At 69.8% G+C, this 53,634-nt stretch carries 54 protein-coding genes, 2 tRNA genes, 1 pseudogene and 3 riboswitches (1 of these 60 running past the window's edge); of the genes and pseudogenes, 30 read left to right on the top strand and 27 right to left on the bottom strand.

The window, feature by feature from the left end; all coding sequences use genetic code 11:
- Nucleotides 1-58: 58 nt before the first annotated feature.
- A complete protein-coding gene (locus tag ACWH43_RS09050) occupies nt 59-673 on the bottom strand; it encodes a Spy/CpxP family protein refolding chaperone (RefSeq protein ID WP_158445857.1) in 615 nt (204 codons plus the stop codon).
- 170 nt (nt 674-843) lie between these two features.
- Between ACWH43_RS09050 and ACWH43_RS09045 the strand changes: the two genes are divergently transcribed.
- From ACWH43_RS09045 to ACWH43_RS09035, 3 genes are all read left to right on the top strand, one after another.
- Nucleotides 844-1,842 carry a P1 family peptidase gene (locus ACWH43_RS09045; protein ID WP_158448304.1) on the top strand — a complete coding sequence of 333 codons (999 nt, stop codon included), beginning with the start codon at nt 844-846 and terminating at the stop codon, nt 1,840-1,842.
- A gap of 149 nt (nt 1,843-1,991) precedes the next feature.
- Complete coding sequence (locus tag ACWH43_RS09040; protein WP_158448303.1) at nt 1,992-2,780, top strand: ATP12 family chaperone protein; 789 nt, start codon at nt 1,992-1,994, stop codon at nt 2,778-2,780.
- Between the two features lie 152 nt (nt 2,781-2,932).
- On the top strand, nt 2,933-4,462 hold the full coding sequence (locus ACWH43_RS09035; RefSeq protein ID WP_158445855.1) for an acyl-CoA carboxylase subunit beta: 1,530 nt from the start codon (nt 2,933-2,935) through the stop codon (nt 4,460-4,462).
- Nucleotides 4,463-4,575: 113 nt separating this feature from the next.
- Here ACWH43_RS09035 and ACWH43_RS09030 read toward each other — a convergent pair whose 3' ends face one another.
- Genes ACWH43_RS09030 through ACWH43_RS09015 form a run of 4 tightly spaced genes read right to left on the bottom strand, consistent with a single transcriptional unit; the run spans nt 4,576 to nt 8,256 of the window.
- Nucleotides 4,576-5,718, bottom strand: a complete 1,143-nt coding sequence (locus ACWH43_RS09030) for an ABC transporter permease (RefSeq protein WP_158445854.1) — start codon at nt 5,716-5,718, stop codon at nt 4,576-4,578.
- Nucleotides 5,715-6,641, bottom strand: a complete 927-nt coding sequence (locus ACWH43_RS09025; RefSeq protein ID WP_158445853.1) for an ABC transporter ATP-binding protein — start codon at nt 6,639-6,641, stop codon at nt 5,715-5,717. The genes ACWH43_RS09030 and ACWH43_RS09025 overlap by 4 nt, the downstream gene beginning before the upstream one ends.
- Nucleotides 6,638-7,597, bottom strand: a complete 960-nt coding sequence (locus ACWH43_RS09020; RefSeq protein WP_158445852.1) for an HlyD family secretion protein — start codon at nt 7,595-7,597, stop codon at nt 6,638-6,640. The genes ACWH43_RS09025 and ACWH43_RS09020 overlap by 4 nt, the downstream gene beginning before the upstream one ends.
- Nucleotides 7,594-8,256 carry a CerR family C-terminal domain-containing protein gene (locus ACWH43_RS09015; RefSeq protein ID WP_158445851.1) on the bottom strand — a complete coding sequence of 221 codons (663 nt, stop codon included), beginning with the start codon at nt 8,254-8,256 and terminating at the stop codon, nt 7,594-7,596. Before ACWH43_RS09015 ends, ACWH43_RS09020 begins: the two co-directional genes overlap by 4 nt.
- 285 nt (nt 8,257-8,541) lie before the next feature.
- Between ACWH43_RS09015 and ACWH43_RS09010 the strand changes: the two genes are divergently transcribed.
- The 3 genes from ACWH43_RS09010 to dksA all read left to right on the top strand — a co-directional run bounded on the left by ACWH43_RS09010 (nt 8,542) and on the right by dksA (nt 11,523).
- Nucleotides 8,542-9,915, top strand: a complete 1,374-nt coding sequence (locus ACWH43_RS09010) for an MBOAT family O-acyltransferase (protein WP_158445888.1) — start codon at nt 8,542-8,544, stop codon at nt 9,913-9,915.
- Complete coding sequence (locus tag ACWH43_RS09005; RefSeq protein WP_377785400.1) at nt 9,890-10,918, top strand: hypothetical protein; 1,029 nt, start codon at nt 9,890-9,892, stop codon at nt 10,916-10,918. The genes ACWH43_RS09010 and ACWH43_RS09005 overlap by 26 nt, the downstream gene beginning before the upstream one ends.
- A gap of 182 nt (nt 10,919-11,100) precedes the next feature.
- The gene (dksA, locus tag ACWH43_RS09000) at nt 11,101-11,523 is read left to right on the top strand and encodes an RNA polymerase-binding protein DksA (protein WP_158445850.1); all 423 of its coding nucleotides are present in this window, start codon (nt 11,101-11,103) and stop codon (nt 11,521-11,523) included.
- A gap of 192 nt (nt 11,524-11,715) precedes the next feature.
- On the opposite strand, the gene flgH is transcribed toward dksA, so the two are convergent.
- From flgH to flgF, 4 genes are read right to left on the bottom strand one after another with little or no spacing between them, the layout of a single operon-like run.
- Nucleotides 11,716-12,468, bottom strand: a complete 753-nt coding sequence (gene flgH / locus ACWH43_RS08995) for a flagellar basal body L-ring protein FlgH (protein WP_158445887.1) — start codon at nt 12,466-12,468, stop codon at nt 11,716-11,718.
- A gap of 38 nt (nt 12,469-12,506) precedes the next feature.
- A complete protein-coding gene (gene flgA, locus ACWH43_RS08990) occupies nt 12,507-13,571 on the bottom strand; it encodes a flagellar basal body P-ring formation chaperone FlgA (RefSeq protein WP_260347772.1) in 1,065 nt (354 codons plus the stop codon).
- Nucleotides 13,572-13,588: 17 nt separating this feature from the next.
- A complete protein-coding gene (gene flgG / locus ACWH43_RS08985; protein ID WP_158446613.1) occupies nt 13,589-14,380 on the bottom strand; it encodes a flagellar basal-body rod protein FlgG in 792 nt (263 codons plus the stop codon).
- A gap of 19 nt (nt 14,381-14,399) precedes the next feature.
- Nucleotides 14,400-15,143, bottom strand: coding sequence for a flagellar basal-body rod protein FlgF (flgF, locus tag ACWH43_RS08980; protein WP_158446614.1), 744 nt, complete (start codon nt 15,141-15,143; stop codon nt 14,400-14,402).
- A gap of 284 nt (nt 15,144-15,427) precedes the next feature.
- Here flgF and ACWH43_RS08975 point away from each other — a divergent pair, with 284 nt between their 5' ends.
- The 6 genes from ACWH43_RS08975 to ACWH43_RS08950 all read left to right on the top strand — a co-directional run bounded on the left by ACWH43_RS08975 (nt 15,428) and on the right by ACWH43_RS08950 (nt 22,373).
- Complete coding sequence (locus tag ACWH43_RS08975; protein ID WP_158446615.1) at nt 15,428-15,931, top strand: flagellar basal body-associated FliL family protein; 504 nt, start codon at nt 15,428-15,430, stop codon at nt 15,929-15,931.
- 42 nt (nt 15,932-15,973) lie between these two features.
- Nucleotides 15,974-17,104, top strand: coding sequence for a flagellar motor switch protein FliM (gene fliM / locus ACWH43_RS08970; RefSeq protein WP_158446616.1), 1,131 nt, complete (start codon nt 15,974-15,976; stop codon nt 17,102-17,104).
- An 11-nt stretch (nt 17,105-17,115) separates the two neighbouring features.
- Nucleotides 17,116-17,577 carry a DUF6468 domain-containing protein gene (locus tag ACWH43_RS08965; RefSeq protein ID WP_158446617.1) on the top strand — a complete coding sequence of 154 codons (462 nt, stop codon included), beginning with the start codon at nt 17,116-17,118 and terminating at the stop codon, nt 17,575-17,577.
- Nucleotides 17,574-18,398, top strand: coding sequence for a MotE family protein (locus ACWH43_RS08960; protein ID WP_158471835.1), 825 nt, complete (start codon nt 17,574-17,576; stop codon nt 18,396-18,398). The genes ACWH43_RS08965 and ACWH43_RS08960 overlap by 4 nt, the downstream gene beginning before the upstream one ends.
- Nucleotides 18,399-18,552: 154 nt before the next feature.
- A complete protein-coding gene (locus ACWH43_RS08955; protein ID WP_260347771.1) occupies nt 18,553-18,834 on the top strand; it encodes a phosphate starvation-inducible protein PsiF in 282 nt (93 codons plus the stop codon).
- A gap of 122 nt (nt 18,835-18,956) precedes the next feature.
- The gene (locus tag ACWH43_RS08950; protein WP_158477015.1) at nt 18,957-22,373 is read left to right on the top strand and encodes a hypothetical protein; all 3,417 of its coding nucleotides are present in this window, start codon (nt 18,957-18,959) and stop codon (nt 22,371-22,373) included.
- Between the two features lie 5 nt (nt 22,374-22,378).
- On the opposite strand, the gene ACWH43_RS08945 is transcribed toward ACWH43_RS08950, so the two are convergent.
- From ACWH43_RS08945 to ACWH43_RS08915, 7 genes are all read right to left on the bottom strand, one after another.
- The gene (locus ACWH43_RS08945) at nt 22,379-22,723 is read right to left on the bottom strand and encodes a lipid-A-disaccharide synthase N-terminal domain-containing protein (RefSeq protein WP_158444052.1); all 345 of its coding nucleotides are present in this window, start codon (nt 22,721-22,723) and stop codon (nt 22,379-22,381) included.
- A complete protein-coding gene (locus tag ACWH43_RS08940) occupies nt 22,723-23,442 on the bottom strand; it encodes a glycosyltransferase family 2 protein (RefSeq protein ID WP_448153440.1) in 720 nt (239 codons plus the stop codon). Before ACWH43_RS08940 ends, ACWH43_RS08945 begins: the two co-directional genes overlap by 1 nt.
- Before the next feature lie 127 nt (nt 23,443-23,569).
- Nucleotides 23,570-25,264: an ArnT family glycosyltransferase gene (locus tag ACWH43_RS08935; protein WP_260347769.1), complete on the bottom strand. Its 1,695-nt coding sequence runs from the start codon at nt 25,262-25,264 to the stop codon at nt 23,570-23,572.
- Nucleotides 25,265-25,845: 581 nt separating this feature from the next.
- Nucleotides 25,846-25,922, bottom strand: a tRNA-Arg gene (locus ACWH43_RS08930).
- Between the two features lie 33 nt (nt 25,923-25,955).
- Nucleotides 25,956-26,261, bottom strand: coding sequence for an ETC complex I subunit (locus tag ACWH43_RS08925; protein WP_158444050.1), 306 nt, complete (start codon nt 26,259-26,261; stop codon nt 25,956-25,958).
- A 65-nt stretch (nt 26,262-26,326) separates the two neighbouring features.
- A tRNA-Pro gene (locus ACWH43_RS08920) sits at nt 26,327-26,403 on the bottom strand.
- 294 nt (nt 26,404-26,697) lie between these two features.
- A riboswitch (Fluoride riboswitch) is annotated at nt 26,698-26,759 on the top strand.
- Nucleotides 26,750-27,199, bottom strand: a complete 450-nt coding sequence (locus tag ACWH43_RS08915) for a hypothetical protein (RefSeq protein ID WP_158444049.1) — start codon at nt 27,197-27,199, stop codon at nt 26,750-26,752. It overlaps the preceding riboswitch by 10 nt.
- Before the next feature lie 202 nt (nt 27,200-27,401).
- Nucleotides 27,402-27,464: riboswitch (Fluoride riboswitch) on the top strand.
- A 19-nt stretch (nt 27,465-27,483) separates the two neighbouring features.
- On the opposite strand from ACWH43_RS08915, the gene ACWH43_RS08910 reads away from it, so the two are divergent.
- The 7 genes and pseudogenes from ACWH43_RS08910 (at nt 27,484) to ACWH43_RS08880 (ending at nt 33,222) form a co-directional block, all read left to right on the top strand.
- The gene (locus tag ACWH43_RS08910; RefSeq protein ID WP_158448345.1) at nt 27,484-28,512 is read left to right on the top strand and encodes a respiratory chain complex I subunit 1 family protein; all 1,029 of its coding nucleotides are present in this window, start codon (nt 27,484-27,486) and stop codon (nt 28,510-28,512) included.
- Nucleotides 28,513-28,516: 4 nt separating this feature from the next.
- A complete protein-coding gene (locus tag ACWH43_RS08905) occupies nt 28,517-29,335 on the top strand; it encodes a hypothetical protein (protein WP_158446950.1) in 819 nt (272 codons plus the stop codon).
- Between the two features lie 26 nt (nt 29,336-29,361).
- Nucleotides 29,362-29,736: a fluoride efflux transporter FluC gene (locus tag ACWH43_RS08900; protein ID WP_158446951.1), complete on the top strand. Its 375-nt coding sequence runs from the start codon at nt 29,362-29,364 to the stop codon at nt 29,734-29,736.
- A 12-nt stretch (nt 29,737-29,748) separates the two neighbouring features.
- On the top strand, nt 29,749-30,093 hold the full coding sequence (locus tag ACWH43_RS08895) for a DUF190 domain-containing protein (protein ID WP_158446952.1): 345 nt from the start codon (nt 29,749-29,751) through the stop codon (nt 30,091-30,093).
- A gap of 311 nt (nt 30,094-30,404) precedes the next feature.
- Nucleotides 30,405-30,773, top strand: coding sequence for a hypothetical protein (locus ACWH43_RS08890; protein ID WP_158446953.1), 369 nt, complete (start codon nt 30,405-30,407; stop codon nt 30,771-30,773).
- A 130-nt stretch (nt 30,774-30,903) separates the two neighbouring features.
- Nucleotides 30,904-30,963: riboswitch (Fluoride riboswitch) on the top strand.
- Between the two features lie 129 nt (nt 30,964-31,092).
- Nucleotides 31,093-32,346 (top strand): annotated as a pseudogene (gene eno, locus ACWH43_RS08885) (phosphopyruvate hydratase); the annotation flags it as partial.
- 75 nt (nt 32,347-32,421) lie between these two features.
- Nucleotides 32,422-33,222, top strand: coding sequence for a universal stress protein (locus ACWH43_RS08880; RefSeq protein WP_311734773.1), 801 nt, complete (start codon nt 32,422-32,424; stop codon nt 33,220-33,222).
- A gap of 51 nt (nt 33,223-33,273) precedes the next feature.
- Here ACWH43_RS08880 and ACWH43_RS08875 read toward each other — a convergent pair whose 3' ends face one another.
- The gene (locus tag ACWH43_RS08875; protein ID WP_158446572.1) at nt 33,274-34,530 is read right to left on the bottom strand and encodes an MFS transporter; all 1,257 of its coding nucleotides are present in this window, start codon (nt 34,528-34,530) and stop codon (nt 33,274-33,276) included.
- An 88-nt stretch (nt 34,531-34,618) separates the two neighbouring features.
- Entirely contained in the window at nt 34,619-35,161 is a 543-nt protein-coding gene (locus tag ACWH43_RS08870; RefSeq protein WP_158446573.1) for a Chromate resistance protein ChrB, read from the bottom strand.
- A 348-nt stretch (nt 35,162-35,509) separates the two neighbouring features.
- On the opposite strand from ACWH43_RS08870, the gene ACWH43_RS08865 reads away from it, so the two are divergent.
- The 3 genes from ACWH43_RS08865 to ACWH43_RS08855 all read left to right on the top strand — a co-directional run bounded on the left by ACWH43_RS08865 (nt 35,510) and on the right by ACWH43_RS08855 (nt 39,379).
- Nucleotides 35,510-37,135 (top strand): MutS-related protein, encoded by a 1,626-nt coding sequence (locus ACWH43_RS08865; protein ID WP_158446574.1) that lies wholly within the window; start codon nt 35,510-35,512, stop codon nt 37,133-37,135.
- Nucleotides 37,132-38,643, top strand: a complete 1,512-nt coding sequence (locus ACWH43_RS08860) for a MutS-related protein (RefSeq protein WP_158446575.1) — start codon at nt 37,132-37,134, stop codon at nt 38,641-38,643. The genes ACWH43_RS08865 and ACWH43_RS08860 overlap by 4 nt, the downstream gene beginning before the upstream one ends.
- Nucleotides 38,644-38,710: 67 nt before the next feature.
- Complete coding sequence (locus ACWH43_RS08855; protein ID WP_311734768.1) at nt 38,711-39,379, top strand: RNA pyrophosphohydrolase; 669 nt, start codon at nt 38,711-38,713, stop codon at nt 39,377-39,379.
- Nucleotides 39,380-39,427: 48 nt separating this feature from the next.
- On the opposite strand, the gene ACWH43_RS08850 is transcribed toward ACWH43_RS08855, so the two are convergent.
- Nucleotides 39,428-40,267, bottom strand: a complete 840-nt coding sequence (locus ACWH43_RS08850; RefSeq protein WP_260347768.1) for an amino acid ABC transporter substrate-binding protein — start codon at nt 40,265-40,267, stop codon at nt 39,428-39,430.
- A 168-nt stretch (nt 40,268-40,435) separates the two neighbouring features.
- Complete coding sequence (locus ACWH43_RS08845; RefSeq protein ID WP_158446577.1) at nt 40,436-40,918, bottom strand: DUF192 domain-containing protein; 483 nt, start codon at nt 40,916-40,918, stop codon at nt 40,436-40,438.
- A gap of 204 nt (nt 40,919-41,122) precedes the next feature.
- Here ACWH43_RS08845 and ACWH43_RS08840 point away from each other — a divergent pair, with 204 nt between their 5' ends.
- Together ACWH43_RS08840 and ACWH43_RS08835 are read left to right on the top strand one after the other, a co-directional pair.
- Entirely contained in the window at nt 41,123-42,982 is a 1,860-nt protein-coding gene (locus tag ACWH43_RS08840; protein ID WP_158446578.1) for a hypothetical protein, read from the top strand.
- Between the two features lie 45 nt (nt 42,983-43,027).
- Nucleotides 43,028-43,732 carry a CatB-related O-acetyltransferase gene (locus tag ACWH43_RS08835; RefSeq protein WP_158446579.1) on the top strand — a complete coding sequence of 235 codons (705 nt, stop codon included), beginning with the start codon at nt 43,028-43,030 and terminating at the stop codon, nt 43,730-43,732.
- Here the strand turns inward: ACWH43_RS08835 and ACWH43_RS08830 are convergent.
- The 5 genes from ACWH43_RS08830 to aspS are packed head-to-tail and all read right to left on the bottom strand — an operon-like array spanning nt 43,719 to nt 48,163.
- On the bottom strand, nt 43,719-44,771 hold the full coding sequence (locus tag ACWH43_RS08830; RefSeq protein WP_158446580.1) for an acyltransferase family protein: 1,053 nt from the start codon (nt 44,769-44,771) through the stop codon (nt 43,719-43,721). The two genes, ACWH43_RS08835 and ACWH43_RS08830, sit on opposite strands and share 14 nt — an antisense overlap.
- Nucleotides 44,768-45,649, bottom strand: coding sequence for a glycosyltransferase family 2 protein (locus ACWH43_RS08825; RefSeq protein ID WP_158446581.1), 882 nt, complete (start codon nt 45,647-45,649; stop codon nt 44,768-44,770). The genes ACWH43_RS08830 and ACWH43_RS08825 overlap by 4 nt, the downstream gene beginning before the upstream one ends.
- A gap of 42 nt (nt 45,650-45,691) precedes the next feature.
- The gene (locus tag ACWH43_RS08820; RefSeq protein ID WP_158446582.1) at nt 45,692-45,988 is read right to left on the bottom strand and encodes a hypothetical protein; all 297 of its coding nucleotides are present in this window, start codon (nt 45,986-45,988) and stop codon (nt 45,692-45,694) included.
- A gap of 19 nt (nt 45,989-46,007) precedes the next feature.
- Nucleotides 46,008-46,379 carry a hypothetical protein gene (locus tag ACWH43_RS08815; protein WP_158446583.1) on the bottom strand — a complete coding sequence of 124 codons (372 nt, stop codon included), beginning with the start codon at nt 46,377-46,379 and terminating at the stop codon, nt 46,008-46,010.
- Between the two features lie 5 nt (nt 46,380-46,384).
- Nucleotides 46,385-48,163, bottom strand: a complete 1,779-nt coding sequence (aspS, locus tag ACWH43_RS08810; RefSeq protein WP_158446591.1) for an aspartate--tRNA ligase — start codon at nt 48,161-48,163, stop codon at nt 46,385-46,387.
- Nucleotides 48,164-48,309: 146 nt separating this feature from the next.
- Between aspS and ACWH43_RS08805 the strand changes: the two genes are divergently transcribed.
- The 4 genes from ACWH43_RS08805 (at nt 48,310) to ACWH43_RS08790 (ending at nt 50,421) form a co-directional block, all read left to right on the top strand.
- Nucleotides 48,310-48,624 (top strand): hypothetical protein, encoded by a 315-nt coding sequence (locus ACWH43_RS08805; protein ID WP_158446584.1) that lies wholly within the window; start codon nt 48,310-48,312, stop codon nt 48,622-48,624.
- Nucleotides 48,625-48,671: 47 nt separating this feature from the next.
- Nucleotides 48,672-49,811: a ribonuclease D gene (gene rnd / locus ACWH43_RS08800; protein WP_158446585.1), complete on the top strand. Its 1,140-nt coding sequence runs from the start codon at nt 48,672-48,674 to the stop codon at nt 49,809-49,811.
- A 93-nt stretch (nt 49,812-49,904) separates the two neighbouring features.
- Entirely contained in the window at nt 49,905-50,150 is a 246-nt protein-coding gene (locus ACWH43_RS08795; RefSeq protein WP_158446586.1) for a type II toxin-antitoxin system Phd/YefM family antitoxin, read from the top strand.
- The gene (locus ACWH43_RS08790; RefSeq protein WP_158446587.1) at nt 50,140-50,421 is read left to right on the top strand and encodes a type II toxin-antitoxin system RelE family toxin; all 282 of its coding nucleotides are present in this window, start codon (nt 50,140-50,142) and stop codon (nt 50,419-50,421) included. The genes ACWH43_RS08795 and ACWH43_RS08790 overlap by 11 nt, the downstream gene beginning before the upstream one ends.
- A 15-nt stretch (nt 50,422-50,436) precedes the next feature.
- On the opposite strand, the gene fliP is transcribed toward ACWH43_RS08790, so the two are convergent.
- Both fliP and ACWH43_RS08780 read right to left on the bottom strand, forming a co-directional pair.
- Nucleotides 50,437-51,210, bottom strand: coding sequence for a flagellar type III secretion system pore protein FliP (gene fliP / locus ACWH43_RS08785; RefSeq protein ID WP_158446588.1), 774 nt, complete (start codon nt 51,208-51,210; stop codon nt 50,437-50,439).
- A gap of 143 nt (nt 51,211-51,353) precedes the next feature.
- Entirely contained in the window at nt 51,354-52,661 is a 1,308-nt protein-coding gene (locus ACWH43_RS08780) for a flagellar biosynthetic protein FliO (RefSeq protein WP_158448347.1), read from the bottom strand.
- Nucleotides 52,662-52,912: 251 nt separating this feature from the next.
- Between ACWH43_RS08780 and flgB the strand changes: the two genes are divergently transcribed.
- Entirely contained in the window at nt 52,913-53,308 is a 396-nt protein-coding gene (gene flgB / locus ACWH43_RS08775; RefSeq protein ID WP_158444518.1) for a flagellar basal body rod protein FlgB, read from the top strand.
- Between the two features lie 28 nt (nt 53,309-53,336).
- A protein-coding gene (flgC, locus tag ACWH43_RS08770; RefSeq protein ID WP_158444519.1) for a flagellar basal body rod protein FlgC crosses the window boundary here: on the top strand, nt 53,337-53,634 show its 5' portion. Its footprint extends 113 nt past the window's final position; the window shows 298 of its 411 coding nt (coding positions 1-298); it begins with the start codon at nt 53,337-53,339; its stop codon lies off the right edge, out of view.

Raw genomic sequence — 53,634 nt, 5'->3', positions numbered from 1 at the left:
TCGCAACGAAAAAGGCCGGCTCGCAGGAGCCGGCCCGTCTCACGCGATGTCGAGGCCTTCAGTCGTCGTCGCCGCCGCGGTCGCGCCACTCGCCGCGCCAGCGATGGCCCCAGCCGCGATCGTCGTCATGATGGCGCCCGCGCCATTCCCGGTTCTCGCGGAAGCGCTCGCGCCCTTCCGCCATCGCCTGCCGGACCGAGCGGCGCAGCACCGTCTTCTGCTCGTCGCTCAGGGTCGCCCAGAGCGGCCTCACCGTATCGGCGAGTTCCTTCGAGGCGGCGGCGCGCTCGCCGAGGCGCTTGGCGCGGGCGTCGATCCGCTCCATCAGATCGGCGCTGCGCAGCTTCTCGCGCTCCTCGCGCAGGGCGGCGAAGCGCTCGCCGCGTTCCGCCGAACGCTGCTTGATCAGGGCCTCGACCTTGTCGAAGAGCGGCGTCTGCTCGGGCTTGAGCTTCAGCTCGTCGCGGACCTTGGCGAGGCGCTGCTCCAGCCGGGCCTTGGCCTGCTCGGCGCGGCGCTGGCGCCATTCCTCGCGCCGCTGCTCGCGGGTCTGCTCGGTGTGCTCCTGCTTCTTGTCGCCGCCGGCGGCGGGGACCGTCTGCGGCTGGGCCAGGGCGAAGGTGCTGGCGAGCGCCGCGATGGACGACGCGGCAATGAGGACGATGGGTTTCATGAAGGTCTCCTCGGGGCAGCCTGTAACGTGTCGCTCAGCGGGTCTCGAAGCCGGTCGCGATGAGGTCACGATCGCTTCCGGGGCGTGAACCGGCGATGGCTCGCGGATGAAAAGATCGTAATGTGACGACAACGCCTCCGCCGCGATTCGGTTCGGTCCAGATTCCCGCCATGCGCAACCTTATCACCGATGTCCGTGGCGTCCTCGTCGGCCAGGCGCATGACGCGGTCGCCGCGACCGGCGTCACCGCCGCCCTGTTCGAGCGCCCCACCGTGGCGGCCGCGGCCGTGCTCGGCGGCGGACCGGGCACGCGCGACACCGCTTTGCTCGAGCCCGAGATGACCGTCGAGCACATCGACGCCGTCGTGCTCTCCGGCGGCTCCGCCTGGGGGCTCGGCGCCGCCGATGGGGTGATGAGCGCGCTCGCGGGCCAGGGACGCGGCTTTCCCGTCGGCAGCTTCCGCGTGCCGATCGTGCCGCAGGCGATCCTGTTCGACCTGATGAACGGCGGCGACAAGCCCTGGGCCCGCGGCGAGGGCGAGACGCCCTATCGCCGGCTCGGCGCCGCGGCCGCGGCCGCCGCCGGCCCCGACTTCGCGCTGGGGACCGCCGGCGCCGGCTATGGCGCGACCACCGTGAACCTGAAGGGCGGGCTCGGCTCGGCCAGCGCCCGGGCCGCCACCGGCCAGATCGTCGGCGCCCTCGTCGCGGTCAACGCCGTCGGCAGCGCCACCATCGGCGACGGTCCGCACTTCTGGGCGGCGCCCTATGAGCACGGCGCGGAGTTCGGCGGCCTCGGCTGGCCTTCGGCGATCACCCCCGCCGAGACCGCGCTGCGCTTCAAGGGCGGCACCGGCCGCAACACCACCATCGCCCTGGTCGCGACCGACGCCGCGCTGACCAAGGCGCAGGCCAAGCGGCTGGCCCTCGCCGCGCATGACGGGCTCGCCCGGGCGCTGCGTCCGGCCCATGCCCCGCTCGACGGCGACATCGTCTTCGCCGCCGCGACGGGCCATAGCGGCGCCCCCTCGGACGCCTTCGCCCTGACCGAGCTCTGCGCCACCGCCGCCGATGTCCTGGCGCGGGCCGTGGCGCGCGGCGTCCATGCCGCGACCGCCCTGCCCTTCCCGGGCGCGCAGCCGGCCTGGCGCGACCGCTTCGGCGGCTGAGGCGGCTGCACGGTTCCACGCCCGGCGCGCATGCGCCGGGGCGCATGGATCCCGGCCGATGCAAAGCGGCGACCCGGCGCCTTGCATCGGCACCGGATTGTCCCTCGGACCGGATTCCACTTTCCGGCCCGATGCGCTAAGCCAGCGCCATGTCCACGGACGATTTCCTGTCCCGCTTCGGCTCGCCGGGCGCTAGCCGGCCCGACCCCGTCGCCGCCGCCCAGCAGGCGATGCGCAATCCCCTGCCCGCGCGCTTCTACAAGGAGGCGGGCGTGCTCGAGCGCGACGGGCTGTTTCATGTCGCGCTCGACGGCAGGACGGCCCGCACTCCGGCGCGCCGGCCGCTCGCGGTCGGCTCGCGCGCGGTCGCCGAGGCGCTGGCCGCCGAATGGCAGGCGCAGGCCGGCCAGATCGACCCCGCCGCCATGCCGCTGACCCGGCTGGTCAATTCGGCGCTCGACGGCGTCGCGGACCAGGAGGCGGCGGTGCGCGCCGAGATCCTGCGCTATGCCGGCTCCGACGCGCTCTGCTATCGCGCCGGCGAGCCGGAGGCGCTGGTCGCGCGCCAGAACGCGGTCTGGCAGCCGGTGCTGGACGCGGTCGAATCGCTGATCGGCGCCCGCTTCCTGCTGGCCGAGGGCGTGGTCTTCGCCGAGCAGCCCGCCGGCACGCTCGCGGCCTTCGCCCGCAAGCTCGACGCCATTCCCGCGCCGGTGGCGCTGGCGGGCGCGCACAACGTCATGACGCTGACCGGCTCGGCGATCCTGATGCTCGCCCTGGCCAACCGGCTGATCGGCCCGGGAGAGGCCTGGGACGCCGCCCATCTCGACGAGGACTACCAGATCGAGGTCTGGGGGCAGGACGAGGAGGCGGCCGAGCGCCGCGCCATCCGCCGCCGCGAATTCGACGCCGCCGCGCTGCTGCTGGCGCAAGGCTGAAGCGCCAAGTTACAAGGCCCTGCCGCCGCAGCGCCTCTCGGCCGCTCGGCATGATGCGGCAGCGCGTTTCGGCAAAGCTCGCCATGGACTCTCGCCGCGCCCCCGCTTAAGCCGGCTTCCGAGACGCGTTTTTCCCGCCGGGAGCTTCCGCCATGAAGGACATCCTTGAACAGCTCGAATCCCGCCGCGAGGGCGCCCGCAAGGGCGGCGGCGAGCGGCGCATCGAGGCGCAGCACAAGCGCGGCAAGCTCACGGCCCGCGAGCGCATCGAGCTCCTGCTCGACAAGGACTCCTTCGAGGAGTTCGACATGTTCGTGCAGCACCGCGCCGTCGATTTCGGCATGGACAAGGCCGAGAAGATCCCCGGCGACGGCGTCGTCACCGGCTGGGGCACGGTCAACGGCCGCACCGTCTTCGTCTTCTCCAAGGACTTCACCGTCTTCGGCGGCTCGCTCTCCGAGACCCACGCCCAGAAGATCATCAAGATCCAGGACATGGCGCTGAAGATGCGCGCGCCCATCGTCGGCCTGTTCGATGCCGGCGGCGCCCGCATCCAGGAGGGCGTCGCGGCGCTGGGCGGCTATGGCGAGGTCTTCAAGCGGAACGTGCAGGCCTCGGGCGTCATCCCCCAGATCTCCGTGATCATGGGTCCCTGCGCCGGCGGCGACGTCTATTCCCCGGCGATGACCGACTTCATCTTCATGGTGCGCGACACGTCCTACATGTTCGTCACCGGCCCGGAGGTGGTGAAGACCGTCACCAACGAAACGGTGACCTCCGAGGAGCTCGGCGGCGCCAAGGTCCACACCTCCAAATCCTCGGTCGCCGACGGCTCCTTCGAGAACGATGTCGAGGCGCTTCTGCAGGTGCGCCGGCTGCTCGACTTCCTGCCCGCCAACAACACCGCGGGCGTGCCGGAATGGCCCTCCTTCGATGTGCCGGACCGCGTCGACATGAGCCTCGACACGCTCGTGCCGGACAATCCGAACAAGCCCTACGACATCAAGGAGCTGATCCTGAAAACGGTCGACGAGGGCGATTTCTTCGAGATCCAGGAGGCCTACGCCCGGAACATCGTCACCGGCTTCGGCCGGATCGAGAGCCGCACCGTCGGCATCGTCGCCAACCAGCCGATGGTGCTGGCCGGCGTGCTCGATTCCGACGCCTCGCGCAAGGCCGCCCGCTTCGTGCGCTATTGCGACGCCTTCGAGATCCCGATCGTCTCCTTCGTCGACGTTCCCGGCTTCCTGCCGGGCACGGCGCAGGAATATGGCGGCCTGATCAAGCACGGCGCCAAGCTGCTCTTCGCCTACAGCGAATGCACCGTGCCGCTGGTCACCATCATCACGCGCAAGGCCTTCGGCGGCGCCTATGACGTGATGGCCTCCAAGCATATCGGCGCCGACGTCAACTATGCCTGGCCGACGGCCCAGATCGCGGTGATGGGCGCCAAGGGCGCGGTCGAGATCATCTTCCGCGGCATGGACGCGGATGGCATCGCCGCCAAGACCAAAGAATACGAGGACCGCTTCATGTCGCCCTTCGTCGCGGCCGAGCGAGGCTACATCGACGAAGTCATCATGCCGCACTCGACCCGCCGCCGCATCGCCCGCGCCCTCGCCATGCTGCGCACCAAGAACGTCGAGCGGCCCTGGCGCAAGCACGACAACATCCCGCTCTGAGGGCGCGTCATGCCCCGGCCCGACCCGGGCATCTCAGGACGAGAAGGCGCCCTCGCCTGCACGAGATTCTCGGGTCTGCGCTGCGCTCCGCCCGAGAATGACGGCCTGATCGTTCAATCCAGCGTGCTCCGGAACCGCAGCAGCGCCAGACCCGCATAGGCCGGCACGAACAGGCTGAGATAGAACACCTCGTCGCCGATATCGCCGAGCCCGGCGCCCTTCAGCATGATCGCCCGGATGACGCGCAGGAAATGCGTCAGCGGGAACGCTTCGCCCAGCACCTGCGCCCAGCCCGGCATGCCGGCGAAGGGGAACATGAAGCCCGACAGCATCAGCGAGGGCAGGAAGAAGAAGAAGGTGAGCTGCATCGCCTGGAGCTGCGTGCGCGCCATGGTCGAGATCGTGTAGCCGAGCAGCACCAGCGCCAGCACGAAGACCAGAACGCAGGCGAGCAGCAGCCAAAGCCCGCCGAGGAAGGGCACGGCGAAGAGCAGCCTCGCCGCCCCCAGCACGATCGTCACCTGCACGGCGCCGACGGCGAGATAGGGCAGCACCTTGCCGAGCATGATCTCGCCCGCCGTGATCGGCATGGCGAGCAGGTTCTCCATGGTGCCGCGCTCGATCTCGCGGGTCAGCGCCATCGCCGTCATCATCACCATGGTCATCTGCAGGATGACGCCGAGCAGCCCCGGCACGATATTGTACTGCGTGATGTTCTCCGGGTTGTAGCGGCGGTGGACGACGAAGGAGAGGCCGTCGCCCGCGCCGCCGGCCGGATCGGTCACGGGTTCGCGCCCCTGCGCCCGCTGCAAGGCCCGGCCCGCGATGGTGCCGAGCGCCGCGACCGCCCCGCTCGCCGCCGCCGGATCGGTCGCATCGGCTTCGACCAGGATGCGCGGCTGGTCCGCCCGCTCGACGCGGGCGCCGAAATCGCTGGGGATGGTGACGAGGAAGGAGATCTCGCCCCTCGCCATCAGGCTCTCGGCCTCGGCCGCGCTCTGCGGCCGCTCGCCGAAGCGGTAATAGTTCGACACCTCCAGCGCCGAGACCACGGCGCGGGTGTAACGGTCCTGGCTCAACGCCAGGATCGCGGCGGGCAGGCCGCGCGGATCGTTGTTGATCGCATAGCCGAAAAGCAGGAGCTGGACGACCGGCACCACCAGCATCATCGCGAAGGTGATGCGGTCGCGCCGCATCTGCACGAATTCCTTGGCCAGCATCGCGCCGAGCCGGCGCGGCGAGACGAGCCCGGTCATGCCGCCCGCTCCTGCGCGCCGGTCATGAACTTGATGAACACGTCCTCGAGGCTGGTCTCGCCGGGCTCGACCCGGATGCCGGGCTCGCGCCGGAGCGGCTCCAGCGCCGCCGCGAGCTTCTCCCGGTCGGTGCCGACGACATGCAAGGAGGCGCCGAAGGGCGCGACCTGCTCGACGCCCTCGGCCGCCGACAGCGCCCGCATCTGCTCGGGCTTCAATGCGCCATGGACGATATAGGTGACGAGGCCGGAGCCGCGCACCACCTCCTCGACCGTCCCGGTCGCCAGCATGCGGCCATAGGCGATGTAGCCGATGCGGTGGCAGCGCTCGGCCTCGTCCATGTAATGGGTCGAGACCAGCACGGTCAGCCCCTCGCCCGCGAGGCGGTGGATCTCGTCCCAGAACTCGCGCCGCGCCTTGGGATCGACGCCCGCCGTCGGCTCGTCGAGCAGCAGCAGCTTCGGCTGGTGCATGATGCAGGCGGCGAGCGCCAGACGCTGCTTCCAGCCGCCGGAGAGCGTGCCGGCGAGCTGGTCCTTGCGCGAGCTCAGCCCGAGCCCGTCCAGCGTCTTCGCCACCGCCTCCTCGACCGGCTTCAGGCCGTAGAGCCGCGCCACGAAGCTCAGGTTCTCGGCGATGGTCAGGTCCTCGTAGAAGGAGAAGCGCTGCGTCATGTAGCCGACCTGGCGCTTGATCGCGGCGCTCTGCGTCCGAACGTTCAGCCCGAGCACGCTACCCTCTCCGGCATCGGGCCGGAGCAAGCCGCAGATCAGCCGGATGGTGGTGGTCTTGCCCGAGCCGTTGGGGCCGAGGAAGCCGACGATCTCGCCCTCCGCCACGGCAAGATCGACATCGTCGACCACGACGCGCTTGCCGAAGCGCTTGGTCAGGCCGCGCACGTCGATGGCGAGGCTTGCGCTCACCGCTGCACCCTGAGCGTGACGTCGACGATCTGGCCGGGCTGCAAGGCCGATTGCGGCCCGCCATCCGGCCGCGCCTCGACCAGATAGACCAGCTTCTGGCGCGTCTGCGCCGAATAGATCACCGGCGGCGTGAATTCGGGCTCGGGCGAGACATAGGTCACGGTCGCGGTCAGCCCGGCCGCGCAGCCGTCGCAGCGGACATCGAGCCGCATGCCCGTCGTCACGCCCGAAACCAGCGTCTCCGGCACGTAGAGCATCAGCTTGGCGGCGCCGTCCGGCAGCATCAGCACGACCGGCGCGCTCGGCCCGGCGAGCTCGCCGACCCGGCGCAGCACGTCGCTGATCCGCCCGGCCGAGGGCGCGACGAGCCGGCGCTGCGACAAGCGCCACTGCGCCTGCGCCAGGGCGGATTTCGCCTGCTCGACCTGGTTCTCGCTCGCCTTGATCTCGTCGGGCCGGGCCGGCAGCCGCGCCACGCCGAGATTGGCGGCGATCTCGCGCACCCGCTCCGCGGCGACGTCGCGCGCCGTCAGGGCCTGGTCGAGATCGGCCTGGGTCGAGACGCCGCGCCGGAACAGGTCCTGCCGGCGGTCGAGCGCCCGGTCGGCCTCGCGCTCCTGCGCCCTGGCGGAGGCGAGGCTCGCCTCAATCACCGCGATCTCCTCCGGCCGCTTGCCGCTCTTCAGGTTGTCGAGCTGCGCCTGCGCCTGCACCAGCCGCGCCTGCGCCTCGGTCACGGCGTTCTCGGCATCGGTCCGCTCGAGCCCGGCCACGACCTGCCCCGCCTCGACGCGGTCGCCCCGGCGGACATCGATGCGCTCGATCCGGGCCGTGTCGATCGGGCCGAGCCGGACATATTCGCCCTCGACATAGCCGGCGATCCGGACCGTATCGCCGCCGCAGGCCGAAAAGCTCGCCGCGATCAGTCCGAAGGAGCAGAGGAACCCGAGAATCATGACCGTCCCTCCCGCATGGCGGCGATGCTCGCCCTGAGATTGCCGCGGATGACTGCGGCAATCGCCTCGCTCTCAGCCGCATCCATGGCGCTCCAGCCCATGCGCCGCATCACGGCCGGTCGGGCGAGGCGGAAATAGAGCACCTGCCCGATCGTCGCGAAGACCGCGAGCCTGGTCTCCTGGGCCTCGGGCTCCGTTCCGGTCGCGACGGCCCAGAGCCGGCAGAGCGCGCCATGGACCGGGCCGACCAGCCCCTCATAGAGCGTCTCGAAGGCCGGGGTCGGCTCCGTCATCTCGCGCATGACGAAACGGGCGATCGTCTCGCTCTCCGGCGCCTGCGCCACGAAGGCGACGACGCGGCCGACGATGGCGAGCAGCAAGTCCACCGCCGCCTCCGGCGCGAGCCCGTCCAGCGGCGGCATGGCGGCGGCGGCGCCGAAGACCCGCTGCTTCAGCGTCGCGACAATCGCCTCGGCGCAAGCCTGCCGCAGCCCGTCCTTGCCGCCGAAATGATAGGCGATGCCGGCGCTGTTGACGCCGGCCGCCTGCGCGATCGCGCGGATCGAGCTCGCCTCGAAGCCCTGTCGCCCGAACAGGTCGAGCCCGGCCCGGATCAGCGCCTCGCGTGTCCCCGCGTCGGTATCCGAAATGGCTGTCATGCTCCCCGGGTAGCATGTTCCAGTGACTCAATCAATCGATTGATTGAAAGCTCGATCGTGAAAAGAATTGCTCCCGTCATGGTCGGGCCTGTCGCGACCATCCACGTCTTCCTTGATCGAGAGCGGCGCCCGAGACGTGGATGCTCGCCACGAGGGCGAGCATGACGAGCGCGGCTTCTCCGGCAAGCCCAAACGCCGCCCTCTCCCTGATGCCGAACCAGCCGCGACATGACTCGCGACCCGGAATGGTCTAAGGCGGCACCCGTCCTTTCGCTCCGCCCGCCGATGCTCTTCAACTCCTTCGCCTTCCTGCTCGCCTTCCTGCCGCTGGCGCTCGCGCTGCATTGGCTGGCGGAGCGATTCGCCCCCGCCTTGCGCCTGCCCGTGCTGGTGCTGCTCTCGCTCGTCTTCTACGGCTGGTGGGACTGGCGCTTCCTGCCGCTGCTGGTCCTCTCGATCGGCATCAACTGGCTGATCGCGGAAGCCTTCCAGAAGACGAAGGCCGGTGGCCTGATCACCCTGGCGATCGTGCTCAACCTCGCCGTGCTGGCGGTGTTCAAGTACTTCAACTTCTTCGCCGATCTCGCTGGAATGATTCCGGGACTGCCTGCGCCGAAGCTCGATGTCGCCCTGCCGCTCGGCATCTCCTTCTTCACCTTCCACCACATCATGTATCTGACCGATCTCAGGCGCGGCCAGGCCCCGCGCTACGATCTCGTCCGCTACGCGCTCTACATCGCCTTCTTCCCGCAGGTGCTGGCCGGCCCGCTGGTGCGCTGGCGCGAGATCATGCACCAGCTCGACGAGCGGCCCTATCAGCGCCCCGATGCGGCCGAGCGGATCGCGCGCGGCCTGATGCTATTGACCTTCGGCCTCGCCAAGAAGGTGCTGATCGGCGACCCGCTGGCCGAATACGCCAATCCGGTCTTCGCCACGGCAGCCGCCGGCAAGGTCGTCAGCATGATGGAAGCCTGGCAGGCGACGCTCGCCTTCACCTTCCAGATCTATTTCGACTTCTCCGGCTACACCGACATGGCGCTGGGCCTGGCCCTGCTTTTCGGCATCGTGCTGCCGCAGAACTTCGAGGTGCCCTACCGCTCGCGCTCGATCCAGGACTTCTGGCGGCGCTGGCACATGACGCTGTCGCGCTTTCTGCGCGACTATCTCTACATCGCGCTCGGCGGCTCGCGGCACGGCCTGCCGCGCCAGGTCTGGGCGCTCTTCGCCACCATGGCGCTGGGCGGCCTCTGGCATGGCGCCGGCCTCACCTTCGTCGCCTGGGGCGTGGCGCACGGGCTGGCGCTGATCGTTGCCCTGTTCTGGCGCCGCGCCGGCTGGCCGATGCCGGCGCCGCTCGGCTGGCTCCTCACCTTCCTTTTCGTGGTGCTGTGCTGGGTGCTGTTCCGCGCCACGAGCTTCGAGGCGGCCGTGACGATCTACAAGGGCCTGTTCGGCCTGGCTCCGATCGGGACCGGCTTCAAATGGCGCGCGCTGCTGCCGGCCGCCGCCTTCGCCATCATCGGCCCGACCGCCTGGAACCTCGTGCACAAGCTGCCGCCGGCCCGCTGGATCGCCGTCCTGACCGGGCTGCTGTTCGTCATCATCCTGCTCAAGATCGGCGAAGACGCCAATTATGAGTTCATCTACTTCCAGTTCTGAGGCCGCCGGCGCGGCGGCGCGGGCCGGCTGGACCGGCTTCACCGCGACGCTGCTCGGCGCGGCGGCGCTGTTTACGGCCGCCTTCCTCGCCGCCGCCTTCCTGATCGACCCCTACGACACCGGCCGCTCGCCGCTCGGGCTGAAGGAGGGCGTGCGCCCGCAGGGGCCGCGCACCGCCTTGGCCAGCCGCGGCCGCGATCCGCACTTCTCCGGCGCGATCGTCGGCAACTCGCATATCCAGCTCGTCTCGCCGGAGCGGCTGCGCGAAAAGACCGGCATCCCCTTCGTTTCGTTGATCGCGCCGGCGACGATGCCGAAGGAATCGCTCGCCACCATCGGCTGGTTCCTGCGCCATCACCGCCGCCCGCCGCCGGCGGCGATCGTGGTCGGCGTCGACAACTACTGGTGCACCGCCGACCCGGCCCTGCCCAACGAGAAGCCCTTCCCGTTCTGGCTGCTCTCCGCCAGCCTGCTCGACTATCTCGGCGGGCTGATGCGCTACGATCTGATCGAGGAGCTGCCGCGCCGCATCGCCTATCTCACCTCCGGCAAGGCCGAGCGCGCCCGGCCCGACGGCTATTGGGACTACGAGGCCGGCTACGAGGTCCAGGGCTATCACCAGCGCCCCGAGATCAGGGCCCGACTGGAGCGGCCGCTCGAGGCCGGGGGCGGCAATGCCGCCGGCCCCTTCCCCGCCGCGACCCGGCTCGAGGCGCTGATGGCATCGGCGCCGGAGACCGCCCTGATCCTGGTGCGCCCGCCGGTCTACATATCCGCGCTTTCAAAGCCCGGCACGCCGGACGCCGCCGCCGACGCGGCCTGCCGCAAGGCCTATGCCGACATCGCCGCCCGCCGCCCGCATACCGCGCTCGTCGACTGGCGGACCGACCGGCCCGCCCTGCACGAGCCGAATCTGTTCTTCGACCACAGCCATTACCGCCAGCCGATCGCCCGCCTGCTCGAGGCCGACATCGCCGATGCGCTGAATCGGCTCCGGAAATAGCCGAAATCCCGCGATGGGCCGGGCTTTCCGGCCGTCCCGCACGGCGCGGCGACGAAGTCGTTGATGCCGCGCGGGAAGCGATTGTTCCGCTTGAAACGGATCGCTATAAGGGCGCCAAATCGGCTCACCCTCCCGCGGCACAGCCGATGGGCGCGTGGGCGGACAACCCAGAGAGCGTGCCCATGTCCAAGCAGATCATCCTCGATGCGGACTACAAGCCGAGCGATGACGAGCCGTTCATGAACGATCGTCAGCGCGAATATTTCCGCGGCAAGCTCCTCGCCTGGAAGGACGAGATCCTGAAGGAGGCGAAGGAGACTCTCGTCGCCCTGCAGAGCGAGAGCGAGAACCACCCCGATATCGCCGACAGGGCGTCCTCCGAGACCGACCGGGCGATCGAGCTGCGCGCCCGCGACCGCCAGCGCAAGCTGATCGCCAAGATCGACGCGGCGATCGCCCGCATCGACGACGGCTCCTACGGCTATTGCGAGGAGACCGGCGAGCCGATCTCGCTGAAGCGGCTGGAAGCGCGCCCGATCGCCACCCTCTCGCTGGAGGCGCAGGAGCGGCACGAGCGCAACGAGCGCGTGTTCAGGGACGATTGAGGGGCAGCCTGCCACCCTGCGAAAAAGCCCCGCGTCGGGAGAACGCGGGGCTTCTGGCCGCCAGCCTTTGAAGCTTGGGGAGCGTGGCGGGCGGCCGGGGCTGTCGGCGGCTCGGGAGGAACCGCCGGCCGGGCCGGAGCGGAGACAAGGGGGAGCGTTCCGCGCCGGCCGGGTTGCGGAAAGGGCGCGGGCTCAGAAAGGCAGCAGGATATCCATCACCTGCTGGCCGTAGCGCGGCTGCTGGACGTCGGTGATCTGGCCGCGGCCGCCATAGGCGATGCGGGCCTGGGCGATCTTGGTCGAATCGATGGTGTTGTCGGATTCGATGTCCTCGGGCCGGATCACGCCGGCGACGATCAGCTCGCGCACCTCGAAATTGACGCGGATCTCCTGCTTGCCTTCGATCACCAGATTGCCGTTCGGCAGGTTCTGGGTGACCACCGCGGCGACGTTGGTCGCCAGCGTCTCGGAGCGGTTGATCGAGCCCGCCCCTTCGCTGGAGCCGTCCGAATCGAGCTTCAGCAGCGAGGAGGCCTTGGCGCCGTCTGGCAGGAACTTGTCGAGCTTGTTCTCGAAGCCGAAGACGTTCTCGGCGCCGAAATCCTCGCCGTTCTTGCGGCTGCGCTTGGTGTTGTTGTTGAGCTGGGCCTTGTCGGTGACCTTGACCTTGACGGTGACGAGGTCGCCGACATTGCGGGCGCGCTGGTCCTTGAAGAAGGCGCGCGAGCCGGTGCGCCAGAGCGAGTTCGGCGCATAGGAGGCGTGCTCCATCGCCGGCATCGGCATCTGCACGGGCTTGTAGCCCTTCGCCGCGGTCGGGTCCTCGACCGGCGAGAGCGTCGGCGCCTGGCCGACATTGGCGAGGCGGTCGCCGATGCCGCAGGCGCCGAGCGAGGCGGCGAGCAGCAGGAGGCCGGAGAGCTTGGCGATGCGGTTCGGGATCATGTTGCTTTCCACGACTGAACTCTTTCGACGCAGGCGCTTCAGTTGGCACTGGCGACGCGGCCGATGGCCGGTCGGACCGAGACGCGGCCGGGACCGGTGATGGTGCCCTGCAGCGTGCGCTTCGACTGGGGATTGGTGACGGAGACGACATCGCCCATCGCGCCGGCCTCGCCGGCCCGGCCGCGCAGGGTGATGAGCAGCCCCGGCGCCTCGTAGACGATGGTGACGAGCTCGCCCTTGGCGACGATCTCCTCGCGCTGGACGTCGCCGTTGCGCAGCGGCACGCCGGCGAGCAGCGCCCGGCGCGCCACCTTGTCGATCGCGGCGCGGGCGTCGCCGATGATGTCGGTGCCCTGCCCGTCGCGCGGGCGCCGCTCGACGGCGACGTCGCCCTGAGCCAGCGTTTCGCCGCGCGCGATGGCGCGCCGCGGCACCACCACCTCGACGGTCTCGACGAGCTGTCCGGAGATGCGCAGCGGCTTCAGCCGCAGCGCCGCGCTGCCGGCCACGGCGAGGCGCGCCTGGAGGCGCCGGCTGCGGGCGTCGAAGGCGAGGTCGGCGATCGCGAGCTCGCCGGTCAGATCCGGCTCGACCGCGACGGCCGGCGCGCCGCCGTCGATGGCGAGCGCGAACAGGCGGGCATCGACGCCGAAGCGCTCCTGCAGGCCGGCCTTCACCGCCGCCTCGATCTCGGCGGCGCCGATCCGCCGCGCCGTGCGCGTCACCACCACCTGGGCGAAGCCCTGGTTCTGCAGAGCCGCCGCGTCGCGGATGACGCCGGCGCCGCGCGCCGCCTCGACGACGCGGCCGACCTGGATCGTGCCGGTCTCGCCGAGCGCGGGCGCCCGGAAGGCGGCCAGGCCGGCGAGATCGCCGGGAAGCCCCTGGATCAGGTCGCCGAAGGTGACGAGGTCGCGGGCGAGATGGATCTCGGAGCGCAGCCTCAGCCCGGAGGCCGGCAGGGCGGCGGCCTGCGCCGGGCCCGCCGAGGCAACCGCCACCGGCGCGCCCTCGGCGGGCGCCCGGCCCGGCTGCGCCTGCGCGGTCGCGGCCCCGAAGCCGCCGGCCAGGATCAGGAAGGTCGCGAGCGAGAGACGGATCATGATGCGCGCCCTCCCGATCAGCCGCGGAACATCTGCGTCGTCGCCGACATCATCTGGTCGGCGGCGGTGATGACCTTGGAGTTCATCTCGTAGGCGCGCTGCGCCGCGATCAGGGAGGAAAGCTCCGTCACCGCCTGGACGTTGCCCTCCTCGAGATAGTTCTGCTGCAGCGTGCCAAAACCCTCGCCGCCGCCGAAGCCGTCGATCGGCTGGCCGGAGGCGGCCGTCTCGACGAACAGATTGTCGCCGATCGATTCGAGGCCGACCTTGTTGACGAAGCGGGTGAGCTGGATCTGGCCGAGCTGCTGCGGCGCGGTCTGGCCCGGGATCGTCGCCTCGACGATGCCCTGGGCGTTGACGTTCACGGCCGTGGCGTTGTTGGGCACGGTGATGCCGGGCTCGACCAGATAGCCGTCGCGGGTGACGAGCTGGCCCTGCGCGTCGAGGTCGAAGGAACCGTCGCGCGAATAGGTGGTGCGCCCGTCCGGCATGCGGATCTTGAAGAAGCCCTCGCCGCGGATGGCGATGTCGTAGGGCTTCTCGGTCGGGCTGATATTGCCCTGCGTCATGACGCGGCCGGTCGAGACCGTCTTGACCCCCGAGCCGATGAAGGTGCCCGCGGGGACCTGGGTGTTCTGGTCGGAGCTGGCCGAGCCGGCGCGGCGGAAATTCTCGTAGAGCAGGTCCTGGAAATGGATCTGCTGGCGCTTGTAGCCGGTGGTCCGGACGTTGGCGATGTTGTTGGAGATGACCTGGACGTTCATCTCCTGGGCCATCATGCCGGTGGCGGCTGTCTGCATGGCGCGCATGGAACGGTTCCTTTCCGGCTCAGGCCTGCTGGTCGGCGAGGCGCGAGATCGCCTTGCTGCGCAGGTCGTCGGAGCGGCTGATCATGTTGGCGACGCTCTGATAGGCGCGCTGCACCTCCATCAGCCGCGTCAGCTCGGAGACGGCCTTGACGTTGGAGCGCTCGACGGCGCCGGGCTCCAGCCGCGTGCCGGCCGGGGCCGTCTGCGGCGCAACCGGCGAGGAGAACAGGTTGCCCCCCTCGCTCACCAGGGAGCGGGGATCGGCGAAGCGGACCTGCCGGAGCCGGCCGCGCGTGCCCTGGTCGCTCTCCACCGTGCCGTCGGCGGCGATGCGCATGTCGAATTCGGTGTTGCCGAAGGTGATCGGCCCGGCCTCGCCCATCACCGGCTGGCCGGACTGCGTCACGAGCCGGCCCTGGCGGTCGATGGTCAGGGAGCCGGCGCGGGTGTAGCGCTCGCCGGCCGGCGTCTGCACGACCAGGAAGTTGTCGCCCTTCAGCGCGACGTCGAGCGGGTTGCCGGTGAATTCGGTCGCGCCCTGCGAGAGGTCGAGCGGCGTTCCCCTGTCGATGACATAGGAGAGCTGCTGGTCCGCAGGCTTGAAGGCCTCGGCCTTGGCTTTCGGCATGACGAATTCGTTGAAGCGCGCGCTGCGCGCCTTGAATCCGTTCGTACCGACATTCGCCATGTTGTTGGCGATGACGTCCAGCTCCCGCGACAGGGCGACCTGCCGCGAAAGGCCGATGAGAAGGGCGTTCTCCACGGCGTGACTCCCGATCATGTCCCGCGGCGACCTCGACGCTCCCCAGCGCAGTCGCCACGCCGGACACTCCGCAAGCGCCGTGCCAGCATGGTTAATTTCGATAAGATCATGATTTACAAAGATATTTCTAGATCCGCGAAATCCCGCCGGCTCGGCACAAGCGTTCGCCGCGGCAAGAATGGCCCGGCAAAATCTGCCGCCCTTAACGACGCGTTAACCGTAACTGGCGAAGGTGTCGGAGAGGCCGGCAGGATGCCGCCCCAGACCGCCCGGGACCCGAAGAGATGGCGAAGAAGGCCAAGACCGAAGACGAGGACGCCTCCGGCCAGGACGCCCCCAGGCGCGGCAGGAAGAAGCTCGTCGTCATCGCCGCCCTCGCCCTGCTCGCGGCCGCCGGCGGCGGCTACTGGTTCCTGTTCAAGCGCCCCTCGCCCGAGCAGGTCGCCGCGGCGGAAGCCGCCGCCAGGGCGAAGAGGCCCGCCACCTTCCTCGAGATGAAGGACATGATGATCGGCATGTCGAACGGCGGCCAGCAGGACCGCCAGCCGATCATGAAGATCAAGGTGGTGCTGGAGATCGGCGACCCGAAGGTCTCCGAGGAGGTCAAGCCGCTGCTGCCGCGGGTCGAGGACGCCTTCCAGGTCTTCATGCGCGAATTGCGCCCCTCCGACCTCGAAGGCTCGGCCGGCATGTACCGGCTCAAGGAGGAGTTGCTGCGCCGCGTCAACATGACGGTCTACCCGGCCAAGGTGGACGCCGTGCTGTTCAAGGAACTGCTGGTGCAATGAGGCCCGCCGCCCCGACGCGCGAGAAGAAGTGACGACGACCCGATGAGCCTCGAACGCGACCCCCTCGACAAGCCCCGCGACGAAGCGCCGACGCCCGAGAGCATGGCGGCGGAATGGGTGAGCATGCCCGCCGTCACCGAGGAGGACGGCGAGCAGGAGGGCGGCACCGACCGCCTGATGTCGCAGGACGAGATCGACACCATGCTCGGTTTCTCCAGCGGCGAGGATTCGGCCTCCCGCAACGGCATCCAGGCGATCGTCGATTCCGGCTCGGTCGCCTATGAGCGCCTGCCGATGCTCGAGATCATCTTCGAGCGCCTGGTGCGCCTGCTTTCGACCAGCCTGCGCAACTTCTTCACCGACAATGTCGAGGTCACGCTGGAGAGCATCCGCTCGGTGCGCTTCGGCGACTATATCAACTCGATCTCGCAGCCGGCGCTGCTCTCGGTCTTCAAGGCCGAGGAATGGGACAATTTCGGCCTCGTCACCATCGAGACCGCCCTCACCTATTCGGTGCTCGACATCATGTTCGGCGGCAAGCGCGGCCAGCCCGCGCCGCGCATCGACGGCCGCCCCTTCACCTCCATCGAGATCCGCATGGTGCGCCGCGTCATCGAGCTGGTGCTGAGCGATGCCGAGGCCGCCTTCAAGCCGCTCTCGCCGGTGCGCTTCAGCATCGACCGGGTCGAGTCGAATCCGCGCTTCGTCTCGATCTCGCGCCCCGCCAACGCCGCGATCCGCGTCGAGCTGAAATTCGACATGGAAGGGCGCGGCGGCTCGCTGCACATCCTGCTGCCCTACGCCACCATCGAGCCGATCCGCGAATTGCTGCTCGAAAGCTTCATGGGCGAGAAGCTCGGGCGCGATCCGATCTGGGAGAACCACCTCGCGACCGAGGTCTGGCAGGCGGATGTCGACGTCACCTGCGTGCTGCACGAGACCCGCATGCCGCTGAAGCGGGTGATGAAGCTCGAGATCGGCGACACGCTGATGTTCGACGCCCGCCCCGATTCGCCGGTCTCGCTGCGCTGCGGCGACTTCGTCGTCACCGAAGGGCGCATCGGCCGCGTCGACGGCAAGATCGCGGTGCAGGTCGTGAGCCCGCTCAGGCGCTCCAAGACCACGCTCGCCGCCTTCGACAGCCTCGCCAGCCATCTCGGCGCCACCAACTGAGCAGGACCGACATGACGATCACCCTCATCGCCGATGCCCTCGTCGCCTCCCTGCTCGTCGCGACCATCGTCACCTGCTACGTCCTGGCCAAGCGCATCGAGCGGCTGAAGGCGGACGAGGCCGGCATGCGCCAGACCGTCGGCGCGCTGGTCACCGCGACCGACAATGCCGAGCGCGCCATCGCCGGGCTGAAGAACACGCTCGGCGACTGCGACCGCACGCTGGAGGAGCGCCTGCGCACCGCCGAGCGCTATGCCGCCGACCTCGCCGCGCAGGTCGAGGCCGGCCAGGCCGTGATGGAGCGCATCGGCCAGATCGTCAGCGCCGCCACCCTCGTCGCCAGGCCCGCGGCGGAAGCGCGGCCGGCCGCGGCGCCGCAGCCCGCGCCGCTGAGCCTGCTCGAGAGCGCCGCGCAATCGGCCGCCGCGATCCGCGCCCGCGCCGCCCGCCGCCTCGAGGAACAGGCCGCGTGATCGAGCGCCCCCGCCTCCTGCCGGCAGTCATCCTCGGCGCCATGGGTCTCCTGGCGCTGAAGCTGCTCGCCTGGACGGCGGAGCCCTATCCGGGCACGGTCCCCGCCAGCGCGCCGGCCTTGCCCGCCGCCGCCAAGGCCAAGCCGGAGCCGGAGGTCTGGGACCTCGCCAAGGTGATCGCCCGCGCCCACGCCCCCGACCGCTTCGACCCGGAGACGACCGGCTCGGTCCCGGCGCCCGACCCGAAGAAGGAGCAGGAAAAGGCCGAGGCCGAGGCGAAGGCGGAAGCCGCCCGCGCCGCCAACCCCGCCAACAAGGCCGGCATCATGAACGGCACCGCGCAACCCGTCTCGCCGGCGGAGCGGGCGATCCTGGAGCGGCTCGGCGAGCGCCGCGAGGAGCTCGACGGCCGCATGCGCGAGCTGGAGATGCGCGAGCGCCTGCTCGGCACCGCCGAGAAGAAGCTCGACGGCCGCGTCGGCGACCTCAAGACGCTGGAAGAGAGGAACAGCCCCGCCGCCCGCGCCGCGGCCGACGAGGCCAAGGCGATCAAGAACCTCGTCATCATGTACGAGGCGATGAAGCCCAAGGACGCCGCCCGCGTCTTCGACCGGCTCGGCCTCGACGTCCTCGTCCCGGTGGTGCAGCAGATGAACCCGCGCAAGATGTCGGAGGTCCTGGCCGCGATGTCGCCGGAGCGGGCGGAGAAGCTGACGGTGGCGCTGGCGACCAGCAATCGCGGCCCCACCCCGGACCGGATCGCCAGCGAGGCCCCGCTCTCGGGCAACGAGCTGCCCGCCATCGTCCCCGGAACGCACTGACCCGCGCCGATCCCGCCGCCTCCGGACGCCCGCCCCATTCCCGCCGATAGCCGTTCAGCGGCGGTTCAAGCGGCCGGGCGCGGATTTCGGTTATCCGACAGCCGGCCCGGCGACTGCCAGGCCCCGATCATCCGGGCGATCGACGGACATTCCCATGAACCTGGCCATGAACCTGGCCGGCTCCCTGCTCCCGCTCGCCGCGCTCGCCCGGATGACGGGCCACGGCTTCGCGCAGTCTCCCGCCGTCCCGGCCCCCGCCGCGGCCAAGCCCGCCGTCGCCGCACCGGCCCAGAACCAAGCCGGCGCCGGCGAGAAGACCGCGATCGGCGCCGCCGACAAGGCCGCCAGGTCGAAGGACTGCTCGGCCCAGGCGGACCGGAAGGGTCTCCGCGGCAAGGCGCGCAAGCGCTTCCGCGACGACTGCAAGCGGCATTGACGGCGCGACGGCGAGGCGGCGCCGTTAAGCAGCCATTATGCTTGATGCGCTAGCCTGCGAGCAGGCCGGCGCCTCTTCCGGGATGCGAGTCCGGCCTGTCGCGTTGGGTCGAGTCTCCGGTTTTGCGTCTGTCGCGTTCCCTCGCTTTCGGTATCGGGCTGACCGCTCTCGCGCTCGCGGCCGGCCTGGACGGCCATGCCCTCGCCGCCGGCGCGACCCTGCGCGGCGAGGCGATGCCGGCCGGCTTCGGCCGCCTCTCGCTCGCCTTCGACCAGCCGACGCAGACCCGCGTGCGCGTCGCCAACGGCGTGCTGATCGTCGCCTTCAGCGATCCGGTCACGGTCGATGTCGCGAAGGTCGCCCGCGAATTGCCGAACTATGTCTCGATCGCGCGCGTCGACCCCGACGGGCGCGGCATGCGCTTCGCCCTGACGCAGCCTTACAAGGCCAATCTCATCGAGGCCGGCGACAAGGCCTTCATCGACCTGCTGCCGCAGGACTGGAAGGGCCTCCTGCCCGGCCCGCCGCCGGAGGTCATCGCCGAATTGACCGAGCGCCTGCGCCTGGCCGAGGCACGGGCGAAGGAGGCCATGCGCCAGCCTCCGGCGCCGCCAGCACGGCTTTCCGTGCGCGCCGCCAGCCTGCCGACGCTGGAGCGGCTGATTTTCACGGCGCCCGCCGGCACCGCCCTCGCAACCGACCTCGCCGAGGGCAGGCTGAAGCTCGCCTTCGACCGGGCGATGAACGCCGACGAGGCCGCCCTCCGCGCCGCCCTGCCCGAAGGCATCGGCCTCGCCGGGCTCGACGCCGGCAAGGACGCGCTGAGCCTGACGCTGACGCTGCCGAAGGGCTGGCAGGCGCGCAGCTTCGACGACGAAACCGGGCTGGTCGTCGACCTGCTCAGGCCGGCCAAGCCTGCCACCCTCACGCTCGCCGAGCTGGCCGCCCCGCCGGAGCCGCCCCCTCCGCCGGCTCCCGAGCCTGCCCCGTCGGCAGGCGCCGGCGCCGCTCAACCCGCCACCGGCCAGCCCGCCCCGCCCGCCGCCAACGCCATGCCGGCCGCTGCGGCTCCCGCGGCCGCGGAACCGGCGCCGGCCAAGGTCGTCGTCGCCGCGGCCGACAAGCGCCTCGACTTCCGCTTCCCCCGCCCGACCGGCGCCGCCGCCTTCCGCGACGCCGGCACGATGACGCTGGTCTTCGACACCCGCGACACCCTCGATCCCGCCGATCTCGCCGGGCTGCTGCCGCAGCAGATCCGGGAGGTGACTGTCACGCGCGAAGGCAAGGTGACGCTCGTCAGGCTGGCGCTCGCCGGCCAGCCGCTCGCCCGCTTCTTCGCCGACGGCAATGGCTGGTCGCTCGATCTCGGCGAGACCGGCGGCGGCTTCAGCGCCGCGATCGAGCCTCGCCGCAGCGTCGACGAGCGCGGCCAGACCATCCTCGCCGTGCCGCTGCCGGGCCTGACCGGCGTGCACTGGCTCGAGGTCGGGCCGGCCGGCCTGCCGGTCGCCGTCGCCACCGCGCTCGGCCCGACGCGGCTGACGCCCAAGCCCTATCGCTTCGTCGAGTTCGGCCTGCTCCCGACCGCCCAGGGCCTCGCCATCCAGCCCCGCGCCGACGATGTCGTCGCCCGCGCCGGCACCGACGAGGTCCGCATCGGCCGCGCCGGGGGGCTCACCGTCTCGCTCGACGTCGCCGGCCCGGACGAGGCGAAGCCCGGCGCGGAGACCGGTGCGCCGCAGCCTCCCCTGCTCGACCCCGAGCGCTGGGCCCGGCTGCGCCTCGGCTCGCAGCGCGACCAGTCCCGCGCCCTGATGCAGGAGGTCGCCGGCGCCTCCCGCGCCCGCAAGTCGGAGGCGCGACTGGCGCTCGCCCGCTTCTATGTCGCGAACGACCTCGCCGTCGAGGCGCTCGGCCCGCTCGGTGCCCTGATGGCCGACGACGTCGCCATGCGGACGAATCGCGAGGCGCTCTTCCTCAAGGGCGTCGCGGCCGCGCAGATGCATCGCCCGGCCGAGGCGCTCGCCGCCTTCGAGGCCGCGCCGCTCAAGGACGATGCCGAGGCCGGGCTCTGGCGCGCGCTGGCCGAGCAGCGGCTCGAGCGCAACGCGCTCGCCATCGCCGGCTTCCGCCGCGGCGAGCCCTTCCTGGAGCACTACCCGGCCGACCTTCAGGGCGTCTTCCGCGAGGCGATCCTGCGCGCCGCGCTGGCGACGCAGGATATGGGGCTGGCCGAACGCCAGATGCAGGCCCTCACCGAGATGCCGCATGGCAGCTTCGACCCGGAAAAGCTCGCCCTGATGCAGGCCATGCTCGACGATGCCGGCGGCCGGGCCGACGCCGCGATGGAGGGCTACCGCCCGCTGTTCGAGGCCAGGAGCCGCCCCGTCGCGGCGGAGGCGCAGCTCAGGGCGGTCAAGCTCGCCGACGCCGACCAGCGCGGCGACCTGAAGAGCGACGAGGCGATCGCGCGGCTGGAGACCGTCTCCGTGATCTGGCGCGGCGGCCGCATCGAGATCGAGGCCCTGGCCGAGCTCAACCGGCTCTATACCGGGCAGCAGCGCTGGCGCGACGCCTTCCTGGTCGCCCGCCGCGCCAACGAGAACTTCCCGGATGATCCGCTGACCCGGCGCATGCATGACGAGACGGCCCAGCGCTTCGCCGAGCTCTTCGCCGATGGCGGCGCGGACAAGCTGCCGCGCATCGATGCGCTGGCCCTGTTCTACGATTTCAAGGAGTTCCTGCCGATCGGCCGGCGCGGCGACGAGATCACCCGCCTGCTCGCCGACCGGCTGGTGGAGCTCGACCTGCTCGACCAGGCGGCCGAGATCCTGAAATACCAGATCGACCGGCGGCTCACCGGGGCCGCCCGCTCGACCGTCGCGGCGCGCCTCGCCATGATCGACCTGATGAACGGCAAGCCGGCCGATGCGGTGCGCGTGCTCAACGCCACGCGCCTCGTCGAACTGCCGGCCGATGTCCGGCGCGCCCGGCTGCTGCTGGAGAGCAAGGCGCTCTCCGACCTCTCCCGCACCGACCAGGCGCTGGAGATGCTGGAAGGCGAGAGCGGGCCGGAGGTCGACCGGCTGCGCGCCGATGTCTACTGGACGGGCCGGCGCTGGCGCGAGGCCGGCGAGGCCTATGAGCGCATCCTCGGCGAGAGCTGGCGCGGCGACGGCCCGCTCGGCGACGGCCAGCGCGCCGATGTGATGCGCGCCGGCATCTCCTATGTGATGGCGAACGAGGCCCTTTCGCTCGACCGGCTGCGCAGCAAGTTCGCGGCGAAGATGGCCCAGAGCCTCGACGCCCGCACCTTCGCCTTCGTCACCGGCGCGAACCGGGCCAAGGCCTCCGACATCCGCGAGCTGGCCCGCGCCGCCGCCAGCGCCGATACGGTCTCGGATTTCCTCAGGGCCTATCGCGAGCGCTATCCGGCCTATGCGGCGGCGATGCGCAAGCCGCAGCCGCCGGGTGCGCCGGTTCCCGCCGCGCCGGCACAGGGCGCGGCGGCGGAAGGCGCGCCTCCGTCCAACGGCTGATCCGTTCAGCCCGGCCCGGAATTCGTGTCCTCGCCCCGCGCCTTGGCCCGCAGCACGAATTGCAGGTTGCGGACATAGACGAAGACGCCGAAACCCTGGCCGAGGATGAAGACCGGGTCGCGCCGGTAGAGCGCGTAGAGCAGCAGCAGCGCCCCGCCGCCGATCGAGAACCACCAGAAGGTCATCGGCACCACGGAGCGCTGGGCCTTCTCGCTCGCCCACCACTGCACGACGAAGCGCATGGTGAAGAGGCCCTGGGCGACGACGCCGAGCAGCACCCACCAGTCGATGTTGTTGACGAAGACGTCGTGGAAATAATTGCCGATGGTGTGCTGGAGATCGATCAGCATCACGGCGCCTCCGCGACGATCTGCGGCACGCGCCGGCGCCGGCGGATCAGCCACCACACCCCGGCGAGATCGAGGATGCCGACCCAGAGCCGGTCGAAGAAACCGTAATTCGAGACGCCGGTGAGCCGCGGCCGGTCGCGCACGTCGAGATGCGCCACCCTGTAGCCCTCGCGCACCATCAGCGCCGGCATGAAGCGGTGCAGCGCGTCAAAATAGGGCAGCGCCAGATAGGCCTCGCGCCGGAAGCATTTCAGGCCGCAGCCGGTGTCGCGGGTGCCGTCCTTCAGCACCCCGACGCGCACCTTGTTGGCGATGCGCGACTGCAGCTTCTTGAAGCCGGTATCCTTGCGGCCGACGCGCTGGCCCTGCACCAGCCCGGTCTCGAGCCCGGCGGCCTGGAGCGCCTCGACCATCGCCGGCAGGAAGGCGGGATCGTTCTGGCCGTCGCCGTCGAGCGTCGCGACGATGGCGGCGCGGGCATGGCGCACGCCGCTGCGCACCGCCGCGCTCTGGCCGCAGGACTCGGCATGGGTGACGACGCGCAGCCAGGGCTTCGCCGCCGCCAGCGCCGCCAGCGCCGCCGCCGTCCCGTCCGTCGAGCCGTCATTGACATAGACCACCTCGAAGGGGCCGATCGCGGTGCAGGCCTTCTCGATGTCGCCGACCAGCGGCGCGATATTGCCCTGCTCGTTGCGCACCGGCACGACGACGCTGAGCAAGGGCTGGGGGAAGGAATCTCGGTCAAAACGGCTTCATCCGGAAAACGGCTGGCACTGCTCTAAAGCATCGGACCGAAAAATGTGAACCACTTTTGCGGCCCATGTCGAAGCGCTCCGGCAGCCGGCCTCAGCCCGGCGCCCCGGCATAGACCGCCAGCGCCAGCCTGCGCCCGCCATTCAGGTTGAAGCCGCGGATCGTGGTCAGCAGGCGCGGCTTCTGCGGCAGGGCCGCGACCGCCGCCTCGAATTCCCCGGCATAGCGGCTCTCGACGAAGGCGACGCGGCAGCCGGGCTGGCTCAGGAAGTTCGCCGCCTGCGCGCCGCTCGCCGCCATGGCGAGGTCGGTGCCGGTCAGGAAGACCAGGCTCGGCTCGCGATAGCCCAGCGTGATCACGGCCGGATCGGCGCAAGCCACCGCCCTGGCCGCCTCCGCGAGCCGCGGCGAGAGCTTGAGCGAGCGCAGGCTCTCGACGGCGAAGGGGTATATCGCAACGGTCAGGAGCAGGCTGGCCAGCACGCAGCGCCAGAGCGCGCCCTCGAATTCCTGGCGCCGGAACGCGGCGACGATGCCGACGCCGATGGCCAGCACCAGCGCGAAGAACGGCAGGGCGAGCCACGGCACCGCGCCGTCCAGCGTCCAGTTGCCGAGGACCACCACCGCCATCAGCGCCAGCGGCACGGCGACGACGAGCGACGCCGTCGCCACCGCCCCGCGCCGGTAGCGGTCGATGCCGCCATTGACGACGGCGAGCAGCAGCAGCGCCGTGATCGCCGGATAGAGCGGCAGCACGTAATGCGGCAGCTTGGTCGGCACCGCCTCGAAGACGACCCAGGACGGCAGGATCCAGGCGATCAGGAACAGGATCTGCGGCTCCCGGCGCCGGACCCAGGCGAAGGGCACCGCCATGGCGGCGAAGGCCGCCGCCGGCCAGTAGGTCGCGAAGAAGAACAGCAGGTAGAGCCCCGGCGGCCCCCAATGCTTCTCCTGCCCCTCAGTGACCTTGCCGAGCATGTCCTGCCCGACGCTCTCGGCGAAGAAGCTGCCGCCGGTCTTGAGCATGATCGCGACGAACCAGGGCAGCGCCACGATCAGGCAGATCAACAGCCCCGGCCCGAAGCGCAGCGGCTTGAGCCAGCGGAAGGAGCGCTGGCTCGCGCTCAGCACCAGCACGGCGAGGCCCCAGACCATCGGCACGATCGGCCCCTTGATCAGCAGGCCGATGGCGGTGGCGCCCCAGAACACCAGCCAGTTGCGCCGGCTCGGCACGAAGGCGAGCGAGCGCGTCCAGTCGAGCCAGGTCCGGGCGAGCGCGCCCATGCTGGCGACCGCGCAGGCGGCGAGCACGGCGTCGGTCTTGGCGATCCGCGCCTCGACCCCGAGCAGCACCGCCGCCGCCATCAGGGCGCCGCCGAGCAAGGCCAGCGGCGGCGAGAGGAAGGCGAGCAGCGCCCAATAGGTCAGGAGCACGGTCGCGGTCGCGCCGACCAGCGAAGGGATGCGGTAGAGCCAGATCTGCGTGCGCGCCTCCGGCACGCCGAGCGCCGCGCCGGCCTGCACCGCGGCGGCCTGGAGCCAGTAGATGCCGACCGGCTTCTTGTGGCGCGCCTCGTCCTGGAAGCGGATATCGACGAAATCGCCGGTCTCCAGCATCTGCTTGCTGGCCTGGGCGAAGCGCGGCTCGTCGCGGTCGACCGGCTGGAGCGTGGCGAAGCCCGGCAGGAAGGCGCAGAGCGAGAGCAGCAGCAGGAAGGCGCAGGCGCGCCCATGGCTGGCCGAGACGAAGGCGCTGAGCCGGTCGATCGCGGGCGTGAGCGAAAACATCATCCATCCTCGCGACGCCGGGCCGCGCTTGCCGAGAGAGCCGGTCTAGCCGAAGAGCCGCTCCCGATGAAGCGCCTTTCGGGCACGATCAAGGCGGCCGCGCCGCAGGGCGGTCCCGCCACCGCAGGGGGTTCGGTGCCAGGGGCGTTGCGCCGGGAGAATTCTGTTCTAGCCTGGCGGGGCAGAGATCTCCTGTCCCGGCCCGCAATGGATTGGTCCCCCTTACGTCCGCCGGCCTATCCGGGAGACGATCCCCTGGGCCGGCAGCGCCAAAAGCGCGCAGAGGAAGCCCCGCCTGCGCCGATGGCCCCGGCCTTCCTCGCGGCCGCGCCGGCGGTCGAGCGCAAGCCGCCGGACCGGCCGAGCCGGCCGCGCATGGCCGTCGCGGTCCTGCTCGTGGCGGCGACGGCGATCGGCGCCTGGCACTATGCGCGCCGAAGCGCGGCCGAGCCGAAGCCGACCCTTCGAGGCAGCATCGAGGCGCCCGCCCCTCCCGGAGGGGCGACCACGCCTCTGCCGCCAAGCCGGCCGCGCGATCTGGCGCCTGCGCCGATGGGACGCTGAGGCATGGAGGAGGATGGTGGCGAGCCCGGCAGGATTCGAACCTGCGACCTACGGATTAGAAGTCCGTTGCTCTATCCAACTGAGCTACGGGCCCGGGAACGGCGGCTTCAGGCCGCACCTGCCGGCGTCAATGGGTCCACTGGCCGACGCGCGAGAACTTGAAATTGTCCGAATAGGAGATCGAGCGGCGCTTGGGGTCGTTCGGCTGCTCGACGCGGTAGGGAATGCCGTTGCGCGTCGCATAGGCCACCGCCTCGGCCTCGCTGTCGAACCAGAGCTTGAGCTGGCTCTTCATGTCGGAGGACGAGGTCCAGCCCATCAGCGGCTCGATCTGGCGCGGCGCCTCCGGCTCGTATTCGAGCAGCCAGCGCTCGGTCTTGGCCGTGCCGGACTGCATGGCCGTGCGGGCGGGGCGATAGATGCGTGCGGTCATGGAAGCGCTCTGCCGTCACCAACTCTCGTGCGGCCCGACGCCGGGCCGCGGCTGACGTTTCCAGGTGGTCGGGGCACCAGGATTCGAACCTGGGACCCTCTGCTCCCAAAGCAGATGCGCTACCGGGCTGCGCTATACCCCGCCAGTCCGCAAGTGCATCGAAACACTCGCGAAACCATCGCGGCAGCGAAACGTCTCCTGCTGCGACGCGCAACGAGATAGCATCGGCCGGGCGGTTTGGGAACAGGAAGTTCCGGCAAACCGCCCGACGCCGCAGGAGCTTCGCACCCTGCCTTCGCTGCGCCCGCCGGCGTCAGGAGCGGCCCGAGGAACCCGGCTCGCCCCGGCATGCGCGGCCGGGCGCATTCGCGCGAATCGTCGCCCGGAACGGAAGGACGGCGTCAGCCCTATCAACCGCCGCCGGAAAGCGCTACACTCCCGGGCAGGGGATGGAGTCCCCCATAACTGCCTTTACCAGCTGATGACTCCTACAAGCGCACGGGTTGCGCTCGTAGGAGTTCGTTCGGTTTCGACTCCGACGGCATGACCTGCGGCGAGCGAAGGCTCTGGATGCGGGAGAACTGCCGATGCACAGCTTGAATCGCAACCGAATGCAACGCCGGGCGGCGGCCACGCCGGCGGATCCGCATCTGGTCTATGCCGTGGTCGCCCTTTTGCTCGTTTTCGGGATTCTCCAGGTCGACATCCATCGCGATGCCCTGCTGAAGCTCGGCGTGATGATCGGCCACGAACAGATGGATCCGCGCTTCCTGGCTCCATGAGGACGGCGCCGCCCGGCTCGCGCCGGATCGCCCCGGCAGCAAGGACAGCCGTTTCCGGATATCGCCGACCCCGCCGATCCCGCTAGGATGCGCATCTACCTGAAGCCTCGCGACAAGCGGCTGCGGCAGAGCGCCAGGGGCCTGCCGGATGTTCATACGACCTCCCCCGGCCAGATGCGGGCGAACGCTGCCGATCCCAGGCTCACTGCAGCATACCCCTCGCAAGCCGGAAGCGAAGCCGAAGGTTCCGACGGAAGGCAGCCATCGACGCCCGCCTCCGGCGTCGAAAGCAGCTCGCAGACCGCCGGCCTGGCCCTTCCCGGCTCCCGCCTTGACAAACGGAGGGGCGAGGATCAGCGTCATAAACGGCGATGGAGTTCGCCGTTTAACCGCCCTCGGGGCTGATAACTCCTGTCGAGCCGGACTGGCAGACGGGAGTTATGCGACTTGGACCTGCGGTACTTTCCCTCGCAAATTCGATCGAAGCCGCCGCAGAGGCGCCTTGCTGCGGGAGGCCGGCCCTGACCGGCCGCGACATCGCCCTCCAGCTCGCGCAGGTGCTCAGCGTCCTGCTGCTGGCGCCCTTGCTGCAAGGCGTCATCCTCCAGTTCGAGGAGCGCGTGCAGCGCAGCCAGGGGCTGGGCCTCTTCCAGCCCTATCGCGATCTCTGGAAGCTGTTCCACAAGCAGATCGTCGTGCCGGAAACCGCCTCCTGGCTCTACTGGGCGGCGCCGATCGTCGCCTTCACCACGACGCTGACCGTTCCGATCCTGATCCCGGTGCTGACCGACTATCCGCTGCCGCTGTCGGATATGGGCGACATCCTCGGCGGCGGCCTTGTGCTGACGCTGGGCTCCTTCATGATCACGCTGGCGGGGCTCGACACCCGCAGCGCCTATGGCGGCATCGGCTCGAGCCGCGCTGTCATGGTCGCGATCCTGGCCGAGCCGACGCTGATCCTCGTCTTCGTCGGCATCACGCTGCTGGCGAAGGCGATGCTGCCCTTCGTCGTCAACCATCTGCTCGTCGCCGAGCCCTCGATCTACTGGGGGCCGACGCATCTCTTCCTGGTCGCGGCCTTCTTCGTGCTGCTGCTGGTCGAGACCGACCGGCTGCCGATCCATTCGAGCACGCATATCGAAATCTACATGATCGAGGAGGGGCGCATCCTCGAATATTCCGGCCCGATACTGGCGATCCTGCGCTGGGCCTCGATGATGAAGGAGTTCATCCTCTACACCATCTTCTGCAACGTCCTGCTCTTTCCCTGGGGGCTGTCCCGGCAAGGCGCCGCGCTCGGCATTCTCGGCTCGCTCGGGGCGCTGGCGCTGAAATTCCTCGTCGTGGCCTGCGTCGTCGTCGCGGTCGAGACGGTCCAGTCGCGGCTGCGCTTCTACCGCTACCAGGAGCCCCTGGCCGCTTCCTTCCTGCTCGCGATCCTGGCGATCGTCGGCACGCAACTGGGCTGACGCCATGCTCGCCGCCCATCTCGCCCCCCTCCCCGCCGCGCTCTTCAGCCTCCTGGCGATCGGCAGCCTGCTTCTCTCCTTCGTCATGCTGGGCTCGCGCTGGCTGCGGCATTATCTCTTCGTCTTCGCCGCGCAATCCTGGCTGATCGCCATCCTCTCCGGCGCCGTCGGCTATTACGGTGGCTATGCCGAACTCTATATCGTCGCGATCCTCACCGCCGCCTTCCGCGGGCTGCTGCTGCCCTATCTGATCCTGCGCATCATCCGCCGGCTCGAAGTGCACCGGGAGGTGCATGTCATCCTCCAGGCCAGCTCCAGCCTGGTCGGCGCCGCGGTGGCGGCGCGGATGCATGACGGCGCGCTGCTGGTTCCGCTCACCGCGACATTCGCCTTCATCTCGCCGAGCCTGCTGATCCTCGTCATGCCCCTGCTCGCGCTCATCCCCATCCTCCTCGTTCTCGGCAGCAAGCGGCGGGCGATCCGGCGCGCCCCGGTCTGGTATGGCGGCCTCTCGCCCGATCCTGCCCGCGCCTCGACGACGACACTGACCTTCTCGAACGCGATGCGGACCTTCTACAGCTTCGTCTATCGCCCCACGGCCGATACCGAGCGCGATGCCGATGTCGGCGGCTATTTCGTCCGGAAGCTGAGCTTCGAGCATGACGTCGCGCCGATCTTCGGCCCGCTGCTGTTCCAGCCGGCGGTCAGGCTGGTCCGGGGCATAGCGACCCGGCTCCGGCCGCTGCAATCCGGGCAGCTCAACTTCTATCTCGGCCTGATCGGGCTGCTGCTGGTGCTCGTGCTGGGGCTGACGCTGGCCTGATCCACGCAAGGAGGTGAGCCGGACCGATGTGGACCTATCTCGCCATCGCGCTTTTCGGCGTTCTCGGCTGCTGGGCCCGCTTCGCCCAGACGAACCTCGTGCAGGCCGTCTACGGGCGCGATTTCCCCTATGCCACGCTCAGCATCAACGTCATGGCCTGCTTCATCATGGGCTTTCTCTTCGTCGAGACGCTGGAGCGGCTGACGATCTCGCCAACGCTCAGGACCGGCATCCTGACCGGCTTCCTCGGCGGTTATTCGACCTTCTCGACCTTCGAGATGGAGACGCTGCTGCTCGCGGAAGGCGGCGAGGTTCTCAAGGCCGCGCTCTACCTCGTGCTCTCGGTCGGCCTCGGCTTCGCCGCCGCATTCGGGGGAGCCTACATCGCCAGGAACCTGTAACGGGAGGACGCCATGACCAACGATATCCTGATGGTCCGCATCTATCTCAGCGAGACCGACCACGGAAAGCGCAAGGCGCTGATGCAGGAGATCCTGACGCTCCTGCAGGAGCGCCATGCCGTGCAGGGCGTCACCGTCTTCCGCGGCATCGCCGGCTTCGGCGCCAGCGGCGAGGTCCGTGCCGACGATATCCTCAGGCTGAGCGTCGACCTGCCGCTCGTCGTCGAGTTCTTCGACGAGCCCAAGGTCGCGGAGGCGGCGATCGCCCTGCTCGACGATCTCGTCCCCGGCGGCCATATCGTCTCCTGGCCGGCACGGCGCCACGGCACCACGGCCCTGCCGATGCGGCAGGGCTGAAGCTGCCCGGCATCGGGGGTGGGATGTCGCCATGACGGAACGCGACCGGAGCGCCAGGCCGGACGAACAGGCGGTTCCGAAGCTTGCCCTGACGCATGGGCAGGCGATCCGGCTCATGAGCGAACTCGGCCTGCGGCAGGACGTCAGCGTCTCGACCTTCAACTATTACGTCAAATCGCTGCGCAAGCTCGGAATCCCGTTCGAGAAGGGCAAGGGCCAGTCCGAGGGCCACCGTCACATCACCTACGACTTCGGAGACCTGATGGAGCTCGCCATGGCGCTCCTCCTGAGGGTCTACGGAACCCTTCCCGATGCGGTCGCCGCGGGGCATCCGCCGGTTTCGCGGCGAGCTGCGCCCGATCTTCCGTCAGGCCTATCTCGACCGGTCGAAGCGGGCCTATCCGGCTGCGCGCATCTCGGCGCCCCGGATGCGCCCCGTGATCCTCGAAGGCGTCTTCGTCGACCTCAACATTCGCTACGCGGCCGGGCGGATGGTCGAGATCGGCCCGCCGCGGGCGGTGTCGCCTTTCGAGGCGCTCGCTCTCTATGCCCGCTCCGGCCTGCCTGCCCGCTCCTATCTGCCGCTCGATCTCTCGCGCCTGGCCGAGCGGATCGTCGAACGCGGCCGCGCCCTGCCACCCGTCCGTCGCAGCCGCGGACGGCGCACGATACCGTCTTAGGCCGGCTTCCGGACTGACCGGATCCTCCTTCGCCGCTACGCTCGCAAGGACGGTTCGGTCCGGCCGGAGACCATTCGAGCCGCAGGCGGCGACGATTGGCGTTGCCTGAGTTCCCCCTGCCGACTAGTCTGTCCGCGATGGGGATGGAGTCCCCCGAAACCGCCGCGAGGCTGATGACTCCTACCGCGCGAATGGTCGTGGTAGGGGATCGTGACTTCCAGCTTTCCCACGCCACGGCAGGCCCGTCCGCAGCGCGCTGCGAGCGGCCTTCGTCATTCGCCGGCAGCGGTGTCGAACGAAAACAAGGGAGGGCTCGGCGATGGACAGGATTGTCGCGGTTCTGGGGGACGAGATCCTCGACTCGCGCGGATTTCCGACGATGCGGGTCGAAGTGCGGCTCGAGAGCGGGGCCATCGGGCAGGCTTCGGTTCCCTCCGGCGCGTCGACCGGAGAGGGCGAGGCCCACGAGCTGCGCGACGGGGACCCCCATCGCTATGGCGGCCGCGGCGTTCTCAAGGCCATCGCCAACCTCGCCGAGATCGCCCGGGTTCTCGACGACGTCGACCCCGCCGACCAGGCCAGGGTCGATCGCCTGCTCATCGACGCCGACGGCACGCCGGACAAATCGAGGCTCGGCGCCAACGCGATCGTCGGAACCTCGATGGCCGTCGCCCGCGCGGCGGCCAGGGCGGCGGGCAAGCCGCTCTACGCCTATCTCGCCGAGGGCGCGACCTACCGCCTGCCGGTGCCGATGATGAACGTCGTCAATGGCGGCCGGCATGCCGCAAACTCGCTGGACTTCCAGGAATTCATGATCGTCCCGCACGGCGCGCCCTCCTTCAGGGAGGCGCTGCGGTGGGGCGCGGAGACCTATCACGCGCTGCGGGCGCTCCTGGTCGAAAAGGGCCTGGGCACGGGCATCGGCGACGAGGGCGGCTTCGCGCCGGACCTCGACGGCAACGAAGCCGCCTGCGCCCTGATCGTCGAGGCGATCGAGCGGGCCGGCTTCATCCCGGACGAGCAGATCGCGCTGGCGCTCGATCCGGCCGCCTCCTCCTTCGCCAAGGACGGCGTCTACGACCTGTCGAAATCGGGCGCCGGGCCGATGTCGGGCGCTGAGCTGGGCTCGCTCTACGCCGAATGGGTCAGGCGTTTCCCGATCGTCTCGATCGAGGACGGCTTCGGCGAGCACGACTGGGCGGCCTTCCAGGCCCAGACCGCCGGGCTCGGCGGCTCCGTGCAGATCGTCGGGGACGACATCTACGTCACCAACCCGGACCTGATCGCGCGCGGCATCGCCGAGAAGACCACCAACGCCGTGCTGATCAAGCTCAACCAGATCGGCACCGTGACCGAGACGATCGCGGCGATCTCAGCCTGCCGGGCGGCCGGCTGGCGCTACATCATCTCGCACCGCTCGGGAGAGACCGACGACGCCTTCATCGCCGATTTCACCGTCGCGATGGATGCCGGGCAGATCAAGGCCGGCGCCCCCTGCCGCGGCGAAAGGCTGGCCAAGTACAACCGGCTCCTGGAAATCGAGCGCGAGGTGGCCGGGCTCAGCTTCTACGCCTCGCCGTTCACGGCCCCGGCCTCGAACGGGCGGAGCCCGTCCCCGGCCCGCCCGGCAACCGCCTCTTGCGAGGTGATGGCGGTGATCGAGGAGGCCTCCTCCGCCAGGCGCTGCCTGACGGTCGCGCAGCGCGCCGCCCGGCTCGCGCGCTCGCTGCCGCTGGCGGCGCTGCATATCTGCGCCGATCCCGCCAGGCTGATCACCGCCGCCGAGGAGTACGACATCCAGAAGATGCGCGCGCTCGAGGAAGGGACGGCGGAGCAGCGGCTCGCCCAGGCGCGCCAGGTCTTCGAGGCCTGGGCCTCGTTCTCGGGCGCCGAAATCCGCTGGCTGGAGCATGTCGGCGCGGTCGAATCCTCTTTGCTCGCCGAAGCCAGGGACGCCGCGCTGATCGTGATCGCGCAACCGCACAATCTCGATTCCGGCGATGCGCTGCATGCCGCGATCTTCGGCTCCGGCCGGCTGGTGCTGTTGGTCCCGACCGAAGGCCCGCTGCCCGCCACCCTCGGCGCGCATATGGTCGTCGCCTGGAAGCCGGGCACCCAGGCCCGCAAGGCCGCGCTGAAGGCCCTGCCCTGGCTGCAGGCGGCCCAGCGCGTCACCGTGCTGACGATCGACGAGACCCCGGCGGGACAGGATTGCACGGAGGTGCTCGCCATGCTTCGCGAGCACGGCATAGCGGCCGAGGTGAAGCGCGCCCGGGCGGAGCGCGGCCAGCACATCGCGCTGCGCATCCTCTCCGAGGCCGAGGCCCTCGGCGCCGACTCGATCGTCATGGGCGCGTTCCGCTTCGGCCAGATCTTCGAATGGGTCTTCGGCGGCGTCACCCATGAGGTGCTGCGCCGAACCCGGCTTCCGGTCTTCCTGATGCACTGAAGCGGGACCGGGCCGTCGCCGAGAGGCCGGTTCCGGTCCCGGCGGCGCGGCTCAGCGCGAACGCAGGAGCGCGCGCGTGCCGAACGCCATCAGCACCGCGGCGGCGCCGAAGCCGAGCACCGGCGAGACGGCGCTCCACAAGAGGCCCACCGCGGTGCTGGAGACGAATTTGGCGACGCCGTTCACCGTCCCGAGCGCGCCATAGCTGACGGCGAGGCTGTCCTGGCTCACCATTTCGGCGGTCACGGTCGCCTCCAGTGCCTCCTGCACCGCGACATAGAGGCCGGCGACGCCGAAGATCGCGCCGAGCGCGAGGATCCGTCCGGCATCGAAGGCGAAGGCCAGGGCCGTCAGCACCGCCGTCATGGCCCCCAGCGCGTAGCCGGCGACCAGGATCCGGCGATGGCCGTAGCGATCGGCCGCCGCGCCGATGGGATAGGACGCCGCGATCTGCACGAGGTTGCGCCAGACATAGAGCAGGCCGGCGATCTGGGCCGCGCGGACGACGCCCATATCCGGGGTCAGCAATTGCGTGGCCGCCAGGATCAGCAGGCTGTGCGAGAAGTCGCCGAGGCCAAAAAGCCCGACCGCCCCGAGATAGCGCCGGAAGCGAGCCGGAAGCGAGCGCAGCGTCGCGATGAACCGCAAGGCGGGGTTCGGCGAGCGCTCCGGGTCCCGCACCAGCGTCAGGAAGGCGAGCACGGAGAGCAGCCCCGGGATCAGCGTCCACCAGAAGACCAGGCGGAACGGCCCGGACGGGTCGGCCCATTCCAGGCCTTGCGCCCAGCCCAGCAGGGCGACGCCGAGCAGCGGGCCGAGGACCGCGCCGATCGTATCGGCCGCCCGATGAAAGCCGAAGGCCCGCCCCCGGGTCTCCGGCGTGACGGCCTGCACCATGATGGCGTCCCGCAGCGGGCCGCGCAGCCCCTTGCCGAACCAGGAGACGATGCGGCCGAGCAGGATCAGCGGCCAGCCGGCGGCGAGCGCGATCAGGGCCTGCCCGATCGGCGTCAGCCCGTAGCCGAGGAGGACGAGACGCTTGCGGTGGCCGAACCTGTCGGCGACATATCCCGAGACCATCTTGGTGAAGCTCGCCACCGCATCGGCGACGCCCTCGATGATGCCCAGCGCCGCCGCCGGGATGCCGAGGACGGCCAGAAAGCCCGGCAGGATGACGGTGGTGGTTTCGTAGCAGAAGTCGCCCAGCGCACTGGTGATGCCCGCGCCGAGGACGGTGCGGTTGAGCCAGCCTTTCGAACGGTCGGGCCCGGCGCGGCCGTCTCGCGCAGCGTCTTCGGTTCCATGCATGGCAAGGCCTCCCCGTTCGGGCGCAGGCGTCGTCCGTGGTCACGTCCGGTTGATGCTGATCGGGATCGTCGACAGACGGCCCGGTCCCTCACTTGTTCTCGTCATGGGCGTCGAAGACCCGCTGCGCGTAAGCGTCGAGGAGGGTTTCGCAGCCCCTGAGGCGTTCGGCGGCCTGATCGGCCTGGGTGGCGCCGTAGAAGTCCAGCTTCCCGATCTTCTCGAGCCAGCCCTGGAGCTTCTTCAGGTCGACGTCGTTCTCCTCGAGCTCGGCATAGGTGAAGTGCTCGGCGGCGGTCTCCTTGGCGATCTCGGCTTCGAAGTCGGCGCATTTGTCGAGGAATTCCAGATACTGCTCGTCGCGGTCCGCCTTGAAACGGGCGACGACCCTCTCCTCCTGCGAGCGGTCCAGCGCGACCGTCTCCAGCAGGACCGCGTCCCCGCCCATCTCCACCGCGTCGTTGGCCAGCATCTTCAGGCGCCGGACATGGTCATCGGTCTTGGGCAGCAGGCAGACGCCGTTCTGCAGATAGACCGCGCCCATGCCCTTGAGCTTGCGCCACAGAGCGAGCCTCTTCGCGGAGGGTTCCGGAGGCACCTTGTAGGTCAGCAGAAGCCATGTCAGAGATGTCATGGCATCACTATAATGAAACAGTCGTTTCAAAACAAGTGAGACGTTCAGGGAAGGCGGCATCCCGGGATTGCCGTCGGGAACCGGCATTGACCCTCGGGGTTACCTCTCCTAGATTTTGGATGAGGGATGGAGTCCCCTTCACGCCCTGTTCGCTGATGACTCCTGCCGCTTCAACCGTGCGCCGCTGGCGCCGAGGCAGGACCGTCATGAGCCTTATGACCGCAATTTCCCTCCGTTCCAGATACCGGATTCCTGTCGCAGAGAACGCCGGCCGGGCCAGCGCCGGTCTGGCCATTCGATTCGCGCCGACGACGACCGGGCGGCCCCGCAGCTTCGCGAGGTGCCGCCATGTCTGAGGCCCAGACCTTCATCCCCGGCAACCTCGTGCGCCTCGCCGACAGGAGACCGCATCCCGAGGCCGGCGGGTCCGGCGCCGGCGCCTTCGCCACGATCCTGTTTCCGCCAGGGCTGGAAGCGCTGCGCGACGAGCGCGGCGAGGAGCCGGACTGCTTCGTCGACCTCAACCTGGATCAGATCGTGGGCGCGGCGGTGGCCAGGCGGGACGAGGATGTTCTTCGCCCGATCTTCCACTCCCCCTGCCGGAGCGAGGAGGTCGTCCGCTATCGCCAGGCGGTGTTCGCGGATCTGGAGCGGCCCGAGATCTTCGGGATTTTCCCGCAGTTCGGCGAGGCGATGCGCGGCGTGCACGCCAATCTGCGCTATGCCGGCGAAATCTCGACCGGGAGCCACAGGAATACGGTCATCCTGCGTGCCGCCGGCCTCTATTGCGAAGCCATCGCCGCATTCCTGCGCAACCTCGCCGCGCTGGAGCTGGAATCCGAGGGGCTGAAGGGCCTGCATGCCTATCTGGCGGATTATGCCCGGTCGCCGTCATTCCTCGAGCTCGCGCGCGAGACCGCTGCCCAGCGCGAGGCGCTGTCGCGCGTCAGCTTCGGCATGCTGTTCAGCGGCGACCGGGTGAAGGTGCGGAAATACGCCTCCGAGCCCGACTACACCACGATCATCCTGGACCGGTTCGCCAGGTTCCGCGAAAGCGGCATCGCCCCCCCGGGTCCGGCCAAGCCGAAGGATGACTTCTCCCTCAACCACATCGAGGAAGCGATCCTGGAGTTCGTGAGCCGGCTGTTTCCCGAGGCCTTCGGCAGCCTCGAGGACTACGTTTCGCGGCAGGGAAACTTCATCGACGAGGTGGTGGCCAGGTTCGGCCGCGAGATCGGCTTCTACATCGCCTATCTCGACTTCATCCGCCCGCTGCGGCGGGCCGGATTGCCGTTCTGCCGCCCCATCGTATCCGCAAGCTCCAAGGCGACCGCGGTGGCGGAGAGTTTCGACCTTGCTCTGGCCACCAGGATCCTGGCCGAGAACGGCACCGTGGTCGGCAACGACTTCCAGCTTTCCGGCCCCGAGCGCCTGCTCGTGGTCTCCGGCCCCAACCAGGGCGGGAAGACCACCTTCGCACGGATGTTCGGGCAACTGCACTTCCTCGCCGGCCTCGGCTGCCCCGTGCCCGGAAAGGCGGCGCGGCTTTTCCTGCCGGACCGGATCTTCACGCATTTCGAGCGCGAGGAGGACATCGCCAATTTGCGCGGCAAGCTCGAGGACGAGCTGGTGCGCCTGCATCGGAGCTGCCGAGCCATGACCGCCGACAGCGTCGTCGTCCTCAACGAGATCTTCAATTCGACCAGCCTCGACGACCAGATCTTCCTGAGCACGCAGGTGCTTGAGCGCATTCTCGCGATCGATGCCATCGGCGTCTGCGTGACCTTCCTCGATCCGCTTTCGACCATCAGCGAGAAGACGGTGAGCATGGTCAGTACGGTCGATCCCGAGGAGCCGGCGCGCCGCACCTTCCGGATCGTCCGCAAGCCGGCCGACGGGCTCGCCTATGCGCTTTCGCTCGCCGAGAAGCACGGCGTCACCTATGCGAAGCTGCGCAGCAGGGTGCGGCCATGAAAACCTTCCTGATGCATCCCGACCGCGATTTCGACCCGCGCTCGCCCTCTCCCAGGGAGTCGCTCCCCTCCGCGCAGGACATCGAGCTCGAAGTCCTCCTGAACGCCGCGGCCGGCGGCGACCGATATTTCCACGACACCATGGCCGCCGCCTGCGCCCAGGCCTGGGACAACGACATCGAGACGATCCGCTACAGGCAGGAGGTACTCAAGGACTGCCTCGCCGTTCCGGCGCTCGTGCGGAAGTTCTACGACATCGCGATCGAACCGTTCGGGCGCGAGCGGAGCTGGAGCTTCAGCCTCTACGATCGCGATGCCGGGCAGAAGGTCGCCAGCGGCGTGCGCACGCTGCAGAGCTGCCTCGACGTGCTGGAACGGCTGCGGAAGACCTGCGCCGCCAATGCCGACAGGTTCGCGTCGCGCGGCTTCAGGCAGTTCTTCGCGACGCTCGAGAAGAATCTCGACGACGACTGGCTCGGCGCCGCCCGGACCGACCTGACCAATCTCAGCTTCCGCGTCGGCCTCCTGCTCAGCGCCCAGGTCGGCGGCGGGGGCAAGGCGGTGGGCACGGTGCTGCGCAAGCCGCAGCGGAGCGATCTGAGCTGGATGCACCGGATGATCAGCCCCGCTGCCCGCAGCTACACGCTGCAACTCCACCCCCGGGACGATGCCGGCGCGCAGGCCTTCGCCGAGCTGCAGAACCGCGGCCTCGTCCTGATATCGGATGCGATCTACCAGTCGGCGGAGCATGTCCTGGGCTTCCTCAGGACCCTGCGCTCCGAGCTCGCCTTCTATCTCGGCTGCGTCAATCTCAAGGAGCAGCTCGACCGGATCGGCGAAGCCGTGACCTTTCCCGAGCCGCAGGCCGAGCCGAACCGGTTCCGCTGTCGCAACCTGCGCGATACCTGCCTGGCCCTGACGATGGAGCAGCGGGTGATCGGCAACGACATCGACGCCGACGGAAAGCCGCTCGTCATCATCACGGGCGCGAACCGGGGCGGCAAATCGACCTTCCTGCGCAGCGTCGGCCTCGCCCAGCTCATGCAGCAATGCGGCATGTTCGTCACCGCCGACGCGTTCGGCGCCTCGCTCCGCTCGGGGCTGCACACGCATTACAAGCGCGAGGAGGACCGCAGCATGCGCAGCGGCAAGTTCGACGAGGAACTCGTGCGCATGAGCGGAATTGCCGACGTCATGCGGCGGCGCGCCCTGGTCCTGTTCAACGAATCCTTCGCCGCCACGCATGAGCGCGAAGGCTCGGAGATCGCGCGCCAGATCGTCCGGGCCCTGCTCGAGAACGACGTCACCGTCTTCTTCGTCTCGCATATGTACGCGTTCGCCCGCTCCTTTCTCGACGACGAGCGGGCGCTGTTCCTGCGGGCGGAGCGCGACGAGAGCGGGGCGAGGAGCTTCCGGCTGATCGAGGCTCCTCCCCTGCCGAAGAGCTTCGGCACCGATATCTTCCGGCGCATTTTCGAGACGCCGGAGGCGGCCGATGCCCGATCGTGAAAGCCCGGGGAGATGGCCGCCGCGGGCCGAGCCCCTCGCCGCGCGGCCGCGCCCGACGGAGGAGAACATGCGCGATCGGCCCCCGCCGCCATCCGAGCTCAGCTTCGGCGACCTGATCGGGGATCCGATCGTGCGCCTGATGATGAAGGCGGACGGGGTCAACGAAAGCGACCTGCTCCGGGCCATCGCTGCGGCGGCGGCGCCGAACCGCCCTCTCCATGGCCGTGCCCCGGCGATCGCGCCGGCCGGGGACGAGGAGCGAGGCCGCCTGCGCCGCGGCGTCGGCATCATGCTGGTCGATCGGGACGGGCGCGCCTGGGTCGGGCAGCGCATCGACATCGCGGCCGAGGCCTGGCAGATGCCCCAGGGCGGCATCGACCGCGGCGAGACTCCCGCAATGGCGGCCCGGCGCGAGCTGCGCGAAGAGCTCGGGACCGACAATGCCGACATCATCGCCGAATCCCGGACCTGGCTGTCCTACGACATCCCGGCGGATATCCTCGCGCGCCTGCGATCGCCGCGCTGCCACGGCCAGATCCAGAAATGGTTCCTGATGCGCTTCCGCGGAAAGGACGGGGAGATCGATATCGCAACGGAGCATCCCGAATTCTCCGCCTGGAAATGGGTCTCACCCGAAAGCCTCGCGGAGCTTGTCGTCCCCTTCAAGCGCGCGGTCTACCGATCGATCCTGCGGGAATTCCAGGCCCATCTGCCCGGGCTCCGGCAGCGCATCTGAGCTTCTGAACCCGGGCCTTTCGGCCGGGGCGGGGCGGCGCCGTCCACCCTATTTGGCCACCCCGTGGATGACGAACAGCGCCCGGACGAATTCGTCGGGCGCGGCATTGCCGAAGCTGCGGGTGAAGATCCTCTGCACGGAGCGGGTCCGATAGAGATCCGCGAGGGTCGCGTCGACCAGCAGGCGCAATCTGCCGTCGTCCTTCGGGAGCGCGAGAGCATAGGTCTCGAACGTGTAATACTGGTCCTCGATCCTGATCTCGGCCGATGTCCGGCTCTGGCGGAGATAGTGCAGGAGAATGCCGCGGTCGCCGAAATAGGCGTCCAGCGTCCCGGCCGAGAGCGCCCGAATGCCTTCCTCATGCGTCTTCATCGGCACGACCTGCGGCTTGATGTCGAGCTGCCACAGCGCCGTCTTCAGCGTCTGCTCGGTGGTGGTGCCCTGGAGCACGCCGATCCTCTTGCCGTCGAAATCCGCGAGATGGTTGGGACCGGAGGCGCGGTAGAGCACGCTCGCGCCGTCGATGATCGTCGGCAGCGAAAAATCGACGATCTCCCGCCGCGAGAGCGTCACCGAAGTCGGGTCGCAGAGGATGTCGACCGTGCCGTCGCGCACAGCTTCCAGGCGGTTCGCGGCCGTGACCTCGACGAAATCGATCTTCAGCTTCGGATCGCCGACGGACTTCTTCACGTTCTCGGAGACTTCGCGGCAGAGATCGACCATGTAGCCGGCAGGCGAGCCGTCGGCGGAGCGATAGGAATAGGGCGGCGCGTCCGTCCGGAAGCCGAGCCGCAGCGTCCCGGCCTCGCGCACCCGCGAGAGCGTGTCCGCCGCGAGAGGGGCCGTCGAAGCCACCAGGCCCAGAAGCCCCAGCCAACCTGCGCGCATGATCGTCTCCAATGCCCCCGCAACCGCCAACATGTCCCCGGACGACCGGGTCCGTCGGCTTGGAGCGTTCCATTGGCAGATGGTTCGCCGATGCACCAGCCCCGCGAAGGGATCGGCGCCCTGCACGGGCCGGCACCCTCCCGCGACGATCGCCCGCCGGCGGGCGCGTCAGCGCCGGAACAGCTTGTGCTCGACCTTGTCGCCGGGCTTGATGCCGAGCTGCCGGCTGACGCCGCCATTGATCTCCAGCACCGAGAGCACCGGCTCGCCCGAGGGAATCGTCCGCGTCGAGAGCGGCTCGGTGTTCTCCGCGATGCGCGCGATCGTGCCGTCGGCGCGGATGAACAGCATGTCGAGCGGGATATAGGTGTTCTGCATCCACATCGCGACCGGCTCGCTGGCGCCGAAGTCGAACAGCATGCCGCGATCCGGCGGCAGGTAGTTGCGGTACATCAGCCCCTTGGCGCGTTGGTCCGGAGTGCGCATCACCTCGACATGGAAGGCGTGGCGGGCGCCGCCGCTGACGATCGTCAGCGCCTCGAGCCCGGCGGCTTCGCCCGGCGCCGGCTGGGCCTGCGCCCAGGCGCCCGCGGGAACGAGCGCGGCGAGGAGGAGCGCCACGGCGGCAAGGGCGTTTCGGACGAGGTTCATCGCTTCTCGACTCCATGGCGGCCATCGCCCGGCCCCGGCCTAGGCGGCCGCCATGGCGAATCTTCGGCAGAAGGCAGCCTTCCGCCACATCAGGTCAAGATTTCCGTCACGATCATTCGCTCCTATGACGCTCCCGGGCGAGCCATGGCTTCCTTTCGCCATCCGGTTGCGGCAGTTTCGCCCGGCACTGAACAGGAGATTTTCATGACCGCTGCGCGCCTTCGCCGGCCAACGCAACGCGGGAGCACGGCTCTCGCGGCTGTTTTCATCGCGCTCGCCGCCCCGGCCTGGGCCGCGGATTTCCAGGTCGACGACGTCAGGCTCGATCTCGGCCGCCTCGTCATCAGCATCCCCAAGGTCTCCGTCAAAGGCTCGAATCTCGAGAAGGAAGCCTTCCTCGCGCTGTTCGCCAAGGGCGCCAACGAATCGGTCCCGGCCCGAATCGCGAAGCTGACCGCGGCCGAGATCAGCGCCCCCGAGCTCACCATGGAGCAGTCGGTCGGCGAGCAGAAGCAGACCACCACCTATCGCGACATCCGCCTCACCGATATCGGCGACGGCAAGATCGGGCACGGCGAATCGGCGAGCGGCAGCCTCGCCATCCAGGGCGGCACGGCCGGGTCGATGAAGGGAACGCTGAAGCGCACCGCCTTCGACGCGCTCGACCTGAAGCAGTCGGCGCGCGTCCTCACCGAGAAGGCCGCCCCCGGCGTCGACGAAGCCTATGTTCCGGTGATCGGCCGCTTCGAGCAGGACGGCTACGATCTCGACATGGGCAAGGCGGGCAGCATGTCGATCGGCAGGACGACGGCGCGCGGCTTCGCCATGAAGGTCGGGCCGGAGCCGCTGCTCGACCTCGTCGAGAAGATCGGCAAGAACTCCGAGGCGCTGGAGAAGAAGGCCGACCACAAGGCCGCGGCCGACGACGACGGCAACGACAAGAGCGACGTCGAGAAGCAGTTTGCGCTGTCGATGCTCACCCTCTTCGACATGGTCGATTACGGCAGCGGCGAGGCCCGCGACTTCAAGGCGACGATCCGCCCGCCGGCCTCGGCCGACGCCGAGAACAAGGACAAAGGCAAGGATAAGGCCAGGGACCCCGTCGACTGGACGATCGACCGCATCGCCTTCGGCGAGAACGCGCCGGACAAGTCTGGCTTCGCGGTCGAGGGCATGGCCTTCACCAGCGGCCCCGGCAAGGGGCGCATCGACTCGATCAGCTATTCCGGCTTCTCCTTCGCCAATGTCGTCCGCGAATTGCGGACCCTCCTGGCCAAGCCGGACAGCGAGATCGAGGCGCTCGACTACCGCCGCCTGATCCCGAAGATCGGCACGATGCGCTTCGCCGGCTTTTCCATCGACCTGCCGGCGAGCACGACGGGAACGGAGCCGGTCAAGGTCGCGCTCGGCACCTTCGAGCTCAAGGCCGGCGAGCCGCTCAACGGCATTCCGACCAGCCTCGGCCTGACCATCGACAAGCTCGTGACCCCGGTCATCGCCAGCGACGACAACCCGGCGCTGAAGGACATGCTGGCCATGGGCATCGACAAGCTCGACCTCTCGGCCAGGCTCGACCTCGCCTGGGAGGCCGCCAAGAACGAGCTCGCCATCCGCAGCTTCTCCTTCGGCAGCGCCGGCCTCGCCCAGCTCGACGCCAAGGGCACGCTCGGCAACGTCACGCAGGACCTGTTCTCCAGCGACCTCGCCCTCGCCCAGGTCGCCGCGCTCGGCGCCACCGCCCGCAACCTCCAGGTCAAGCTCCAGAATTTCGGCCTCGTCGAGAAGCTGATCGAGAACCAGGCGCGCAAGACCAAGCGCAAGGTCGAGGAGGTGCGCCAGCAATTCGCCATGGTCGCCAGCGTCGGCCTCGCCGCCATGCTGGGTCCGTCGGATGCGGCCAAGACGCTCTCCTCCGCCGCCTCGCGCTTCGTCGCCAAGCCCGGCACGCTCACCGTCGACGCCGCGGCGAAATCGCCGGCGGGCCTCGGCCTCGCCGATGTGCTGACCATCAGCCAGCCGACCGAGATCTTCGACAAGATCGACGTCAAGGCGGATGCCCGCTAAGCCGGAACGCATCGGACGAGGCGGGGACGGGCGCGGATGACGGCCATGCGGCGAGCCGGGGACATCGGGAGCGCGATCGCGCCCGGCGACGGCGACTGGCGCCCCACCGGGCTGCAGGCCTGGTGGGCGGGCCTGCCGCCCGTCGCCCGCGGCCTGCTGCGCAAGCGCTTCAACCGCGACAACCAGACCCGGCTGCATCTGGCGCATCTCGTCGCCAGGCGGCCGGGCCAGATCGTGATCGGCGCCCATACCTATGGCCGGCCGAAGGTGCGCTTCCCCGAGAGCGGGGCGAAGCTCGTCATCGGCCGCTACGGCTCGATCGCCGACGGGGTCGAGATCCTGCTCGGCGGCAACCACCGCCTCGACTGGGCGACGACCTATCCCTTCCCCGCCCTGCCCCGGCTCTGGCCGGCGGCCGAAGGCCTCACCGGGCACGACGCGACGCGCGGCGACGTGGTCATCGGCCACGACGTCTGGCTCGGCTCGCAATGCATGATTCTCTCGGGCGTGACGATCGGCCACGGCGCCGTCGTCGCCGCCCGCGCCGTGGTCCGCCGCGACGTGCCGCCCTATGCGATCGTCGCCGGCAACCCGGCGCGCGTCTCCCGCCCGCGCTTCGACGAGGCCAGGGTCGCGGCCCTGCTGGAGACGCGCTGGTGGGACCTGCCGGAAGCGCGGATCGCGGCGCTGCTGCCGCTGCTGCTCAGCAGCCGCATCGACGATTTCGTCGCCGCCGTCAGGAGCCGATGACCAGCCGGCGCTTCAGGCCGAGCGCCGGCTTCTCGACCAGGAACCACGACAGCGCCGCGACGGCGAGTGTCGCCAGCAACGACGGCCACAGCAGCGCCAGCACGCCCAGTCCGGGAAACAGCGCATGCAGCGCCTGCTGCGCGGGCCAGCCATAGAGATAGACGCCGTAGGAGAGGTCGGCCGCCGGCTCGACGGTGCGCCGGGTCAGGGCGGGCGCCAGCGCCAGCACCAGGATGCCCCAGGCCGTGACGAGATAGAGCGCCGCCTTGTAGAGCGGGGTGAAGGCCAGCGGCACCAGAGCGAGAAGGGCGAGCGCCAGCAGCGGCAGCGAGAGCGGCACCCGCTCGCGATAGAGATAGCACACGCCCCCGGCGAGGAAGATCAGCGGCAGGCGCAGCATCGTCTCGGTGCCCTTGGGGCCGTCCGGGGTCGCGATCTCGCGCGCCACCACGGCCAGCGCCAGCGCCGCCGCGGCCGCCAGCATCAGGCGCGGCCGCGCCAGCAGGCCCGCCAGCCCCGCCACCAGCACGCCGAGATAGCACAGCGCCTCGTATTTCAGGGTCCAGACTGTCCCCATCGGGAATTGCAGCGGGTTGTGCGCGAAGACGCCGGGCAGCGCCGCCGCGCTCTTGAAGGTGGTCAGCGTGCCGTTGATGAAGCGCCAGAGCCGCGGGTCCCGGAAATAGCTGCCGATATCGAGCGAGGTCATCGCCGGGCCGAGCAGCAGCGCCACCACCAGCGTCGCGGCGATCAGCCCGGGCGCGATCCGCAGCAGGCGCGCCGTCACATAGTCGCGCCAGCCGCGCCGGACGAAGCTCATCGTCACCAGGAAGCCGGAGATGGCGAAGAAGCCGTTGACCGCGTGCTCGCCCAGCGTGAAGCCGGTAGTCTGGTACCAGGGCTCCTGCTCGACGCGACCGTCGGTGACGCTGAAGGCGTGCGAGACGACCACGGCCAGCGCCATCACCAGCCGGAGCAGCCCGAAATTATTGTGCGGATTGGCGAGGCCCTGCGCGATCCGGGGCGCGGCGCGGATCATGGCGAGGCCTCCAGCCCTTCATGCGCCAGCGCCGTCTCGCCCCTGGCCCAGGCCCGCGCCCCGGCGGCCGAGCCGGCATGGGCGGACATCTTTTCGCGGTTGAGCAGGAGCCCGTAGCCCGCCGCCTTGGCCAGGTTCTCCAGCGTCCGCAACGCCGCCGGCCCCGGGAGGCCGTATTTCTGCGCGACATAGCGCTCCGACCAGGCGAGGTGCCAGCGCGCCTTGAAGCGCCGCCGCGGCGACGGCGCGCTCGACCGCCCCCGCCCGTGTCGCGCCTCGGCGCCGTCGACATGCACCAGCGCGTGGCCGGCGTCGCGCATCCTGCGGCAGAGATCGTCATCCTCGTAGAACAGGAAGATCGCTGGATCGAAGCCGCCGAGCGCGAGGAAAAGCGCGCGCCGGACCAGCAGGCAGGCGCCCGAGAGAAAAGGCAGGCAGGCATCCCCCTCCGGGATCGTCATCGCCCCGCTGCGGTTGAGATGCGGCGGCGAGAGCAGCGAGCGCGGCTGCAGGAAGACCCGCCCCGAGGGCTCGACGATGCGCGGCGCCAGCATGCCGGCGTCGGGATAGCGCTCCGCGGCCGCCAGCAGCGCGGCGGCGGCGCCCGGCTTCAGCTCCAGATCGGGATTGACGATCAGCACATAGGGCGTGGCGGCGGCCGCGACGCCGCGGTTGTTGGCACGGCCATAACCCTCGTTGCGGGCATTGGCGAGGAGGCGCGCCCCGCGCCGCTCGGCGATGCCGCGGCTGTCGTCCGCGCTGGCATTGTCGACGACGATGGCCGGCACCCCCTCGCGCGCCAGGGCGTCGAGGCAGGCCGGCAGGACTTCGGCGCTGTCATAGCTGACGACGATGGCGGTGATCGCGGCGGCGGGCATGACGGCCTTCTGGCCATGCGGACCGGCGGGAAGCAAGCGAATTCAGCGGCGCGACAGCGCGGCGAGCTCGCCCTGCACGCGCTCGCGCTCCGCCGTCCCGCAGGCATGGGGGGCGTTGTAGGACTTCACGGCATAGCGGGCATTGGCCGCGGTGAAGGCGGCCCGCTCCTGCGGCCGCAGCCGCGCGACGATGCCACCGCGATCGACCCGCAGCCCGCAATCATAGCCGCGCGAGACCGTCGCCGCGGTGTATTCGACCGTGCCGGGAACGGGACCGGCTGCGGTGCAGGCCGCCAGGCCCGCCGGGAGCAGCGCTGCGAGAAGCGGTTTGCGGAGCATGGAACGGAGCGCGGCGGCGTCAGGGCTGGTCGAACTGCCCGGCCCTGATCCGGCCCATCCGCTCCTTCAGCGCCGCCCGCTCCGCGGCCGCGCAGGGGCGAGGCCGGGCCGCGTGATTGACCATCTCGGCCTCGGAGACCGAGACATAGGCCGAGCGCGCGGCGGCGAGCTGCTCGGGCGACGCCCCGCGGGCCGCCTCGCCGGCGAGGAAGCGGTCGAGCGTGCTGCGCTGCGGCGCACCGGCCTTGCAGGCGCTCGCCCGCGAGATCGTCGTCGCCAGCGCCGCGGCGCGGCCGGCGCTGGTGTCGGCCCCGCCGGAGACGCAGGCCCCCAGCGGCAGGGCGAGAAGGCAGGCGAGCGGCAGCGCCCGCAGGGCCGGCAGCAAAGGCATCGTGGTCAGCCGTTCTTCTCGGGCAGGTTGACCCGCAGATGCGCCTCGCGGAGCTGCTTCGGCGTCGCCTCGGCCGGCGCGCCCATCAGCAGGTCGACGGCCTGCTGGTTCATCGGGAACAGCGCGACCTCGCGCAGGTTCGTCGCTCCCGCCAGCAGCATGATGATGCGGTCGACGCCGGCCGCCATCCCGCCATGCGGCGGCGCGCCGTACTGGAAGGCGCGATACATGCCGCCGAAGCGCTCGATCACCGTCTCCTCGCCATAGCCGGCGATCTCGAAGGCCTTCACCATCGCCTCGGGGCGGTGGTTGCGGATGCCGCCGGAGGCGAGCTCGAAGCCGTTGCAGGCGATGTCGTACTGGAAGGCCTTGAGCGAGAGCGGGTCCTGCGTCTGCAGCGCCTCCAGCCCGCCCTGCGGCATCGAGAAGGGGTTGTGCGAGAAATCGACCTTCTTCTCGTCCTCGTTGTACTCGAACATCGGGAAGTCGACGATCCAGGCGAAGGCGAAGGCGTTCTCGTCAATCAGCCCGAGCTCCTGGCCGACCTTGTTGCGGGCAAGCCCCGCGAACTTGACGAACTTGTCGGGATCGCCCGCGACGAAGAAGCAGGCGTCGCCGCCCTGCAGCCCCATCTGCTTTACGATCGCCGCGACACGCTCCGGCCCGATATTGTTGGCGATCGGGCCCTGCCCCTCGCCGTCCTCCTTGACCATCAGGTAGCCGAGGCCGGGCTGGCCCTCGCCCTGCGCCCAGGAGTTCATCCGGTCGCAGAAGGCCCTGCTGCCGCCGCCCGGCGCGGGGATCGCCCAGACGCGGTTCTTCTCGCCCTCGAGGATACGGGCGAAGACCTTGAAGCCCGAGCCGCGGAACGGCTCGGAGACGTCCTGCATGACGAGCGGGTTGCGCAGGTCCGGCTTGTCGGAGCCGTATTTGGCCATCGCCTCGGCATAGGGGATGCGCGGCCAGTTGCGGGTGACCGTCTTGCCCTCGCCGAACTCCTCGAAGATGCCGGTGATCACCGGCTCCATCGTCGCGAACACGTCCTCCTGCTCGACGAAGCTCATCTCGACGTCGAGCTGGTAGAACTCGCCCGGCAGCCGGTCGGCGCGCGGGTCCTCGTCGCGGAAGCAGGGCGCGATCTGGAAGTAGCGGTCGAAGCCCGCCATCATCAGGAGCTGCTTGTACTGCTGCGGCGCCTGCGGCAGCGCGTAGAACTTGCCCGGATGCAGGCGGCTCGGCACCAAGAAGTCGCGCGCCCCCTCGGGCGAGGAGGCGGTCAGGATCGGCGTCTGGAACTCGGAGAAGCCCGCAGCCTTCATGCGGGTGCGCATCGAGTCGATCACCCTGGTGCGCAGCATGATGTTGCTGTGCAGCTTCTCGCGGCGCAGATCGAGGAAGCGATACTTCAGCCGCGTATCCTCGGGATATTCGAGATCGCCGAAGACCGGCAGCGGCAGCTCCGCCGAGGGCCCGAGAACCTCGAGGCCCGTCGCGAAAACCTCGACGGCGCCCGTCGGCAGGTTGGCGTTCTCTGTGCCCGCGAGACGCGCCTTGACCTTGCCGTCGACCCGCACGACCCATTCCGAGCGCAACGTCTCGGCCTCAGTGAAGGCCGGCGAATCCGGATCCACCACCACCTGCGTCATGCCGTAATGGTCGCGCAGGTCGATGAACAGCACGCCGCCATGGTCGCGGATGCGATGGCACCAGCCGGAGAGGCGCACGGTCTGGCCGATATCGCTTTCGCGGAGCGCGCCGCAGGTGTGGGATCGGTAGCGATGCAGGGTCACGGGCTCGGTCTTTCGGAAATACGTCGGGAGCCGGCCCGGGGAGCCAGCCTCAGCTTGCGGCTAAGCACACACACAGGCCCGAAATGTCAAGAACGCCCGCGACATCCGGCAGATGCGCTGCTAGCCTTGCCGATGCGGCTATGGACAAGAAGCCGGACGGGGAAGGAAGTGACCTCATGAGAGGGTCGAGTCGGAAGCCGCTGGCGGTCCTCGTCTCGGCAGCCGTCACGCTGGTCGCGGCAGGCGAGGCGGCCTTCGCGCAACATCCCGGCAGCGCTTACAGGGCCGGCCTGAATATCGCCAGGGAACGCAATTACGCGAACCCGCATTGTTTCGCGCAGATCTTCGTCCGCCATGCGCGGCCGCATCCCGACGGTCGCCGCGGTCATTGGGTGGCGGCCGCCAGCCGTGCCTATCAAGGCGAGTTGTGGAACCGCTGCGGCATCAGTCGCTAGCGGTTACGGACTCGACGGACGCCCGCTTCCTCCGCTAAGCCCATCTCATGCATCTGATTTCCACCACCGCCGAGTTGGCCGCCGCCTGCGAGCGCCTCGCGACCCATCCCTTCGTCACGGTCGACACCGAGTTCCTGCGCGAGACCACCTATTATCCGAAGCTCTGCCTGATCCAGCTCGCCTCGCCCGACGAGGCCGTGCTGGTCGACCCGCTGGCGCAGGACATCGACCTCGCTCCCTTCTTCGGGCTGATGACCAACGAGGCGGTGGTCAAGGTCTTCCACGCCGCAAGGCAGGACCTCGAGATCGTCTGGCTGCTTGGGCGCGTACTGCCGACGCCGCTCTTCGACACGCAGGTCGCCGCCATGGTCTGCGGCTATGGCGACTCGGTCGGCTACGAGCAGCTCGCCAACGACCTCGCCAAGGCGCGCATCGACAAGTCCTCGCGCTTCACCGACTGGTCGCGCCGGCCCCTCACCGAGGCCCAGCTCGCCTATGCCGAATCGGACGTGACCCATCTGCGCCAGATCTACCTGGCGCTGAAGCAGGATCTCGACGCCTCCGGCCGCGAGGGCTGGGTCGCCGAGGAGATGGCGGTGCTGAGCTCGCCCGCCACTTACGAGGTCAGGCCTGAGAACGCCTGGCTGCGGCTCAAGGGCCGCGTCCGCAAGCCGCGCGAGCTGCCGCTCCTGATGGAGATCGCCGCCTGGCGCGAGCGCGAGGCGCAGAATCGCGACGTGCCGCGCCAGCGCGTGCTCAAGGACGACGCGCTGATGGACATCGTCCAGCGCGGGCCGCGCTCGGTGGAGGCGCTGGCCGAGCTGCGCTCCGTCCCCAACGGCTTCGAGCGCTCCCGCAGCGGCGGCGAGGTGCTGGCCGCGATCGAGCGCGCCGCGGCGATCGACCCCAAGACCCTGCCCCGGCTGGAGCGCGAGCGCGGCCGGCCGACCAACGGCGCCGTGCTCGACCTGCTCAAGGTGCTGCTCAAGGCGGTCGCCGACGCCGAGCGGGTCGCGCCCAAGATCATCGCCACCAGCGACGATCTCGAAGCCATCGCCTCGGATGAGCTCTCCGACGTGCCGGCGCTGAAGGGCTGGCGCCGCGAGGTCTTCGGCGAGAAGGCGCTGGCGCTGAAGAGCGGCCAGCTCAGCCTGCGCATCGAGCGCGGCCGGGTCGTGGTGAGCTGACGCTCTGGCGGACAGCGAAGTAGGCTCTATATATAGACCTGAATTTCGCCCTGAAATGCGACGGCGTTTCAGGTGAGAGCACAGGAACGAGCCATGCAGCGCATCGAAGCCGAGATCGCGGTCAGCGTGTCCGATCTCAAGAAGAATCCAACCGCGGTCGTGGATGGAGCGCGCGGCAACCCCGTCGCGATCCTGAACCACAATCGCGTCATGGCCTATATGGTGCCTGCGGACACCTATGAGGCGATGATGGATGCGCTCGACGATCAGGTTCTGATGGCGATCGCCAAGGCGCGGGCCGGCGAAAAGGGCGAGCCGGTCAGCATCGATGAGCTATAGGCTCGAATTCCTTCCCTCGGCGCGAAAGGAATGGGACAAGCTCGGCGCGACGCTGCGCGAGCAGTTCAAGAAGAAGCTGGCTGGGCGACTGGCGCATCCGCGGGTGCCGACCGATGCCCTGCACGGGCTGCCCGACCACTACAAGATCAAGCTGCGCACGGCCGGCTACCGTCTGGTCTATCGGATAGAGGACGAGAGGATCACGGTCGTGGTCGTTGCCGTCGGGAAGCGCGAGCGCTCGCAGGTCTACGAAACCGCGAAGAAGCGCTGATCAACTGCCCTTCCCTCACCCCCCGCCATAGCTCTTCACCAGCGATCCGGCGACCAGCCCCCAGCCGTCGACCAGCACGAAGAAGATCAGCTTGAACGGCAGCGCCACCGTCACCGGCGGCAGCATCATCATGCCCACCGACATCAGGATCGAGGCCACCACCAGGTCGATGATCAGGAAGGGCACGAACAGCAGGAAGCCGATCTCGAAGGCCCGCCGCAGCTCCGAGATCATGAAGGCCGGCACCAGCACCTCGATGCCGATGTCCTGCGGCTGCTGCGGGCGCGGCCCCTGCGACATGTCGAGGAAGAGCTGCAGGTCCTTCTCGCGCACATTCTTCAGCATGAAGGCCTTGAACGGCACGACGCCGCGCTCATAGGCCTCCTGCGGCTGGATCTGGCCCGCCATCAGCGGCTGCGCCGCATTGGTATAGGCCTCGCGCAGGGTCGGAGCCATGACAAAGCCGGTCAGGAACAGCGACAGCCCGATGATCACCGCGTTGGGCGGCGCCGTCTGCGTGCCGAGCGCCGAGCGCAGCAGCGACAGCACCACGACGATGCGGGTGAAGGAGGTCACCATCACCAGGATCGACGGCGCCAGCGACAGGACCGTGATGACGGCGACGAGCTGGAGCGCCCTCTCCGCCACGCCGCCGCCCTGGCCGAGATCGAGCGACAGCGTCTGCGGCAGCGCCGGCGTCGCGAGAAGGGCGAGAAGCAGCACCGCCCCGGCGAGGGAGCGGCCGGTCCGCCGCCGTCTTGCTGTGGCGAGATGGAGTGTCACGCGCATTCGCTGCTGCCGCCCGACTCAGCCGATCGGGCGAGACGAAGCTAGCGGGCGGGGCCGGCCAGGCAACCGCGCCGGACCGGCCGGCCGCGGGATCGGCGACATTCCTGTTGATGGCGCCGGCCCGAGCCGGGACGGCGCATCGCTCAGGATTTCGGCTTGAGGTCGCGGCCGAGCAGCCGGGCGAATTCGGCCTCGATCGCATCGACGGAGAACGGGTCGATCTCCTTCGCCGGTTCGGGCTGCTTCGGCGGCTCGGAGGCGGCGGGCTTGCGCTCGGCCTCCTCGGCCGCGGCGGACGGCGCGGGCTTGTCCTCGGCGGGCGCCTCGACGGCCGGCGCGGGCGCGGCTTCGGCCGGCTTCGGCGGGACGCGGGCCGGCTTCAACCCGAGCGCAGCCTCAAGCTCGGCCTCCATGTCGACTGCAGCCGGCGCCGGGCGCGGCGCAACCGGAGCGGCCGGCGCCTCGGGCGCCTTGGAAACGGGCCCGCTCTTCGGCGGCTCCGCCGGCCGGGCGGGTTCGGCAGGCTTGACCGGCTCGGAGGCCTTGACCGGCTCGGGAGCCTTGGCGGGTTCGGAAGCCTTGGCGGGTTCGGCGGCGGGCCGCTTCTCGAAGGGCTTGGTCGGCCCGGCCGCCGGTTCGGCGCGAGGGGCCGGCTCGACCGGCGCAGGCGTGGTCGGTTTCGCCGGAGGGACCACAGGCTCGGCCGGCGCATCTGCCGGCAGGTTCGCCGGGCGCACGGCGGAGAACGGACGCTTCAGCGCCGCCTCGAGCTGCTTGGTCATGTCGTCGAGCTCGTCGGCGCTGACCGGCGGGGCCGGGGCGTGCGCGCGCGGGAAGCTCGGGGCGGTCCCGACCGTGACCGGCGCGGCGGGAGGCGCCGGCGGAACCGGCGCGGAAGCCGGCGGCGCCGCTGGCCCGGCCGAGACGGCGCCGACCGCTTCGAGGCCGAGCGCGGCCGCGACGCCGGCGCTCGCCGCTGCGGCGGCCTCGGCCTGGCTCTGGCGGGTCGGCAGATGCGGCAGGATCTCGGGCGCCGCGGCCGCGGCGCCGCGACGGATCTCGTCGCCGGCGCGCAGGGCGGGCTCGCTCGGCGGCACCAGCGTCTCGAAGGGCGGCAGCGGCCGGTCCGGCGTGCCGGCCTCGCTATAGGCGGGCGCCAGGGCCCGCGCGCCGCTGCGCAGGATATTGGTCTCGACGACGACGTCGGAGGCGCCGCCGAGCATGATCAGGTGCTCGACATTGTCGCGGCGGATCAGCACGAGCTGGCGCTGCCGGTCGAGATCGTAGCTGTCCACGATGCCGAGGCGCGGCTGGCGCTGCCGGCCGCTGGTCTGCCCGCGCATCCTGAGGCGCCCGCCCTGGATCTGCCGCACGAACAGGCCGAGCAGGAGGAGAAGCGCGAGGATGACCACGGAGGCAATGATCACCTTCGTCGGGGTCGTGAGTTCCAATCCGAACAAGCTCTGCAAGGTCTGCCTCTTCTGCGACGGCCGCCCCCGGGCGGCAGAAGTTCCGCCCAAGGTTCAACACCTTGGCTATACCATAACGCTTTCCTTAACAGGAAACATGGTGAACGTGTGGTTAATCCGTTCCCCGAAATGCACCGCTTTTAACGCCGCGTTAACCATGCGCCCGGCAAGATTTGCCCACTGAACCGGGCGCGTCGGCGCGCCCTGGCGGGGCTTGATCCGGGGCTTGATCCATGGCGAACGACGGCTCGATCGGCGGCGGGCTGATGCAGGCGCTGAAGCTGCGCATGCACTACCAGCAGTCGCGCCAGAAGGTCCTCGCGGAGAACGTCGCGAACGCCGACAGCCCCGGCTTCCGCCCGTTCGACCTGAAGCCGCCCGGCTTCGACCGGGAGAGCGGCGTCGCCCTCGCCCGCACCAGCGCCGGGCATATGAGCCTGGCCGGCGCCCGCGGCGGCTTCGACAGCACCGGCGCGCCGCGCTTCGAGACCACCCCGAACGGCAACGCCGTCAACCTCGAGGACGAGATGCTGAAGGTCGCCCAGAACCAGTCGGACTACCAGCTCGCCGCCTCGCTCTACAGCAAGGGCCTGGCGCTGATGAAGATCGCCATCGGCAAGAACGGCTGACGGCGCGGCCGGGGACAGGAGAACCGTCATGGACCTGATCAAGAGCATCGCCGTCGCCGCCTCGGGCCTGCGCAGCCAGTCCGGCCGGATGCGCGTCATCGCCGAGAACATCGCCAACGCCGATTCGGGGCCGGAGCGCGCCGGGGCCGACCCGTATCGCCGCAAGGTCGTCAGCTTCCAGCGCCATGTCGACCGCGACCTCGACGCCCAGCTCGTCGCGCTCGGCAGGGTCCAGCGCGACCCGAGCGCCTTCAGGACCAAGCACGAGCCCGGCAACCCCGCCGCCGACGCCAATGGCGACGTCAAGATGCCGAACGTCAACGCGC

The organism is Allobosea minatitlanensis, from assembly GCF_964020775.1.
The sequence above is the reverse complement of the archived record's forward strand: the minus strand, read 5'-3'. Positions and strand labels throughout refer to the sequence as shown.

Coding starts and splice junctions, on each gene's coding strand:
- flgB (WP_158444518.1), top strand. CDS start 52,913: ATGGCGAACGACGGCTCGATCGGCGGCGGGCTGATGCAGGCGCTGAAG.
- ACWH43_RS09035 (WP_158445855.1), top strand. CDS start 2,933: ATGAAGGACATCCTTGAACAGCTCGAATCCCGCCGCGAGGGCGCCCGC.
- ACWH43_RS08870 (WP_158446573.1), bottom strand. CDS start 35,161: ATGACATCTCTGACATGGCTTCTGCTGACCTACAAGGTGCCTCCGGAA.
- ACWH43_RS09040 (WP_158448303.1), top strand. CDS start 1,992: ATGTCCACGGACGATTTCCTGTCCCGCTTCGGCTCGCCGGGCGCTAGC.
- fliM (WP_158446616.1), top strand. CDS start 15,974: ATGAGCCTCGAACGCGACCCCCTCGACAAGCCCCGCGACGAAGCGCCG.
- ACWH43_RS08875 (WP_158446572.1), bottom strand. CDS start 34,530: ATGCATGGAACCGAAGACGCTGCGCGAGACGGCCGCGCCGGGCCCGAC.
- ACWH43_RS08975 (WP_158446615.1), top strand. CDS start 15,428: ATGGCGAAGAAGGCCAAGACCGAAGACGAGGACGCCTCCGGCCAGGAC.
- ACWH43_RS08905 (WP_158446950.1), top strand. CDS start 28,517: ATGCTCGCCGCCCATCTCGCCCCCCTCCCCGCCGCGCTCTTCAGCCTC.
- ACWH43_RS08965 (WP_158446617.1), top strand. CDS start 17,116: ATGACGATCACCCTCATCGCCGATGCCCTCGTCGCCTCCCTGCTCGTC.
- ACWH43_RS08820 (WP_158446582.1), bottom strand. CDS start 45,988: ATGCTCCGCAAACCGCTTCTCGCAGCGCTGCTCCCGGCGGGCCTGGCG.
- ACWH43_RS08825 (WP_158446581.1), bottom strand. CDS start 45,649: ATGCCCGCCGCCGCGATCACCGCCATCGTCGTCAGCTATGACAGCGCC.
- ACWH43_RS08925 (WP_158444050.1), bottom strand. CDS start 26,261: ATGACCGCACGCATCTATCGCCCCGCCCGCACGGCCATGCAGTCCGGC.
- ACWH43_RS08860 (WP_158446575.1), top strand. CDS start 37,132: ATGAAAACCTTCCTGATGCATCCCGACCGCGATTTCGACCCGCGCTCG.
- ACWH43_RS08915 (WP_158444049.1), bottom strand. CDS start 27,199: ATGAACATCCGGCAGGCCCCTGGCGCTCTGCCGCAGCCGCTTGTCGCG.
- ACWH43_RS08815 (WP_158446583.1), bottom strand. CDS start 46,379: ATGCCTTTGCTGCCGGCCCTGCGGGCGCTGCCGCTCGCCTGCCTTCTC.
- ACWH43_RS08955 (WP_260347771.1), top strand. CDS start 18,553: ATGAACCTGGCCATGAACCTGGCCGGCTCCCTGCTCCCGCTCGCCGCG.
- ACWH43_RS09050 (WP_158445857.1), bottom strand. CDS start 673: ATGAAACCCATCGTCCTCATTGCCGCGTCGTCCATCGCGGCGCTCGCC.
- ACWH43_RS08840 (WP_158446578.1), top strand. CDS start 41,123: ATGACCGCTGCGCGCCTTCGCCGGCCAACGCAACGCGGGAGCACGGCT.
- ACWH43_RS09010 (WP_158445888.1), top strand. CDS start 8,542: ATGCTCTTCAACTCCTTCGCCTTCCTGCTCGCCTTCCTGCCGCTGGCG.
- ACWH43_RS08945 (WP_158444052.1), bottom strand. CDS start 22,723: ATGCTGATCGATCTCCAGCACACCATCGGCAATTATTTCCACGACGTC.
- fliP (WP_158446588.1), bottom strand. CDS start 51,210: ATGCGCGTGACACTCCATCTCGCCACAGCAAGACGGCGGCGGACCGGC.
- ACWH43_RS09015 (WP_158445851.1), bottom strand. CDS start 8,256: ATGACAGCCATTTCGGATACCGACGCGGGGACACGCGAGGCGCTGATC.
- ACWH43_RS08865 (WP_158446574.1), top strand. CDS start 35,510: ATGTCTGAGGCCCAGACCTTCATCCCCGGCAACCTCGTGCGCCTCGCC.
- ACWH43_RS08910 (WP_158448345.1), top strand. CDS start 27,484: ATGCGACTTGGACCTGCGGTACTTTCCCTCGCAAATTCGATCGAAGCC.
- ACWH43_RS08845 (WP_158446577.1), bottom strand. CDS start 40,918: ATGAACCTCGTCCGAAACGCCCTTGCCGCCGTGGCGCTCCTCCTCGCC.
- flgG (WP_158446613.1), bottom strand. CDS start 14,380: ATGCGCGCCATGCAGACAGCCGCCACCGGCATGATGGCCCAGGAGATG.
- ACWH43_RS08790 (WP_158446587.1), top strand. CDS start 50,140: ATGAGCTATAGGCTCGAATTCCTTCCCTCGGCGCGAAAGGAATGGGAC.
- ACWH43_RS08935 (WP_260347769.1), bottom strand. CDS start 25,264: ATGTTTTCGCTCACGCCCGCGATCGACCGGCTCAGCGCCTTCGTCTCG.
- ACWH43_RS08880 (WP_311734773.1), top strand. CDS start 32,422: ATGGCGGTGATCGAGGAGGCCTCCTCCGCCAGGCGCTGCCTGACGGTC.
- ACWH43_RS08805 (WP_158446584.1), top strand. CDS start 48,310: ATGGACAAGAAGCCGGACGGGGAAGGAAGTGACCTCATGAGAGGGTCG.
- ACWH43_RS09005 (WP_377785400.1), top strand. CDS start 9,890: ATGAGTTCATCTACTTCCAGTTCTGAGGCCGCCGGCGCGGCGGCGCGG.
- ACWH43_RS08855 (WP_311734768.1), top strand. CDS start 38,711: ATGCGCGATCGGCCCCCGCCGCCATCCGAGCTCAGCTTCGGCGACCTG.
- dksA (WP_158445850.1), top strand. CDS start 11,101: ATGTCCAAGCAGATCATCCTCGATGCGGACTACAAGCCGAGCGATGAC.
- ACWH43_RS08895 (WP_158446952.1), top strand. CDS start 29,749: ATGACCAACGATATCCTGATGGTCCGCATCTATCTCAGCGAGACCGAC.
- rnd (WP_158446585.1), top strand. CDS start 48,672: ATGCATCTGATTTCCACCACCGCCGAGTTGGCCGCCGCCTGCGAGCGC.
- ACWH43_RS08835 (WP_158446579.1), top strand. CDS start 43,028: ATGCGGCGAGCCGGGGACATCGGGAGCGCGATCGCGCCCGGCGACGGC.
- ACWH43_RS09045 (WP_158448304.1), top strand. CDS start 844: ATGCGCAACCTTATCACCGATGTCCGTGGCGTCCTCGTCGGCCAGGCG.
- flgA (WP_260347772.1), bottom strand. CDS start 13,571: ATGATCCGTCTCTCGCTCGCGACCTTCCTGATCCTGGCCGGCGGCTTC.
- flgH (WP_158445887.1), bottom strand. CDS start 12,468: ATGATCCCGAACCGCATCGCCAAGCTCTCCGGCCTCCTGCTGCTCGCC.
- ACWH43_RS08900 (WP_158446951.1), top strand. CDS start 29,362: ATGTGGACCTATCTCGCCATCGCGCTTTTCGGCGTTCTCGGCTGCTGG.
- ACWH43_RS08850 (WP_260347768.1), bottom strand. CDS start 40,267: ATGCGCGCAGGTTGGCTGGGGCTTCTGGGCCTGGTGGCTTCGACGGCC.
- ACWH43_RS08890 (WP_158446953.1), top strand. CDS start 30,405: ATGCGGTCGCCGCGGGGCATCCGCCGGTTTCGCGGCGAGCTGCGCCCG.
- ACWH43_RS09030 (WP_158445854.1), bottom strand. CDS start 5,718: ATGACCGGGCTCGTCTCGCCGCGCCGGCTCGGCGCGATGCTGGCCAAG.
- ACWH43_RS08830 (WP_158446580.1), bottom strand. CDS start 44,771: ATGATCCGCGCCGCGCCCCGGATCGCGCAGGGCCTCGCCAATCCGCAC.
- ACWH43_RS08795 (WP_158446586.1), top strand. CDS start 49,905: ATGCAGCGCATCGAAGCCGAGATCGCGGTCAGCGTGTCCGATCTCAAG.
- ACWH43_RS09020 (WP_158445852.1), bottom strand. CDS start 7,597: ATGATTCTCGGGTTCCTCTGCTCCTTCGGACTGATCGCGGCGAGCTTT.